Annotated in this window: 47 protein-coding genes, 1 tRNA gene and 1 pseudogene (1 of these 49 running past the window's edge); 25 read left to right on the top strand and 24 right to left on the bottom strand. The window is 70.1% G+C overall.

What is annotated here, in order from left to right:
* The 3 genes from ABGB17_RS29700 to ABGB17_RS29710 all read left to right on the top strand — a co-directional run.
* Positions 1–406, top strand: a 406-nt coding sequence (locus tag ABGB17_RS29700; RefSeq protein ID WP_347635403.1) for a hypothetical protein, incomplete at its 5' end; no start/stop codon positions are given.
* A gap of 177 nt (positions 407–583) precedes the next feature.
* Entirely contained in the window at positions 584–1,666 is a 1,083-nt protein-coding gene (locus tag ABGB17_RS29705) for a cellulose binding domain-containing protein (RefSeq protein ID WP_347635405.1), read from the top strand.
* Between the two features lie 156 nt (positions 1,667–1,822).
* Positions 1,823–1,896: transfer RNA gene (locus ABGB17_RS29710), tRNA-Ile, on the top strand.
* Between the two features lie 199 nt (positions 1,897–2,095).
* Here the strand turns inward: ABGB17_RS29710 and ABGB17_RS29715 are convergent.
* Both ABGB17_RS29715 and ABGB17_RS29720 read right to left on the bottom strand, forming a co-directional pair.
* Complete coding sequence (locus tag ABGB17_RS29715) at positions 2,096–2,245, bottom strand: hypothetical protein (protein ID WP_347635407.1); 150 nt, start codon at positions 2,243–2,245, stop codon at positions 2,096–2,098.
* On the bottom strand, positions 2,239–2,664 hold the full coding sequence (locus ABGB17_RS29720) for a hypothetical protein (protein WP_347635409.1): 426 nt from the start codon (positions 2,662–2,664) through the stop codon (positions 2,239–2,241). Before ABGB17_RS29720 ends, ABGB17_RS29715 begins: the two co-directional genes overlap by 7 nt.
* A gap of 197 nt (positions 2,665–2,861) precedes the next feature.
* Here ABGB17_RS29720 and ABGB17_RS29725 point away from each other — a divergent pair, with 197 nt between their 5' ends.
* A complete protein-coding gene (locus ABGB17_RS29725) occupies positions 2,862–3,170 on the top strand; it encodes a hypothetical protein (protein WP_347635411.1) in 309 nt (102 codons plus the stop codon).
* A 234-nt stretch (positions 3,171–3,404) separates the two neighbouring features.
* Here the strand turns inward: ABGB17_RS29725 and ABGB17_RS29730 are convergent, their stop codons facing one another.
* From ABGB17_RS29730 to ABGB17_RS29740, 3 genes are read right to left on the bottom strand one after another with little or no spacing between them, the layout of a single operon-like run.
* Positions 3,405–3,695 (bottom strand): hypothetical protein, encoded by a 291-nt coding sequence (locus tag ABGB17_RS29730; RefSeq protein WP_347635413.1) that lies wholly within the window; start codon positions 3,693–3,695, stop codon positions 3,405–3,407.
* Positions 3,696–3,722: 27 nt separating this feature from the next.
* A complete protein-coding gene (locus tag ABGB17_RS29735) occupies positions 3,723–4,082 on the bottom strand; it encodes a nuclear transport factor 2 family protein (protein WP_347635415.1) in 360 nt (119 codons plus the stop codon).
* A 2-nt stretch (positions 4,083–4,084) separates the two neighbouring features.
* A complete protein-coding gene (locus tag ABGB17_RS29740; RefSeq protein WP_347635416.1) occupies positions 4,085–4,396 on the bottom strand; it encodes a hypothetical protein in 312 nt (103 codons plus the stop codon).
* 197 nt (positions 4,397–4,593) lie between these two features.
* Between ABGB17_RS29740 and ABGB17_RS29745 the strand changes: the two genes are divergently transcribed.
* Positions 4,594–4,995, top strand: a complete 402-nt coding sequence (locus ABGB17_RS29745) for a MarR family transcriptional regulator (protein ID WP_347635418.1) — start codon at positions 4,594–4,596, stop codon at positions 4,993–4,995.
* 64 nt (positions 4,996–5,059) lie between these two features.
* A pseudogene (locus ABGB17_RS29750) lies at positions 5,060–5,199 on the top strand (transposase); the annotation flags it as partial.
* A 496-nt stretch (positions 5,200–5,695) separates the two neighbouring features.
* Here ABGB17_RS29750 and ABGB17_RS29755 read toward each other — a convergent pair.
* A complete protein-coding gene (locus ABGB17_RS29755) occupies positions 5,696–6,637 on the bottom strand; it encodes a DUF4142 domain-containing protein (protein ID WP_347635419.1) in 942 nt (313 codons plus the stop codon).
* Between the two features lie 527 nt (positions 6,638–7,164).
* Between ABGB17_RS29755 and ABGB17_RS29760 the strand changes: the two genes are divergently transcribed.
* Both ABGB17_RS29760 and ABGB17_RS29765 read left to right on the top strand, forming a co-directional pair.
* Positions 7,165–8,343 (top strand): FAD-dependent oxidoreductase, encoded by a 1,179-nt coding sequence (locus ABGB17_RS29760; RefSeq protein WP_347635421.1) that lies wholly within the window; start codon positions 7,165–7,167, stop codon positions 8,341–8,343.
* Positions 8,344–8,353: 10 nt separating this feature from the next.
* Positions 8,354–9,289: a sigma-70 family RNA polymerase sigma factor gene (locus ABGB17_RS29765; protein WP_347635423.1), complete on the top strand. Its 936-nt coding sequence runs from the start codon at positions 8,354–8,356 to the stop codon at positions 9,287–9,289.
* A gap of 273 nt (positions 9,290–9,562) precedes the next feature.
* On the opposite strand, the gene ABGB17_RS29770 is transcribed toward ABGB17_RS29765, so the two are convergent.
* Entirely contained in the window at positions 9,563–9,916 is a 354-nt protein-coding gene (locus tag ABGB17_RS29770; RefSeq protein ID WP_347635425.1) for a hypothetical protein, read from the bottom strand.
* Between the two features lie 429 nt (positions 9,917–10,345).
* Here ABGB17_RS29770 and ABGB17_RS29775 point away from each other — a divergent pair, with 429 nt between their 5' ends.
* The 9 genes from ABGB17_RS29775 (at position 10,346) to ABGB17_RS29815 (ending at position 19,503) form a co-directional block, all read left to right on the top strand.
* Positions 10,346–10,867, top strand: coding sequence for a hypothetical protein (locus ABGB17_RS29775; RefSeq protein WP_347635427.1), 522 nt, complete (start codon positions 10,346–10,348; stop codon positions 10,865–10,867).
* A 142-nt stretch (positions 10,868–11,009) separates the two neighbouring features.
* The gene (locus ABGB17_RS29780) at positions 11,010–11,759 is read left to right on the top strand and encodes an SDR family NAD(P)-dependent oxidoreductase (RefSeq protein ID WP_347635428.1); all 750 of its coding nucleotides are present in this window, start codon (positions 11,010–11,012) and stop codon (positions 11,757–11,759) included.
* Positions 11,760–11,965: 206 nt separating this feature from the next.
* Positions 11,966–12,814, top strand: coding sequence for an alpha/beta hydrolase (locus ABGB17_RS29785; RefSeq protein WP_347635429.1), 849 nt, complete (start codon positions 11,966–11,968; stop codon positions 12,812–12,814).
* 85 nt (positions 12,815–12,899) lie between these two features.
* Entirely contained in the window at positions 12,900–13,907 is a 1,008-nt protein-coding gene (locus tag ABGB17_RS29790; RefSeq protein WP_347635430.1) for a glycosyltransferase family 4 protein, read from the top strand.
* Positions 13,908–14,100: 193 nt separating this feature from the next.
* Positions 14,101–15,231 carry a glycosyltransferase gene (locus ABGB17_RS29795; protein ID WP_347635432.1) on the top strand — a complete coding sequence of 377 codons (1,131 nt, stop codon included), beginning with the start codon at positions 14,101–14,103 and terminating at the stop codon, positions 15,229–15,231.
* Complete coding sequence (locus ABGB17_RS29800; protein ID WP_347635434.1) at positions 15,228–16,232, top strand: glycosyltransferase; 1,005 nt, start codon at positions 15,228–15,230, stop codon at positions 16,230–16,232. The genes ABGB17_RS29795 and ABGB17_RS29800 overlap by 4 nt, the downstream gene beginning before the upstream one ends.
* Positions 16,229–17,746: a glycoside hydrolase family 130 protein gene (locus tag ABGB17_RS29805; protein ID WP_347635436.1), complete on the top strand. Its 1,518-nt coding sequence runs from the start codon at positions 16,229–16,231 to the stop codon at positions 17,744–17,746. Before ABGB17_RS29800 ends, ABGB17_RS29805 begins: the two co-directional genes overlap by 4 nt.
* Before the next feature lie 310 nt (positions 17,747–18,056).
* On the top strand, positions 18,057–18,800 hold the full coding sequence (locus tag ABGB17_RS29810) for a DUF4386 domain-containing protein (RefSeq protein ID WP_347635438.1): 744 nt from the start codon (positions 18,057–18,059) through the stop codon (positions 18,798–18,800).
* A 94-nt stretch (positions 18,801–18,894) separates the two neighbouring features.
* Positions 18,895–19,503 carry a DUF4386 domain-containing protein gene (locus tag ABGB17_RS29815; protein ID WP_347635440.1) on the top strand — a complete coding sequence of 203 codons (609 nt, stop codon included), beginning with the start codon at positions 18,895–18,897 and terminating at the stop codon, positions 19,501–19,503.
* Here ABGB17_RS29815 and ABGB17_RS29820 read toward each other — a convergent pair whose 3' ends face one another.
* The gene (locus tag ABGB17_RS29820) at positions 19,504–20,646 is read right to left on the bottom strand and encodes an AI-2E family transporter (protein ID WP_347635442.1); all 1,143 of its coding nucleotides are present in this window, start codon (positions 20,644–20,646) and stop codon (positions 19,504–19,506) included. It lies immediately after the preceding gene.
* Between the two features lie 274 nt (positions 20,647–20,920).
* On the opposite strand from ABGB17_RS29820, the gene ABGB17_RS29825 reads away from it, so the two are divergent.
* The gene (locus tag ABGB17_RS29825) at positions 20,921–22,285 is read left to right on the top strand and encodes a universal stress protein (RefSeq protein WP_347635444.1); all 1,365 of its coding nucleotides are present in this window, start codon (positions 20,921–20,923) and stop codon (positions 22,283–22,285) included.
* Between the two features lie 4 nt (positions 22,286–22,289).
* On the opposite strand, the gene ABGB17_RS29830 is transcribed toward ABGB17_RS29825, so the two are convergent.
* The 4 genes from ABGB17_RS29830 to rpoB form a co-directional block, all read right to left on the bottom strand.
* Positions 22,290–23,246: a LysR substrate-binding domain-containing protein gene (locus tag ABGB17_RS29830; protein ID WP_347635446.1), complete on the bottom strand. Its 957-nt coding sequence runs from the start codon at positions 23,244–23,246 to the stop codon at positions 22,290–22,292.
* A gap of 91 nt (positions 23,247–23,337) precedes the next feature.
* Positions 23,338–24,321, bottom strand: coding sequence for a fatty acid desaturase (locus tag ABGB17_RS29835; RefSeq protein WP_347635448.1), 984 nt, complete (start codon positions 24,319–24,321; stop codon positions 23,338–23,340).
* A 37-nt stretch (positions 24,322–24,358) separates the two neighbouring features.
* Positions 24,359–24,670 carry a UBP-type zinc finger domain-containing protein gene (locus tag ABGB17_RS29840; protein WP_347635450.1) on the bottom strand — a complete coding sequence of 104 codons (312 nt, stop codon included), beginning with the start codon at positions 24,668–24,670 and terminating at the stop codon, positions 24,359–24,361.
* A 285-nt stretch (positions 24,671–24,955) separates the two neighbouring features.
* A complete protein-coding gene (rpoB, locus tag ABGB17_RS29845; RefSeq protein WP_347635452.1) occupies positions 24,956–28,408 on the bottom strand; it encodes a DNA-directed RNA polymerase subunit beta in 3,453 nt (1,150 codons plus the stop codon).
* A 421-nt stretch (positions 28,409–28,829) separates the two neighbouring features.
* Here rpoB and ABGB17_RS29850 point away from each other — a divergent pair, with 421 nt between their 5' ends.
* The gene (locus ABGB17_RS29850; RefSeq protein ID WP_347635515.1) at positions 28,830–30,575 is read left to right on the top strand and encodes an NAD(P)/FAD-dependent oxidoreductase; all 1,746 of its coding nucleotides are present in this window, start codon (positions 28,830–28,832) and stop codon (positions 30,573–30,575) included.
* Here the strand turns inward: ABGB17_RS29850 and ABGB17_RS29855 are convergent.
* From ABGB17_RS29855 to ABGB17_RS29880, 6 genes are read right to left on the bottom strand one after another with little or no spacing between them, the layout of a single operon-like run.
* Complete coding sequence (locus tag ABGB17_RS29855) at positions 30,542–33,415, bottom strand: AAA family ATPase (protein ID WP_347635453.1); 2,874 nt, start codon at positions 33,413–33,415, stop codon at positions 30,542–30,544. The genes ABGB17_RS29850 and ABGB17_RS29855 overlap by 34 nt on opposite strands.
* The gene (locus ABGB17_RS29860) at positions 33,412–34,656 is read right to left on the bottom strand and encodes an ROK family protein (protein WP_347635455.1); all 1,245 of its coding nucleotides are present in this window, start codon (positions 34,654–34,656) and stop codon (positions 33,412–33,414) included. The genes ABGB17_RS29855 and ABGB17_RS29860 overlap by 4 nt, the downstream gene beginning before the upstream one ends.
* A 15-nt stretch (positions 34,657–34,671) precedes the next feature.
* Positions 34,672–36,102, bottom strand: coding sequence for a cellulase family glycosylhydrolase (locus ABGB17_RS29865; protein ID WP_347635457.1), 1,431 nt, complete (start codon positions 36,100–36,102; stop codon positions 34,672–34,674).
* Between the two features lie 26 nt (positions 36,103–36,128).
* Positions 36,129–36,953: a carbohydrate ABC transporter permease gene (locus ABGB17_RS29870; RefSeq protein ID WP_347635459.1), complete on the bottom strand. Its 825-nt coding sequence runs from the start codon at positions 36,951–36,953 to the stop codon at positions 36,129–36,131.
* Positions 36,940–37,818, bottom strand: coding sequence for a sugar ABC transporter permease (locus ABGB17_RS29875; RefSeq protein WP_347635461.1), 879 nt, complete (start codon positions 37,816–37,818; stop codon positions 36,940–36,942). The genes ABGB17_RS29870 and ABGB17_RS29875 overlap by 14 nt, the downstream gene beginning before the upstream one ends.
* A gap of 17 nt (positions 37,819–37,835) precedes the next feature.
* Positions 37,836–39,065 carry an extracellular solute-binding protein gene (locus ABGB17_RS29880; protein WP_347635462.1) on the bottom strand — a complete coding sequence of 410 codons (1,230 nt, stop codon included), beginning with the start codon at positions 39,063–39,065 and terminating at the stop codon, positions 37,836–37,838.
* A gap of 171 nt (positions 39,066–39,236) precedes the next feature.
* Between ABGB17_RS29880 and ABGB17_RS29885 the strand changes: the two genes are divergently transcribed.
* On the top strand, positions 39,237–41,687 hold the full coding sequence (locus ABGB17_RS29885) for a discoidin domain-containing protein (RefSeq protein ID WP_347635464.1): 2,451 nt from the start codon (positions 39,237–39,239) through the stop codon (positions 41,685–41,687).
* Positions 41,688–41,731: 44 nt separating this feature from the next.
* Positions 41,732–42,241: an O-acetyl-ADP-ribose deacetylase gene (locus ABGB17_RS29890; protein ID WP_347635466.1), complete on the top strand. Its 510-nt coding sequence runs from the start codon at positions 41,732–41,734 to the stop codon at positions 42,239–42,241.
* On the opposite strand, the gene ABGB17_RS29895 is transcribed toward ABGB17_RS29890, so the two are convergent.
* Both ABGB17_RS29895 and ABGB17_RS29900 read right to left on the bottom strand, forming a co-directional pair.
* Entirely contained in the window at positions 42,238–42,948 is a 711-nt protein-coding gene (locus ABGB17_RS29895; protein WP_347635468.1) for an N-acyl homoserine lactonase family protein, read from the bottom strand. The genes ABGB17_RS29890 and ABGB17_RS29895 overlap by 4 nt on opposite strands.
* A gap of 70 nt (positions 42,949–43,018) precedes the next feature.
* Positions 43,019–43,909: a phosphorothioated DNA-binding restriction endonuclease gene (locus ABGB17_RS29900; protein ID WP_347635470.1), complete on the bottom strand. Its 891-nt coding sequence runs from the start codon at positions 43,907–43,909 to the stop codon at positions 43,019–43,021.
* 189 nt (positions 43,910–44,098) lie between these two features.
* Here ABGB17_RS29900 and ABGB17_RS29905 point away from each other — a divergent pair, with 189 nt between their 5' ends.
* Complete coding sequence (locus ABGB17_RS29905; RefSeq protein ID WP_347635472.1) at positions 44,099–45,316, top strand: exonuclease domain-containing protein; 1,218 nt, start codon at positions 44,099–44,101, stop codon at positions 45,314–45,316.
* Positions 45,317–45,366: 50 nt separating this feature from the next.
* Here the strand turns inward: ABGB17_RS29905 and ABGB17_RS29910 are convergent, their stop codons facing one another.
* The 4 genes from ABGB17_RS29910 to ABGB17_RS29925 form a co-directional block, all read right to left on the bottom strand.
* Entirely contained in the window at positions 45,367–46,668 is a 1,302-nt protein-coding gene (locus tag ABGB17_RS29910) for a hypothetical protein (RefSeq protein ID WP_347635474.1), read from the bottom strand.
* Positions 46,669–46,696: 28 nt separating this feature from the next.
* Complete coding sequence (locus ABGB17_RS29915) at positions 46,697–47,917, bottom strand: aminoglycoside phosphotransferase family protein (protein ID WP_347635476.1); 1,221 nt, start codon at positions 47,915–47,917, stop codon at positions 46,697–46,699.
* A gap of 106 nt (positions 47,918–48,023) precedes the next feature.
* On the bottom strand, positions 48,024–49,373 hold the full coding sequence (locus ABGB17_RS29920; RefSeq protein WP_347635478.1) for a HAMP domain-containing sensor histidine kinase: 1,350 nt from the start codon (positions 49,371–49,373) through the stop codon (positions 48,024–48,026).
* Entirely contained in the window at positions 49,370–50,572 is a 1,203-nt protein-coding gene (locus ABGB17_RS29925) for a HAMP domain-containing sensor histidine kinase (RefSeq protein ID WP_347635480.1), read from the bottom strand. Before ABGB17_RS29925 ends, ABGB17_RS29920 begins: the two co-directional genes overlap by 4 nt.
* A 271-nt stretch (positions 50,573–50,843) precedes the next feature.
* Between ABGB17_RS29925 and ABGB17_RS29930 the strand changes: the two genes are divergently transcribed.
* From ABGB17_RS29930 to ABGB17_RS29940, 3 genes are all read left to right on the top strand, one after another.
* Positions 50,844–53,693: an AAA family ATPase gene (locus tag ABGB17_RS29930; protein ID WP_347635482.1), complete on the top strand. Its 2,850-nt coding sequence runs from the start codon at positions 50,844–50,846 to the stop codon at positions 53,691–53,693.
* A 322-nt stretch (positions 53,694–54,015) separates the two neighbouring features.
* Positions 54,016–57,015 (top strand): BTAD domain-containing putative transcriptional regulator, encoded by a 3,000-nt coding sequence (locus tag ABGB17_RS29935; protein ID WP_347635483.1) that lies wholly within the window; start codon positions 54,016–54,018, stop codon positions 57,013–57,015.
* Between the two features lie 91 nt (positions 57,016–57,106).
* Positions 57,107–57,671: the 5' portion of a M15 family metallopeptidase gene (locus ABGB17_RS29940; RefSeq protein ID WP_347635485.1), read on the top strand. Its footprint extends 104 nt past the window's final position; the window shows 565 of its 669 coding nt (coding positions 1–565); its start codon is at positions 57,107–57,109; its stop codon lies beyond the right edge, outside the window.

The following is a 57,671-nucleotide window of genomic DNA, read 5'->3' on the forward strand; positions in this document are numbered from 1 at the left end:
CGACCACCCCGCACCACACATCCCCTCATCGCCCCAGGACCGCCCCACGTCCCCCGACCACCCCACGTTCCCCGACCGCCCAGCGCCGCACGACCGGACACCCCTGGACGACTGGACCGGTTCCGTGGAGTCCCCTCCCGGATCCCCCGCCGATCAGGCCGCCAAGAGGCGGGCCGCCCGCCTGTTCGACATCCGGCGCATCATCGGCGGCCTGTTCCTCGCTTACGGCGTGATCCTCACCGTCACCGGGATCGTGGACACCCAGGATGCCGTGTCCAAGGCCGAAGGCATCCGCGTGAACCTCTGGACCGGCATCGCGATGATCGTCGTAGCCGCCGTCTTCATCGCCTGGGAACTCCTCCGCCCGGTGGACGTGCCCCCGCCGGATCAAGAACCTCCCGCCTGATCCGCCGCTGAACCGGATAAGTCCCTTCGCGTGGAACTTTCACCCCATACCTAGACAAAAGCCCAGCTCACGCCACCACCCCGCCCTCTCCGGCTTCCTTGCCCGGCCCGTTGGTCCTTAACATCGCGGGCGACCCCCCGGAGGTGGACCATGGCCGCGAGGCGCACGCTCCTGGCAGTGCTCACAGCCCTGATCGGTGTCCTGGCGTACCTGGTGGTGACGCCGACCCCACCCGCCAGGGCGGCCACCGTCAGGATCATGCCCCTCGGCGACTCCATCACCGGCTCCCCCGGCTGCTGGCGCGCCCTGCTGTGGAACCGCCTGGTCCAGGCCGGCTACACCGGCCTCGACTTCGTCGGCACCCTGCCACCCCAGGGATGCGGCGTCTCCCACGACGGCGACAACGAAGGCCACGGCGGAGCCCTCGTCACCAACGTCGCCGACCAGAACCAGCTCCCCGGCTGGCTGTCGGCCACCCGCCCCGACATCGTCCTGATGCACTTCGGCACCAACGACGTCTGGAGCAACCGCCCCACCCAGACGATCCTCGCCGCGTACAGCAAACTGGTCGACCAGATGCGGGCGAGCAACCCCAACATGAAGATCCTCGTCGCCCAGATCATCCCGATGAGCGTCAGCTCCTGCCCCGACTGCGGCAACCGCGTCATCAGCCTCAACGCGGCAATCCCCTCCTGGGCCGAGTCCAAGAGCACCCCCGCGTCCCCCATCGTGGTCGTCGACCAGTGGACCGGCTTCAGCAACGCGCAGAACACCTACGACGGCGTCCACCCCAACGCCGCCGGCGACCAGTTGATCTCCGACACGTGGTTCCCGCCCCTGAAGTCCCTCCTGGACGGCGTCCTCCCCACCCCCACGCCGACGCCCACCATGAGCACCACCCCCTCCCCGACCCGTCCCCCCACACCGACGCCGACCCCGACGCCGAGCAACTCCCCCGGCACCTGCCAGGCCACCTACACCGTCGGCAACTCCTGGCCCGGCGGCTTCAACGCCTCCGTGACCGTCCGCAACCCCGGCCCCACCACGACCTCCGGCTGGACCGTCCGCTGGATCTGGCCGAGCGGCCAGTCCGTCTCCCAGGCCTGGAACGCCACCGTCACCACCTCCGGCTCCACCGTGACCGCCAAGAACGCCCCCTACAACGGCACCCTCCCCGCCGGCGCCACCACAACCTTCGGCTTCACCGCCACCTACTCCCGCACCAACACCGCCCCCACCCCCCTCTGCACCTTCCCCTGACCCCAGGCCCGGCCCTCCGGCCACCTCCCACCAAGATCCAGGGCGCCCCCACCCGCCCGCCGGGGGCGCCCTCCCATTTTCCCGCCACCCCCACACCAAACTGACCCGACACCCCGCCCCGAACACCCCCCAAAATGTGAGAGACTCCAAGCTTGCGGGGCGGTAGCTCAGCCGGTCAGAGCAGCGGACTCATAATCCGTAGGTCGTGGGTTCAAGTCCCACCCGCCCTACTCCCGATCAGCCCGAAATCCGAGCTGACCAGCCCTTCTTCACGCAGCGGCCCACACATCACATGCAGCCGGATGTCACCGGAAGCAGTCCGGAGCCGGCGCTCACGGGATATGCGCGGGATGGGACGAGGCGCATTCTCCCGACTCAGGGCCACAAAGCGAAGGGCCGCGGGATGACCGTGACCATTGGAAGAGATCTTCACGCCGTCAACGCCTCGGCGATCCGCCGGTTGGCGATCTCCCGTTGCCCGTCTAGGCATTTGGCGTAGACCCGCAGCAGCACGTCCACGCTGTGCCCGGCCCGTTCCTCGGCATCCGGCGCCGGTACCCCCGAGTTGAGCCCTAGCAAGACCGCCGCATGCCGCAAGTCGTACGGCCGGCCAGCGGCGACGCGACCTGGTCAGGCGTCAACGCGTACGTCCGCGCTTCCTTCCAGACCTTGCCGTACGCGGTCCCGGCGAAGACACTGCCGGTGCGAGTCCGGAACAGCCGCCCGTCGGCCGCGGTGCCATGCCGTTCGATGTGCTCGCGAAGGATGCGCACCAACTCCGGCGGGATGGACACGTCCCTGATCGCCTTGCGCCGACGTTGCTTGAGGCCGCGAACGTCATGGGTGCTTCCTGAGTCGCTGTAGCGCCGGGAGCTTTCCGGGCGCGTCTGCTCCAAGGTCAGCAGGCCCCACTCGGTTGCCGGAAGATGGCAATCCTTCTCGCGCAGTCCGGCCGCCTCCGCAGGCCGCAGACCGGCGAAGTACATGCAGGCGAACATCCCCGCCAACATCGCCCCGCCCGCCGTACACGGCACCCGCCGCCCTGACCCAACCCGCCCGACCAGGGACGTGCCGCCGCCTCACCTAGGTACTGATACTCAGGCCTGCTGGGACGAGATCCTTCAGACTCGAGATCATGCGATTATTCCGAGCTGTTGGCCGCTATGTATCCCGATACGATCGCGGCAGGTTCGCGTTGGCCATCGCCGGCCCTTATGCGCTCCTCGTCATCGCCGCGACCGTCTACGTCGAGATCAGCACTCGCCAGCCAGGCAGCCAAGGGCTGGAGGCGCTGGCAGTGTTCGCGGTCACTGCTCCAAGTTCGCTGATCCTTATGGAGCTGCCGGCCGTACTGCCCGAAGTGACCTACTGGTTGTTTCCTGCGGCCGGGTTGTTCCAGGCATGGCTCCTATGGTTGAGCGCGCGAGGACGTAGGAAAAGCACGCCTCCAGCGGGGGCGCTCCGGCTCCAGGATGACGTCCAGGGCCAGGAGAAGGCGCCGTAGAGGGCTGGGGTGGAAGTCCGATCAGCCCTCCTGCCGTCAACCCAGGCGGAGCCCAGCAGACCGACTCCTCCGGCGCAAGCCCATCTGTGACCGTTGGCAACGCCGCAGCCGCCTCCGCGAGCTCGGGCACCACGCTGGTACAGGTGTCCGCGGTGAACCAGTACTACCTCGAAAGCATCGTCCAGTCGGCGCCGTCCCCGAGTTCGAGCAGGTAGTCCAGCGCCTGCGGGATGATCAACGCTCCGGGTCCGTGGTGCGGCGGGAAACCGGTGAGTCCACCAGGCGCCGCCCGTCCACGACGAGGTTGTCGGCGCCGCCGACGACCAGCAGCCGTGTCCGGCCGGCTGTGGTGGTCAACGTGGTGATGGCATCAGGAAATCTCGCGGGTCGCCGCCGGTGCGGCCGAGTCCTGTCGGACACCACGACGCCGGCCTCGGCGGCCACGGCTTTGGTGGTGGACGGGTCGTTCGTGCTTCCGAGCAATGCCCGGACGCCGGGCGGCAGGACGTCACCGGACCGGGTCACCCCGACCGCCTCGTGGCCGCGGCCGGCCTACACCATCGAGTTGCCGTTGACGGACGCCTCCGCGGCGACTTCCGGCTGGACGACGTCCCAGTGCTCGACGATCCGGCCGTTCTCGAGCCGGAAGATGTCGACGATGACGACCGGTGTCTCGGCCCAGCCCAGCACTCTGCTGTGAGTCATCACCAAGTCGCCGTCCTCGACGACGCGGGCGGGTTCCCAGGAGAATCCCTTCAGGTGCGGTACGACCGCGCGCAGTCCGTCCAGTCCGTTCGGCATCGTGGGGTTGTGCTGCACGTAGGGCTCGGCCCAGTACCGGTCGATCGCGGTCAGGTCCTTGTCGTGGAACAGTTCGCGCATCGCGGTCAGGACGATGTCCTTGTTGCTCATGATCACGCCTCCTTGATCGATCCGACGAACCTGTAGATCTGGCCGTCGACCGTGACGTGTGAGTACACGTCGCCGTTGGCGAAGTCCTCCACGTGAGTCACCGTCGCGCCGCTCTTCTCGCGCCAGCTGTTCAGGTAGAGCCCCGGGCGCAGCTCCTTGACCGTGATGCCGACGGTCTCCGTGTGGCCGTCGGGGGCCAGCCCCGCACCGTTCACCACCGTGAACGTGGCCGCCTCCGGCGAATCGAATCGGTAGCGCACCAGAAGCTCTCCGAGGTCGAACAAGAACGTCCGCCCCACCAACTCATCGGACATCGGTCTGTAGTCCTCTCTTCGCGGCCCAACGGCCGCAGTCAGTGACTTGAAGCTTCAAGTCACTGAGCGACTTTAACATTCAACTTGCCCACGGTCATCCCCTGCCGTCCAACCAGATCTGCGAAGATGCTGCGGTGACGGTGAGACTCTCCGCCCCAGAGCGCGCCGCATGGCGCTCACTGGCGATGATGATCCACTTGGTAGATCTCGAACTGGAACGCCAGATTCAGACCGACGCGGGCATGCCCCACTCGCACTACAAGGTCCTGGTGCTGCTGTCCGAGGCCCCGCGCCACACCGTCGGCTTGAAGGAGCTCGCCGAGTCCCTGCAGTACTCGCAAAGCCGGATCTCCCACGCGATGCGCGCGCTCGAGCGCGCCGAACTCGTACGCCGCGAGCCGACGCCCGAACCGGGACGGGCCCAGCAGGCCGTCCTCACCGACAACGGCCTGGAGCTGGTACTGCGTGTCGGCCCGCTGCAGATCGCCGCGGTCCGGGCCCGCGTCCTCGCAGGACTGACCCCGGTCCAGGTCGAGCACCTGAAGGAGATCGCCGACAGCGTCGTCGCGACCCTGCAAAGCGGGAGTCCCTCTCGCTAGAGCATGTCGACAAATGGTCACGGTGGTTGCGGTCAGATAATCCATCGTGGTGAGACGTGGTGAGCTGACCGAAAGTCCTGGCAGCGGATTGAGCCGCTGTCACCCGCCACCGACGGTCGTGGTCGTCCGTGGCGGGATCACCGCAAGGTCATCGACGGGATCTTGTGGCGGTTACGGACCGGAGCCCCCTGGCGCGACATCCCCAACGCTACGATCCCCGGCAGACCTGCTACTCACCACCAAGCTCAACCTGATCATTGTCAGACATGCTCTAGGTCGCCTGATGCGCCCCCTTTGAGGGCAGGATGCATGCTAGTGATCAAGATGCAATGGCTCGGCATCGATGTGACGATTGGCTAGGGGTGGCACTGCAGGGCAGGGCCATAGCAGTCCCCAGGGGGCTACCCGATACGGGACAGCGTTTCGCTGGCTTGCCGGCGTAGAGCCGGCTCTGGGCCGGACCGCTCGATCTCCTGGATCTTGGGCGAGCTGCTTGCGCTCTGAGTTGCCGACGCTTCCGGCTTCGTCGCCACCATGGCCGTCCCATGGCGGCAGGGCGGCACCACCATCAACGGCGTCGTGTCCGCCACGATGTGACCGGGCGGACCGCCGGTGGCCCGAGGGCCACCTCTGCTTCGTCGCCTTCGCGGCTCAGCCGCGGTCGGACGCCGAGGAGGGGGCGTACCGGATGACGTCGAGGTCATTGGCCGGAATGGTGACTCCCCTGCGCGATGTCATCGAGCAGCGAGGTCGCGGGGGGTGCGCTCGGCGCGGGTTCTCCTGACGGGACCGTCGAAGGGACCGCGCTCACCGTCGGGGCGGGAGGGAGGGCGTGGTCTCCGGCCAGGCCCGTGCCCTCCAGCAGGCCCATGTGGGTGTTCACGAACTTCGCCGCGCTCTCGGCGAAGCCGCGGATCAGAGTGTTGCGGGTGGAGGCCCGGACCGCGCCGATGGCGGGGAAGATCTTCCCGTGCGCCATGCGCAGACGCATGACGGCCGTCTCGTCGTATGCGAGTCCCTTCTTGGCGGAGATCTCGGCCATCCATCCCTTCTGGTCCTCGTTGGGCTCATCGGGCAGCGGCACGCGTAGTTGGGCCGCCACCTCCCGGACCTCGGCGTCCAGAAGTTCGTGCTGGCGGGCGATCTCCCCGAGGTTCTTCCTGGTGACGGCCCGGAAGCCGCGTTGCGCGGCCTGCCTGCCCGTCGGGATCTCCCAGAGGCCGGCCAGACGTACTTTGACCACCAGATCACGGTCCGCCGGGCTCAGCGGGCCCCATGGCGTCGAGACCGTCGCCTGCCCCGCCGCGTCCTGGGACGCCGCCCCGTCCGCCGGAGCGGCCCCGTCCGCCGGAGCGGCCCCATCTGCCGGAGCGGCGGCGTCCGCCGGGGCCGCGCCGTCCTGTGGTGCCGCGCCGTCCTGGGGTGCCTGCGCCGGAGGGTCGGAGGCTTCAGGCTCGGCGTCGGAGGCCTGCAGCGACGCGACGATCCGTGGCACCAGTTCCTCAGCCGGCAAGGCGCTCGGCACCGGCTCGGCGGCGGCCGCGTCCGGCTTGCCGGAGTCTCTGGAGCAGGCCGTGGTCGTCTGAAGGACGACGAGGCTGAGCACCACGGTGGCGACCGAAGCGATACGTGCGCGTCGCATCTCTGCCCGATCCCTTCTTACCTGGGGGAATCGCAACCCATCGCCATGACGACGATGGCCGCTCATCTGGAGCTACGGGCAGTTCGCGTGACCAGTTCGACGGTATTGGAACGAGTTTCTGTCCGCCGCGTGCCGAATCGCCGGGCGGTCCCTGCCCCCATCAGCGACCAGCGGAGGCGGAGAGGGTGGCGTACACGATGATGTTGTCGGTGTACCTGGGCGCCTTGGCGTTGGATCGGGGACGCCGCGTACGTCTCCCGCCGCGGCGGTACCGCGGTCGCCCCGCGTTCCCGCCGCCACCCGGGGTCGGCACCCACGCCGGACGAGCGCCGCCACAACGTAGGGGACCTCCCGTCAGGCTCAAGCGGCGGAATCGGGCCGGTGCGGCGCGATCGTGTGCGGCGGCGCTGCTGCGTCCGCCGCTGTACAAGAACCTCGACGAGTGTGATCCACGCCATAGTGGGGTTCTGTCATGGATCAGGCTCCTGTCTCGCTCAATCGGTAAGCGCACAGACAGGAGCCACACCATGAAGCACCGCGTCGTCGTCCTCGGCGCCGGCTACGCCGGGGCCTACTCGGCCTGCATCCTGGCCCGCCGCCTCGACCCAGCCGACACCGAGATCACCGTCGTCAACGCCGAACCCGACTTCGTCGAGCGGATGCGCCTTCACCAGGTGGCCGCCGGCCAGGACCTCAAGACGCGCCCGCTGGCGGACATGTTCGCCGGCACGGGGGTGCGGCTGCGCCTGGCGCGCGTCGAAGCGGTCGACGCCGAACGCAGGACCGTCGCACTGGACGACGGCGAGCTGGGCTATGACACCCTGCTCTACACGCTCGGCAGCACCGTCGCCGACCACGGCGTCCCCGGTGTCGCCGAGCACGCCTTCCACGTCACCGGCCGGCCTGCGGCGCTGCGGCTGCGCGAACGCCTGGACGGCCTGGGCCAGGGCGGGCGGGTGCTGGTCGTGGGCGAGGGCCTGACCGGCATCGAGACCGCGACCGAGATCGCCGAGTCACGGCCCGGCCTCCAGGTGACGCTGGCCGCCCGCGGCGAGCTGGGCGCCTGGCTCTCCTCCGGCGCACGCCGCCACATGCGCCGCGCCTTCGACCGGCTGGGCGTCACCGTCCACGAGCACACCTCCATCGAACGCGTCGAGCAGACCGGGGCGATCGCCGCCGGCGGGACCGCCTTCCCGTCGGAGGCGACCGTGTGGTGCGGCGGGTTCGCCGTCCATCCCATCGCGGCCGGCAGCAGCCTCAAGGTCGCCGGCACCGGCCAGATCGTCGTCGACAACACCATGCGCTCGGTCTCGCACGCCGACGTCTACGCCGCGGGCGACAGCGTCCACGTCATCGCCGGGAACGGCCGGCCGCTGCCGATGTCCTGCGCCTCGGCCGGTTTTACCAGCATGCGGGCGACCCAGGCGATCGTCGGGCACCTGACCGGCCGCAAGGTCTCCACCACCGCCCTGCCCTACTACGGCAACCACATCAGCCTCGGGCGGCGCGACGCGATCTTCCAGGTGGTCGGCGGCGACCTCCGGGCCAAATCCTGGTACCTGGCGGGCCGCTCGGCCGCACGCGTCAAGAACGGCATCCTCAACAGCGCCGCGTGGAGCGTGGGCCACCCGACCTTCGGCATGCCGACCCGCAAGCACCGCTTGACCGCCGCGCCCGGAAGCTCCGCCGAGGCGGCTGTTGCCTAGAGTCGAGCGCATGGATCCCGTCGCCACCGAGCAGTTCGAGGCCGGCCGCCCCCGGCTGGCCTCGCTCGCGTACCGCCTTCTCGGCTCGGCCGCCGACGCCGAGGACACCGTGCAGGACGCGTTCCTGCGCTGGCAGGCGGCCGACCGCGACCGGATCGAGATGCCGCAAGCATGGCTGACCAAGATCGTGACCAACCTGTGCATCGACAAGCTCCGCTCCGCCCGGACCAGGCACGAACACGCGGCCGGTGTGTCGTTGCCCGAACCCCTCCTCCACGGCGACCCGATGCTCGGCCCGGCCGACACCTTCGAACAACGCGAATCGGTGTCCCTGGCCGTACTGACCCTCATGGAGTACCTCACCCCTCACGAGCGGGCCGTCTACGTGCTGCGCGAGGCGTTCTCGTACAGCCACGCCGAGATCGCCGGCATCCTCGACATCACCGAGTCCGCCAGCCAGCAGCACCTGCACCGGGCCCGGCGACGCGTCGCCGCCCGGCACCGCGGCGACATCGTCGACAACGCCGGTGCCCGCCGGATAGTCGAGGCCTTCCTGCACGCCGCCACGTCAGGAGAGACCGAACGGCTGATCGCCCTGCTCACCGAGGACGCGACCGGAATCTCGGACGGCGCCGGACTCACCGAGAGAGTGCTGCTGTTCCCCACCCCCAAGCGACTGGCCGCCGCCGCAAGGGCCACGCTCAACCCGAGAAACCGCAAGCACCGATGGGTCGGCGGCCCCATCGCACTGCACGCCGGCGTGGTCAACGGCTCCCCTGCCCTGATCGCCGTGGCCGGCGACCAGGTGGCAGGCCTCGTGGTGTTCGAGATGCGCGAGGGAAAAATCGCGTCCGCCTACGGCGTCGCCTCCCCCAGACGGCTCGGCCGTCTCACCACCATGTGGTCGCAGCAGGGGCACAACGCACCGATACTCGAGTCCTGGTGACGGCCGCCAAGGTACGCGGAAACTATGCCACCGAATGGGGAATGGAAATGACTCATCGCCCAGCTGGTGTTGCGGTGCCCTACCCCTGACGGAAAAGTCAGTCGCGACGGATACCGTCACTCACCATGAATACCGCAAACGCACGGTTCGATCTCTTCCCGGAGGAAGAGCCGGTGGCCGAAGGCTCTGGCCATCCGCCGTTGCCGCCGGGCCTCGGTGACCGCATCCATCTCCCCCGGGTCGGTGTCGAGCACCTGGCCGCTGGGCCGCCGGCTAGACCCGGGGCTGCAGGCGATAGCCGCGATATCCCGGGCAGCTGCCCGACGGCGCCCACCTGCCGGCGTTCATGCGGATCTCGATCGTCACGCCCTCGCAGTAGACCCACAACGTGTTCGGTTCTTTGAGGTCGCAGTAAAAGGTCATCCTCACGCCCGGCCCGGCCACCGGAGTGCAGTAACTCGTCTCCGCCGCGGCGAGGCCCCTGGGCGGGTTCTTCCACGCGGTCACGCTGAAATCGCCGGACGCCTCGGTGCCCGGCGAGGCCCATGCCGCGTTCGTGCCGAGGGGGGCCACCAGCAGTACGGCCAGTGCCAGTGCGGCGAGGAGGAATCGATGAGCGAATCTCATTGGGTTCCCTTCTGTTCGGGCACGCAACGGCTCACGCGTAGAGGTGTCCTATCGACATCCGGCCGATCTTCGCCGGAGTCACCTCACGATTGATGACCCACACCAGAGCATTGTCAAATATTGCGCTGAAATGGGATGACCGAAACGGGGAATAACCTTCACTTCCGCAGCGGGAATCGCGCGAGATGCCAGAGCTCTCGCGAAAGTTTCACGCACCGAAGGGCCTCGGTGACGCCTGACGATGTTGCCGAAACCGGCTCTGGTCACCTACCGGATCTGCGACGGGGCGCGGACGGTGACCGCGACGGACGTGACCCGGGTGGGCTGGGCTCATAGCGGTGAGCCCCGGCGGATCGTAGGGTGGTTGCGAGGGCCCCGGGCGTGGGGAAGCGCTCCGGGGCTCTCGCGTCTACGGCCACAGCCAGTCGGGTGCGGAACCAGTTCAGGCGGTCCGGCTGGGCCGGCGGTCACTTCGAGCAGTACGGCGCGTACCCGCGGCTTCCGTGCCGCCCGCTGATCCAGGGTGAGCGGATGCGGCGATGCTCCTGGGAGGACCTGTCCGAGCAGGTGAGGGCCGCTGTGCTGAACCATACGGGCCCGGTCGCGGTCAGTGTGGCGGTGGAGCGTGGTGAGCACCCCGATTTTCGTGCCGTGCTGGACACCGAGGCCGGGCCGGTGTTCGTCAAGGGCATGACCTCGAGCCGAGCGCCTGGGCGCGACCCCAGCCCGGAGGGGATGACTCTGCGGGGGGCGGCGCCGGCCGGACGGGCCAAGCGATACCAGCGACACGAAGCAGCCCTGCGCGTCGTAGCACCAGTACAAGAACTCGCCACGCTGTCAGGAAAACCCAACACGCGTGCACAGGAATATGGCTATTTTTTCGGATATATGGCCTCTTTCTACGTCGAGCAGATTGAACAGGCACCGCACCTTACCCATCGTCCTCACTAACGTACATTTCCAGGATTGCCCCTGCAAATCATGACCGACCCATGGATAATCGTGGACGGAAATACCGCGCGCGTCAGATGTGGCCACCGGATTGCCGCCCGCCTGAAAGGCATGGGAGATCATGGATATTCACGGCAAAACAGTGCTCGTCGCCGGTGGCACCTCTGGACTCGGGCTGGGAGTCGCACGGCACTTCTCGGCACGTGGCGCGAATGTCGTCATCGTCGGTCGTCGCGGCCGGCTCGCCGCCCAGATCGCGAGCGATCTCGGTGACAACGCACTCGGGGTCGGCGCCGACATCGCCGACGCCGAAGCGGTCGCCGCCGCCGTCGCCGCCACGGTCGACCGGTTCGGAACGATCGACATCAACGTCAACACCGCAGGCATCCTCATCCCGACGACCCTTGTCACCGGCACCGGAGAGCCCACCGACAGCAGCGAGCTGGTCCGGCTCGTGAACACCAACCTCGTCGGTACCTTCAACGTCATGACCCGCGCGGCGGCCGTGATGCTGGGCAATCCCCCCGGCGAGGACGGCGAGCGGGGCGTCATCATCAACACCTCCTCCATCGCGGCCCACGACGGCACCATCGGACTGGTGTGCTACTCCGCGACGAAGGGCGCCCTCGAAGGCATGACCCTGCCCGCGGCGCGCGAGTTCGCCGGCCGGGGCATCCGCGTCAACACCATCGCCCCCGGCGGCTTCGACACGCCCATGGTCCACGACTACGTCCAGGACGGCGTGATGGACGAGCAATTCACGCAGTTCGTGAACCCTCGCCGGCTGGGCACCCCCGATGAGTTCGCGGCGTTCGCCGCACACATCGTCGAGAACCGGTATTTCAACGCCGCCAACCTCAGGCTGGACGCGGGTTACCGCATACCACTGTGACGAAGTCACAAGATCGGATCGACGATCCATCTCATCCCCGAAACGGGGCGATTCACACCTTCAGCCTGGCTGTGGCTGGTGCACCGAAAGCGGTTATCGGTGTGCGAGATGAGCTAGGCGCGAACTGCCCGTTTCCGCCGGTTGCCTGCTGCTGTGGTGTGAGACGGATGAGCGCCATCGACCAATGACCTCGCAGGAGGCACTTCATGGCCGGACCAGAGGGCACCGACACCAAGACTCCGATCATCCTCATCCACGGGCTGTGGCTTACCCCGCGCGCCTGGGAACACTGGATCGAGCGCTACACCGGGCTCGGCCACCAGGTATTCGCCCCGGCCTGGCCGGGCATGGAGATCGAGGTGGAAGCCCTGCGCAAGAACCCGGAGGCGATGAACGGCCTTGGCGTCACCGAAGTGGCCGACTTCTACGAGAAGGTCATCCGCCGGCAGGCTCGGGCGCCCATCATCGTCGGCCATTCCTTCGGCGGCCTCGTCACGCAGATCCTGCTGGACCGTGGCCTCGGCGTCGCCGGCGTCGCGATCCACCCCGCCCCGATCAAGGGCGTGCTGCGGCTGCCGCTCAGCAGCCTGCGTTCGGCCTTCCCGGTCCTGTCCGACCCCGGTAACCGTTCCAGGACCGTGGCGCTGAGCGCCAAGCAGTTCCACTACGCGTTCACCAACACCCTGACCGCACAGGAGTCCGAGGCGATCTACCAGCGCTACCACGTGCCCGCCCCCGGCCGGCCGCTGTTCCAGGCCGCCACCGCCAACCTGCGACGGCACGCCGCCACCCGAGTCAACGTGCACAACGACACCCGTGCCCCGCTACTCCTGATCGCCGGTGGCGCCGACCACACCGTCCCCGTCACGCTGGTACGGGCGACCTACCAGCGCTACCGCAAGTCCCGTGCGGTCACCGACTACCAGGAGTTCGCCCGCATGCCGCACTTCGCCCTCGGCGCCCCCCAATGGGAGAAAGTCGCCGACCACGTCGTCCGCTGGGCGGAGCAGCAGGCCTCGCGACACGCCAGACGGAGCGCCGGAACAGCGACTTGATCCTCCGGATCCACGTGAGACCGAGCGTCACCCAAAGAGAGAAGGCGCCAATGCCAGACGCACGGCGGACCGAACTCTCCGTCTCGTGAGGGTAGCGCTGCTGGGACCGGTCGCCTGGCGCACGCCTCCGCGCCATTACGGCCCGTGGGAGCAGGTGACGAGCCTGCTCGCCGAGGGGCTCTCCGCCGCCGGGGTCGATGTGACGCTGTTCGCCACGCTGGACTCCGTCACTTCTGGATCGCTGGACGGTGTGTGCCCGCGCGGGTACGCCGACGATCCGTCGCTCGACGGCCGGGTGTGGGAGGCGATGCATGTCGCGCACGCGTTGAGCCGTTCGGGCGAGTTCGACGTCGTCCACAGCCATCTCGACTGGCTGCCACTGGCCTTCGCCGATCATTGCCGGGCCCCGTTGCTCACCACGGTCCATGGATTCTCCGGCATGGGTATTCTGCCCGCCTACGCCCATGCCCGGTCCGCCTACGTGTCCATCTCGGACGCGGACCGTGCCCCGGAGCTGGACTACGTCGCCACGGTGCACCACGGCATCGATCTGGACGCGTTTCCTTTCGACCCGGTGGGCGGCCGGCGGCTGATCGCGTTCGGCCGCGTTCATCCCGACAAGGGAACACACACGTCCATCGAGATCGCTCGGCGGGCCGGGATGCCGCTGACCATCTGCGGGATCGTCCAGGACGAGCGGTACTTCGAGAAGGAGGTCGCTCCGAAGGTCGACGGCGAACAGGTCAGGTTCCTCGGGCCGGTGGGACCCGGGAGGCGTGGCGAGATCCTCGGCAGCGGCGCCGCCCTGCTGCATCCCATCGCGTTCGAGGAGCCCTTCGGCCTGGCGGTGGTCGAGTCGATGGCCTGCGGCACGCCCGTCGTCGCCTACCGGCGCGGATCCATGGCCGAAGTCGTGGACCCGGGTGTGACGGGTTTCCTGGTGGATTCCCTCGACGAGGCGGTCACCGCGGTGGCGCGCATCGCGACGGTCGATCGTGCGGGCTGCCGCGCGCAGGCCGAACGCAGGTTCAGCGCAGATCGAATGGTGGCCAGTTACTTGCGCATTTATCGCGAAATGTTAGGACAAAGTTAGCGGCTGATAGTGTCAGGTGGACGTAGACCACGCCATCGGCTGAGGGTCACGACAGCCGGGCCCCCGTAAAAGGGCGGGCCCCCGGTCAAGGCTCCGGGTTCCACCGCACAGGCAGACGGGATGAGCCGTCTTCACCGAACGAGCCGTATCGGCATCCATTCTCTGGCGGCCGAATGACCGAAAGGCATGGCAGTTGGCCCTCACATACGGCTTTCTCAGTACCCATCCGCCCACCCAGTGCGGGCTCGCGACCTTCAATGCCGCCCTGGCCGCCCATCTCACCAAGGGCGGCGTGTCCGGGGGCATCGTCCGTGTCACCGCGGACGGCGACGACGAACGGCCGCAGCCCGGAGTCGTGCACACCTGGACTCCCGGCGGGCTCGGCGGCTGGCAGGCCGCGGCCTCCGCTCTGGAGGACTTCGACGTGGCCATCGTGCAGCACGAGTACGGCATCTACCCCGGTCTGGACGGCCAGGACGTCCTGCCGCTGCTGCGGTGCCTCACCGTGCCGAGCATCGTGGTCCTGCACACCGTCCTGGCCAGGCCCACTCCCCCGCAAAAAGCCCTGCTCGAGGAGATAGGTGACGCCGCCGACGCGATCGTGACCATGACCGGCACCGCTCGTGACCGGTTGGAAGCCGACTACCAGGTGGATGCCGGCAAGGTGTTCGTCATTCCGCACGGGGCCGCCGACCACAGGCGGGTCCCGGCTCAGCGCCGCCCCCGTCCGCACCTGCTCACGTGGGGACTGCTCGGACCCGGCAAAGGGATCGAATGGGCGTTGCGTGCCCTCGCGCTCCTGGTGGACCTCGCCCCCTCACCGATCTACACGATCGCCGGCAAGACCCACCCCAAGGTGCTGGAGCTCCAGGGCGAGGCCTATCGCGACGGCCTGCACGATCTCGCCGCCCGGTTGGGTGTGTCCACGGCTGTACGCCACGACCCCGTCTACCGGGATCAGGACTCGCTGAGCCGGCTGGTCCGTTCGGCAGATGTCGTCGTCCTGCCCTATGACTCGGCCGAGCAGGTCACGTCCGGTGTCCTCATCGAGGCCGTCGCCGCAGGCGTGCCGGTCGTCGCCACCGCCTTCCCGCACGCCGTGGAGCTGCTGACCAGCGGCCCGGGACTGCTCGTTCCCCACGCCGACCCCGCCGCGCTCGCCTCCGCCATCCGGCGTGTCCTCACCCAACCCGGGCTGGCCGACAATCTCACCGGGCGTACCCGCGCCCTGATCCCGACCCTGCTGTGGCCGGCGGTCGCGGCCCGATACGACGGCCTCGGCCGGTCGCTCGTCGCCGCGCGGCCGGCCGCGATGCTGCCATGAGCGCCGCCGATCCCGGCTTCAAGCACCTGTTCCGGATGAGCGACGACACCGGCCTGTTCGAGCACGCGCGGCACGCCGTCGTCCGCCGCGAGCACGGCTACTGCACCGACGACGTCGCCCGCGGCCTCGTCATCGCCAGCCGTGAACCGCGCCCCGCCGACCGGCTGACCCGGCTGACCGAGTGCTACCTGGCCTTCCTCACACACGCGCAAGATCGTTCCGGCGCGTTCCGCAACCGGCTCACCTTCGACCGCCGCTGGAGCGAGCTGCCGGGCGTCGGCGACTGGTGGGGACGGGCGATGTGGGGCCTGGGCACCGCAGCGGCCCGCAACACCATCCCTTGGATACGGGACGAGGCGCTGAACGCCTTCGTCCTCGGCGCCGGACAGCGCTCCCCGCATCCACGCGCCATGGCCTTCGCCGGGCTCGGCGCGGCGGAGGTCCTGCGCACCACCCCGGACAGCACCGTGGCCGCCTCCCTGCTGATGGACGCCGTGGAGGCGATCGGCATACCCTCGGAGGACCCCGCCTGGCCGTGGCCGCAACCGCACCTGACCTACGCCAATGCCGCTCTCGCCGAAGTCATCATCGCCGCCGGGCATCTGAGCGACGACCGGCAGCTGCTCACCACCGGCCTGCGCATGCTGACCTGGCTGTCGGACATCCAGACGAAGAACGGCCGGCTCGCGGTCGTGCCCGCAGCCGGCTGGCGGCAGGACGCGCCTTGGGCCCGCTACGACCAGCAGCCGATCGAGGTGGCGACGCTCGCCGACGCCTACGCCACCGCCGGCCTCGTGACCGGCGACCCTTCGTGGCAGGAGAGGGTACGCCAGTCAGTGGCATGGTTCCAGGGGGACAACGACGCCGGCGTTCCGATGTGGGACCCGGCGACCGGCGGCGGCTACGACGGCCTGACCGAGCACGGCCCGAACCTCAACCAGGGAGCGGAGTCGACCATCGCGCTGATCTCCACCATGCAGCATGCCAGGCGGCTCTCGTGACCATCAGGGATCTGGCCACGCGGCTCGGCCCGACCCTCACCCCCGATCCGCGGAGAGTGATCATCAAGCTCTTCGTGCCCGGTGAGGACGCCGCGCTCACCCGGACCAGGGCCGCAGCGCTGATCGACCGCATCATGCTCCTGGGCGAAGATCAGACCACCGAAATGCTCCAGAAGACGCTGCGACGATTCGGCAACCGGCACCACGACCTCGAAACGACCTTCGCCCATCACCACGACCTGGTCCGCCATCGCGTCCCGCGCGACGTCGAGCTGTCCCTGCCGGCTCGCCTCCTCGTGGGCGCCTACTTCAGTCACGAGTACGCCGTGGAGGGCGCGGCAGTGTGCAACCCCTCCATGGTCCCTCATCCCGACCAGTCCGGCCTGCGCCCCGGACAGCTCCGTGTGGCGATCAGCCTGCGGCAGATCGGCGAGGGACACCTGTCATCGATCGGCTTCGCCACGGCACTGCTCGGCCCCGGCTCCGAACTGGCGATCACCGACCGCTCAGGAACGCTGTCCGTCGGGTGCCGGCTCCGGACCCGCCATCGACGGGACCTGCTCGCCGCCGGGCTCTGCGACGGCGCCTGGGACAACGAGGTGACGGCCGCCGTCCTGCGATCCCTGCCGGAACGCTTCGACGACAACGACTTCGAGCACGCGATCGCCCGGCTCCCCGCCGACCTGCTCACCCGCACCTCCACACAGCCGACTCTGGAAGAGATGCGCCGCGCGACGCACTGCGACTACGCCGTTGCCTTCCCCGCCGATCTCCCCCTGCACCGGCGGGTCCTCTGGCCGTCGACCGCGGCAGAGTCCAACGGCATGGAGGACGCGCGATTCGTACGAATCGTCGACCAGGACGGCACACCTTCGTACCGCGCCACCTACACCGCCTACGACGGGCGGCGCATCCGCTCACACCTGATCGCCAGCGACGACCTGCGCCACTTCGCGGTCACTCCCATGCGCGGCCCGGCCGCCGTCAACAAAGGCATGGCGCTCTTCCCACGACCGGTCGGCGGACGGACGCTGGCGCTGTGCCGCTCCGACGGCGAGACCATCGGGCTCACGACCTTGGACCGGCACAACAGCTGGCAACCACCGACGCCGCTGCACACCCCTCGCTGGGACTGGGAACTCATCCAGGTGGGCAACTGCGGATCTCCCATCGAGACCGGTTTCGGATGGCTCGTCCTGACCCATGGCGTCGGCCCGATGCGCGACTACTCCATCGGCGCCCTGCTGCTCGACCTTCACGAGCCGCACCGTGTCATCGCCGAACTCCCCGGAACGCTCCTCACCGCCGACGGCACCGAACGCGAAGGCTACGTGCCCAATGTCGTGTACTCCTGCGGCGGCCTGCTGCACGATGACGCCCTGTGGCTGCCTTATGGGGCGAGCGACACCCGCATCGGATTCGCCCGTGTGCCGCTCGACACCCTCATCAACGCGATGCGTCCACCGAGCAGGGCGGCCGACCCGTCTCGGCGCGGTAGGTCCGCTTCTTCCTGACCGGCCCGCGACGCCAAGCCGTACCGGTCCGGTCCGGTCATCATCTGCCGGTCACGGTCCAGGCCGGTGACGATCGAGCATTCAGCAGTTATCGGTTTTACTGCCGCATTGTTTGTTTATTGCCTGTTTTCCCTAAGCACGGGTGGGAGTTGGGTCAAAGGACGGACGCTCCACCGTCGGCGACTGCCAGGGGGAGCGAAATCGCCTGGCCACCGTCACCATCTCCGGATGGTACTGAACCCGTCCCAAGGACGCGCTCGATCTCCGACAGCCGTCTGGCGGAAGAACCGGCCACGAAAGGGACATCGACATGGCCACCGACGTGCACATCCCGGCGACGAAACGAAGCCCGATGGACTCGATGAGGAGGACCGCGCTCGTCGCGGGACTGCTTTACTTGATCACCATTGTCACCTCGATCCCGGCGCTCCTCCTCTACGGCCCCGTGCTCTACGATCCGGGCTACATCGCCGGGCCCGGCCCGGACACCGGCGTGCTCTGGGGCGGCTTCCTGGAGGTCATCTGCGTCTTTGCCTGCATCGGCACGGCGGTTGTGCTGTTTCCGGTGGTCAAACGGCAGAACGAGGCGGCCGCGCTCGGTTTCGTCGCCGCTCGCGTCCTGGAAGCCGCCATCATCGTCGTCGGCATCATCAGTCTCCTGGCCGTCGTGACCCTGCGGCGGTCCGCGACCGCCGGAGCCGATGTGGACTCGCTCGTCACCATCGGCACCACGCTCGTCGCGATCCACAACTGGACGTTTCTTCTCGGCCCCGGCTTCATCCCGGCCGTGAACGCCTTGTTGCTGGGCTACCTGCTGTACCGGTCGCGGCTCGTGCCGCGGGTCATTCCCGTGATGGGCCTCGTCGGGGCGCCCCTGCTCTTCCTTTCCGCGACCGCCGTGCTGTTCGGCCTCTACACGCAGGTATCTGTGCTGTCGGGCCTGTCAGCCGTTCCGATATTCCTGTGGGAGGGGTCGCTCGGCCTCTGGCTGGTCGTCAAAGGGTTCACGCCCTCGTCCCTCACCGCTGCAACGGCCGGGCCCAGCGCACGCTGACCCGCGAATGGCTGCCCATCAGCGGTCATCGGCTGACCGCGCGGCCAGGGACGCGGGAGCTTGTCGAATTTCCCCGAGAAAGGACGGCCCAGTCATGACACCCCGGAAAATCGCGGTCACGGTAGGAGCACTGTTCATCTTCCAGATGATCTCGGCCATGATCGGCACCACCCTTACCCAGGCGTTCGTCGACGGCAATCCCGACAAGACGGCGCTGACGGCCGGCGTGGCGCTCATGATGTGCTCGGGCCTGGCCGTGGTGGCCATCGGCCTGCTCATGTACCAGGTCCTGAAGGGCGTCAACCAGAAGCTGGCCCTGTGGTACCCCGTCATGAGGGTCATCGAGTTCGCGGTCTCCGCCACCTGCGGCATCTACCTGCTGACGCAACTGCAGGCCGTCCCCGACACGATGTTGTGGGTGTACATCCCCACGGCCATCGGCGGCCTGGTGTTCACCTACCTGCTGTTCGTCTCACGAATCGTCCCGCAGTCCGTCGCGGCCCTCGGGCTCATCGGCTACGCCCTGCTTCTGCTGGGAGTGCCGCTGGACCTCCTCGGCGTCCTGGACATGGACGCGGGAGCGGGCATGCTCTTGCTGGCGCCGGGCGGTTTGTTCGAAGTCCTGGTCCTGCCCATCTGGCTGTTCGCCAAGGGCTTCACATGGCCTCAGCCGTCTCAACCGGCGCGGGTCAGCGCGGCGTAGTCAAGAGAACGGCTCCTGCTCGGGCTTCTTCCCAGGTACGGCCTGCGGTGGTGGCTCGGGGGCCGGTCCTGCCGGGAGGGGGATCGGATCGTCCTTGAAGAGCTCCGGCCCGGCCCGGTAGAGGATGGCGGTGATCGGCACGGCCACGACCGCGCCCGCGATCCCCGCCAGGATCCCGCCGACGGCCAGCACCATGATGATCGCCAGCGGGTGGAAGTGCAGCACCCGGCCGACGATCAGCGGCTGGAGGACGTGGTTCTCCAGTTGCTGCTCGACGACCAGGATGCCGACGAAGATCAGCGCGTAGATCGGGCCCTTCGCGCCGAGCGTGACCAGTGTCGCGACCGCACCGGCGAGGAGGATGCCGACGATCGGGATGAAGCTGGCCAGGAAGATCAGTACGGCGAGTGCCGCCCACAACGGGACGCCCATGACGGCCAGCACCAGACCCATGAGCACGCCGTGCACCGCGGCCACGGCCACCGTGCCCTGCACGTAGTGGGACAGCGTGGCCCAGGCGGTCCGCCCGGCCCGGTCGACCCGCGGCGCCATCCGGCCGAATCCCCTGAGGAACCAGGACCAGATCCGGTCACCATCCTTGAGCAGGAAGAACGTCACGAACAGCAGGAGCACGATCGAGGCCAGCACCTCCACCACCACCACGGTGCCCGCGAGAACCGTCGAGGTGATCTGCTGCTGCCGCTCGGTGACGAATTTGGCGAGCTCGTCCACCCAGTCACTGAGCTGGATGGGCTTCAGGCCCAGAGGACCGGTGTAGAGCCAGCCCTCCACCGTCTTGGCTGTCCGCCTGACCTGTGTCACCAGGCCGGGGAACTCGGCATTGGCCCGGACTCCGATGATCCAGCCCGTCCCGCTCAGCACGGCGAAGGCGACAAGCATGGTGACCCAGGTCGCGTAGATCGCCCGCAGGCCCAACGCTCGCAGTAGCCGGGTGAGTGGGAACAGCAGAGCGGTCAGCAGCAGGGCGACCGCCACCGGCAGGGCGACGATGCGCATCGTCGCCACGAAACCAAGCACATAGTTGGCCACGATGCCGATGACGATCAGACACGCGCACCACGCGGCCATCCTCGCCAAGGTCGGAGGCACCAACCGCAGCAGGCGCTCCTGAGGTGATTCCATGCAGAGGAACTTCCCCACCGGCCGGGAATAGGCGCTTTTCAAGACTTCAAGCCTAAGAAATGTTGAGGAATATTTGCATCATGGGGAGCATGATTTTGCCCCACCTGCGGGGTCGCCGGGTGTTCACGCCCAGCGATAAGTAGGACGCAAGTTGCTCCTTTCCCCCCTGATCCAGCCTGCTTTTTGATCAGACGTAACCTGACTTCTCCGCTCACGCGATCGTGTGCATGACCCCGGCCACGGTGCCCCATATTTCCTGCCCGCAGGAGCCAGCATGACCACCCCAGATGACAACCGCGAACTCACCACGAATACCGACCGACTCCTGCGCATCACGCCGCTCGTCGAGTCCGTGGGTCTGAGGATCGAAGGTGAACTCGACCGCGTCACGCTGCCCGCCCTGCTCCCCGCACTGGCCGCGATGTCAGGTCGCGGCAGCTTCTCTGTCGACGTCAGTGGTCTGGTGTTCTGCGACGTCGGTGGACTGCGTACCCTGGTCACCGCCGCCGCCGGCCTCCGCGGCGGCCACATACTGACCATGCGGTCGCCCTCCCCGGAGGTACGACGCCTGCTCAAGCTCACCGGCTGGCACAAGATGGCCGGCCTCCGCCTACAGGCGCCGTCGCGCACTCTGCCCAACCCTCTTGGGTCGAGCTTGGATGTCCAAACTCTTGTCGTCCACGACGACCTCGAGGGCGATGGAGGGAAGTTGGCCTCTGAAACAGGCAAGCCTCTCCCATCCTCCGGAGGAACAGTAGTGAGACATCGTGACGACGGGCGGTCCATCCTGGTGGGCTACGACGAATCATCGGGGAGCGAGCAGGCGTTGCGATGGGCGGCCGAGGAGGCGCGGCTGCGCGACTGTCCTGTACTGGTCTGCCACGCGTGGCAGTGGCCATATCCTCTGCGACCCGCCGGCGAGCAGATGCTGGCCCAGGTTGAGCACATCGCCACCGCCGTGGTGCACAACGGAGTGGATCACGTACGTGAACACCACGCCGGCATCGAGGTCCAGCCGCTACTGATCAAGGGCCCGGTCTCGGCGGTGTTGCTGAAAGCCGCGGAGGAGGCCCAGCTCGTGGTTCTGGGCTCTCGAGGAGTGGGCGGATTCGAGGACCTGAGGGTGGGGTCAGCGGCCGTGCAGGTGCCCGCACACAGTGCCCGGCCGGTCGTGGTCGTACGCCCCGCAGGCGAGCCGATCAATCAACCCACTTCACGGATCATCGTCGGGGTCGACGGCTCTCCCGCGAGTAAGGCGGCATTCGGCTTCGCCCTGCGTGAGGCCGCCCTGCGTGGCGGGACGGTGACGGCCATCTGCGCCTGGTGGGATCCCGGAGCCCTCCCAGGACCTGACCAGCTCCCCTTCGTGGACGCAGCGATGATGCGTGCGGGAGCGGAGACCCGTTTTCAGCAGGTGGTGTCACTGCTGACCGCTCAGTATCCAGATGTGCCGGTGACCACCGACTTCGTGGGCGAGCGCCCTCCGCGTGCGATCGTCGAAGCCGCCAGGGGCGCGACGTTGCTCGTCCTCGGACGCAGCGGGCTCGGCCCTGGGACCGGCACCCTGCTGGGAGCCGTCACCCAAGCCGCGCTGTCGGGGGTTCACTGCCCGGTGGCCGTGACCCCGCCACCGGACTGACCCATCAGTTGGACGCGGTGCTCGGAGCGCCTTCGACGGATGCGGGGCCGGTGGCAGGGCTGAGGGGTTCCAGCCAGCCGAGCCGCTCGGCCAGGTGCCGGGCGCTGTCGATGACGGTGGCGATGTGGGGGGAGGGGTTGTCCTGGTGCCACAGCAGGGACCAGGGGTAGTGCATGGCGGGTTCGATCAGGGACCGCCAGATGGTGCCCGGCCGGTTGGAGGTGCGGAAGGAGGAGGGGACGCAGTGCACGCAACGGTCCTGAAGGACGAGGTCGACGGCGGCGCGGCTGCTCTGCACGGTGCCTTCGTAGAGGGTGGGCGCGAACCCGGCCGAGCGGCACAACGTGATGACGAACTGGTTGAGCTCCGGCGTCTGGGATTCCTCGCCGAGGAGCAGGAGCTCGTCGGAGAGGGCGGCGACGGGTACACCGTCGAGTTCGGCGAAGCGGTGCTCGTCGGGCGCCAGCACGCCGAGCGGATCGAGCCTGATCAGCTTGGAGGTCACCTCAGCCGGAGCTTGCGAAGCGTGTCCGATGGCGATGTCCAGCCGGCCGTCGGCCAGTTGCCGGTACTGCTCGGGAGCACCCGCTTCAACCTGGTGAATCGTGATGTCGGGATGGGTGCGCTGGAGCTCACGCAGGATCTGCGGCATGGTGTCGTAGCCCGCGTCGATGATGCCCACGCGGAGTATGGGTGCGGACGCGGCGGCGTTGCGTGCCGCCTGCCCGGCCCTGCCCACGCGATCGAGGATCTGACGGGCCTCCACGAGGAAGGCAGCGCCGGCTGGGGTCAGGTCGACGTGGTGGGTGCTGCGGTCCAGCAGCCGTACCCCCAGTTCGCGTTCCAGCCGCTGGATCTGCTGGCTCAGCGAGGACTGCACGATGTGCTCGCGCGCAGCTGCCCGGCCGAAATGCAACTCTTCGGCCAGCGTCACAAAATAGCGCAACTGACGCAGCTCCATGCCCACCACCCCTTCCCGCTCGGGCGGCGCTTATCCGGGCCGTCTCCCCACTCTAGGCATTTGCCGGTAGCGAGATCGAGAAGGGCGTCGGTCAGTCTCCGACCGGGGCGCGGGCTTGTTGCCGCGGGTCGGCGCGGCGGCGTCGCACGCGCTCCCGATCGGGCCAGTGCACGTTGCTCGCCCAGCCCAGACGCTCGAACATACCGATCAGCCCGGCGGACGGATCGAGCTGGCCGCGATCGAGGCCATGGCGGGCGCAGGTGGGTTCGCTGTGGTGGCCGTTGTGCCAGCTTTCGCCGAAGGACAGCAGGGCCAGTGGCCACAGGTTGGTCGAGCGGTCGTGGCTGCGGGTCCTGAAGGGTCTGGTGCCGATGAGGTGGCACAGGGAGTTGACGCTCCAGGTGACGTGCTGGAGCAGCGCGACGCGGATCAGCCCGGCCCACAGGAAGGCGGTCAGAGCGCCGTACAGGGTACCGGTGAGCGCCCAGCCGGCCAGGAAGGGCAACGCCAGCGACAGCGCGCACAGCGCGGGGAAGGCGCGGGCGACGCGTGTCATGGCCGGATCGGCCAGCAGGTCGGGGGCGTAGCGCTCGGCCGGGGTCGGATCGTCGGCGAACAGCCAGCCCAGGTGGGCGTGGGCAAGCCCCCGAAGCTGCCCGCGCAGGCCGGTGCCGTACCGGTAGGGCGAGTGCGGATCGCCCGGCCGGTCGGTGAAGGCGTGATGGCGGCGGTGCACCGCCACCCAGTCGATCACGTTCCCCTGAAAGCCCATCGACCCGGCGACCGCCAGCGCCACGCGCAACCAGGGCCGGGCGGTGAAGGAGGCATGGGTGAGCAGCCGGTGGAAGCCGACCGTCACCCCCAGCCCGGTCACCACGTACAGGACCGCGGCCAGCAGCAGATCGGTGAAAGTGACTCCCTGCCCCCACCCCAGGAAGATCGTGACGCCGAGCGCGACGAACGGCAGGACCACGATCGCGGATGTCAGCCCCATCTGGGTCCGGCTGGCCGGCGCGTGCTCTTCTGCCCCGGGGAAGGGCGATACGCCGTCGTAGTCCTGATGGCGTTCCACCACCTGTCCGGAAATAGTCATGAAGTCTCTTCCGTCTCGTCTATACGGTGCGGCGGTGCACGTAGCACCAGCGCCAGGTCGATCTCGGTTCCAGGGGGGCGACCACCGGGTGGTCCGTCTCCTGGTAGTGGGCGCGGGCGTGGCCGCCGTGCGAATCGTCGGAGCAGGCCACCCGCCCGCAGGTCAGGCACACCAGCAAGCGCTCCCAGGTCCGGCCGGCGACCAGGCAGTCCTCGCATTCGGGTGGCCCGTGCTCCACGGCCGGGAGCTGGTCGATGTGGTGGCAGCGCGGGGCCTGACCGTTCAGGCCCACGCGGCCGGTCGCGCTCGTTCCTTGTGCGTCCAGGGTCATGACCGACCCCCTCACGGTGACAGCGACGCAAGCTGCGCCGTCTGTTCATCCACCAGTCAAGGCCATCAGCGAGCAAGTGGTGATGCTCAATCCCAGCCAGCCTCATCAGTTACGGCGATTGCGCCTGCCTGCACCTGGCCGCCGAGCCGCATGCCTCTTCCGGCAGGAGTGGGCTGACCTGCCCGTGCACTCCGGGGCGCCGCGACGCGGACGGTCACGCGGAGAGAGCCCCCGGCCGGCGTTCATGCCGCCAGGGGCTCTCTTGTCCGGGTGTGGCCCAGGCGCTCAGACTTCTTCGACGCTGCTGGGCTCGCGGCGGGACAGGTCGATGCCGAGTTCCTCGGCGGCGCGGAAGACGTCCTCGTCGGTGTCGCGGAGTTCGATGGACCTGCCGTCGGTGGAGAGGACCTCGACGTTGAGGCACAGGGACTGCATCTCTTTGATGAGGACCTTGAAGGATTCGGGGATGCCCGGTTCGGGGATGTTCTCGCCCTTGACGATGGCCTCGTAGACCTTCACGCGGCCGACGACGTCGTCGGACTTGATGGTCAGGAGCTCCTGGAGGGCGTACGCGGCGCCGTAGGCCTCCAGGGCCCAGACCTCCATCTCGCCGAAGCGCTGGCCGCCGAACTGGGCCTTACCGCCGAGCGGCTGCTGGGTGATCATGGAGTAGGGGCCGGTGGAGCGGGCGTGGATCTTGTCGTCCACCAGGTGGAGGAGCTTGAGGATGTAGATGTACCCCACCGCGATGGGGTGGGGGAACGGTTCGCCGCTGCGGCCGTCGAAGAGGCGGGCCTTGCCGGTGGGCTGGACCTGGCGGTGGCCGTCGCGGCCCGGGATGGTGTTGTCCAGCAGGCCGATGATCTCCTCTTCGGTGGCGCCGTCGAAGACGGGGGTGGCCATGTTGGTGCGGGGCTCCACGCGGTCGAGGCCCTTGTCGCGGAGGCGTTCGGCCCAGGATTCCTGGATGCCGGAGATGTCCCAGCCTCTGGCGGCGATCCAGCCCAGGTGGGTCTCCAGGACCTGGCCCACGTTCATGCGGCCGGGTACGCCCAGCGGGTTGAGGATGATGTCGACGGGGGTGCCGTCCTCCAGGAAGGGCATGTCCTCCACTGGGAGGATCTTGGAGATGACGCCCTTGTTGCCGTGGCGGCCGGCGAGTTTGTCGCCTTCGGTGATCTTGCGCTTCTGCGCCACGTAGACGCGGACCAGTTCGTTGACGCCGGGAGGCAGCTCGTCGCCGTCCTCGCGGCTGAAGACGCGGACGCCGATGACCTTGCCCTGTTTGCCGTGGGGAACCTTCAGGGAGGTGTCGCGGACCTCGCGGGCCTTCTCACCGAAGATGGCGCGCAGCAGGCGCTCCTCGGGGGTCAGCTCGGTCTCACCCTTCGGGGTGACCTTGCCGACCAGGATGTCGCCGGGCACGACCTCGGCGCCGATGCGGATGATGCCCCGCTCGTCGAGATCGGCCAGCACCTCCTCGGAGACGTTCGGGATGTCCCGCGTGATCTCCTCGGGGCCCAGCTTGGTGTCACGGGCGTCGACCTCGTGCTCCTCGATGTGGATCGAGGAGAGCACGTCGTCCTGCACCAGGCGCTGGGACAGGATGATCGCGTCCTCGTAGTTGTGGCCCTCCCACGGCATGAACGCCACGAGCAGGTTCTTGCCCAGGGCCATCTCGCCCTTGTCGGTGCAGGGGCCGTCGGCGATGACCTGGTTGACCTCGACACGGTCACCCTCGGCCACGATGGGCTTCTGGTTGAAGCTCGTGCCCTGGTTGGAGTGCTTGAACGTCGCCAGGCGGTGTGTGGTGCTCGTGCCGTCGTCGTTCGAGATCGTGACGTGGTCGGCGGAGACCTCCTCGACCACGCCGGGCTTGTCGGCGCTGACCATGTCGCCGGTGTCGGTGGCGGCCCGGTACTCCATGCCGGTGCCGACCAGCGGGGCCTCGCTCCTGATCAGCGGCACCGACTGGCGCATCATGTTCGCGCCCATGAGCGCCCGGTTGGCGTCGTCGTGCTCCAGGAACGGGATCATGGCCGTCGCCACCGACACCATCTGCCGCGGCGACACGTCCATGTAGTGCACCGCGTCGGAGCGGACGTACTCGAACTCGCCGCCCTTGGTGCGGACCAGCACCCTGCGCTCGGCGAACCCGCCGTCCGCCGACAGCGGGGAGTTCGCCTGGGCGATCACGTACAGGTCTTCCTCGTCGGCGGTCAGGTAGTCGATCTGGTCGGTCACCCTCCCGTCCACGACCTTGCGGTAAGGCGTCTCGACGAAGCCGAAGGCGTTGAGCCGGGCGAAACAGGCGAGGTAGCCGATGAGGCCGATGTTCGGGCCCTCGGGGGTCTCGATCGGGCACATGCGGCCGTAGTGGGACGGATGCACGTCGCGCATCTCCACGCCGGCGCGCTCACGCGACAGACCGCCCGGGCCCAGCGCGGACAGCCGCCGCCGGTGCGTCAGCCCGGAGAGGGGGTTGGTCTGGTCCATGAACTGCGAGAGCTGCGAGGTGCCGAAGAACTCCTTCATGGACGCCACGACCGGGCGGATGTTGATCAGGGTCTGCGGCGTGATCGCCTCGACGTCCTGCGTGGTCATGCGCTCGCGGACGACGCGCTCCATGCGGGCCAGGCCCAGGCGGACCTGGTTCTGGATCAGCTCGCCGACGTTGCGCACCCGGCGGTTGCCGAAGTGGTCGATGTCGTCGACCTCCAGGGGCAGGCCCGCCGGCTCCTCGCCTGCGTGCAGCCGTACCAGGTACTCGACCATCGCGACGATGTCGTCCTCGGTCAGGACGGCGACGTTGATGTCCGTGTCCATGCCGAGCTTCTTGTTGATCTTGTAGCGGCCGACCTTGGCGAGGTCGTACCGCTTGGGGTTGAAGTAGAGGTTCTCCAGCAGGGCCTGCGCCGACTCCCTGGTCGGCGGCTCACCGGGCCGCAGCTTGCGGTAGATGTCGAGCAGCGCGTCGTCCTGGCCGGCCGTGTGGTCCTTCTCCAGGGTGGCGCGCATCGACTCGTACTGGCCGAAACGCTCCAGGATCTGGTCGCTGGTCCAGCCGAGCGCCTTGAGCAGCACCGTGACCGCCTGCTTGCGCTTGCGGTCGATGCGCACCCCGACGCTGTCGCGCTTGTCGATCTCGAACTCCAGCCAGGCCCCCCGCGACGGGATCACCTTGCACCCGTACAGGTCCTTGTCGGAGGTCTTGTCGGCGTTGCGCTCGAAGTACACACCCGGCGACCTGACGAGCTGGGAGACCACGACACGCTCGGTGCCGTTGACGATGAACGTGCCCTTCGGCGTCATGAGCGGGAAGTCGCCCATGAACACCGTCTGGCTCTTGATCTCACCCGTGGTGTTGTTGATGAACTCCGCCGTCACGAACATCGGGGCGGAGAAGGTCATGTCCTTCTCCTTGCACTCGTCGACCGAGTACTTCGGCGGCTCGAACCGGTGGTCCCGGAACGACAGGGACATGCTCCCGGAGAAGTCCTCGATCGGGCTGATCTCTTCGAAGATCTCTTCGAGGCCCGACTGGGCCGGGACGTTCGTGCGCCCGGCCCGGCGGGCCGCCTCGACCCGGGCCTTCCATCTCTCGTTGCCGAGCAGCCAATCGAAGGAGTCGGTCTGCAGGCCGAGAAGGTCGGGGACTTCGAGCGGCTCCTGGATACGCGCGAAAGAGACACGGTGGGGACCGGCGGGTACGGCGGAGGCGTTGCGTGAGGCTGCCAACAGATGTCCTTCCGAAGGCTCGCGGCGGACTGACTACACGCACGCCGGACGACCTCGCAACGTGAGCGAGCGGAGCGGGTCGTCAAGAAAGCAGCGTGGAACAGCGAGCGTACTGGCTCAGCATCAATTTGTCCACGCTAACGCAGACCCATCTTCCCGGTCGCATCTTCATGATGACGCACGCTCTCCCGCTTGTCAATCATCTTCGGCAGGTCCGCGTGCCCGCCGCGTCGCCATGCCGGTGGCCGTGCGCATTCATGGCTCCAGCCGGATCCCTCAGAATATCACGTGCTTCTCAAGCGACTCTATATCGTCCGCATGATTGGGACGCGTTAATTGAAACTCCGGGCCCGCAGTCTTCCCTTGGCGGATAAAAAGGGTGGCACGACGTTTATGGACGCGCCTTGTGGGTGAGTTGGCCGTGCACATCATCTGTCACGACGACCCGGTCGGAGGCTCGCGCGTGTCCATCAGACGACTGCTGCTCGATTTAAGTGCCATTATGCTGACCGCGGGCGGCGTATCAGGCCGGGCAGGAACCCGCATTCAAGGCTGGTCCGGGCCCGGCGGCGCACTCACCCGCCTCGACGTGTTGCCCAAAAATTCACAGTCGATTTCAGGACTTCCGAAACGACTTTCGCACCGGGCGGCCGAGGCGACGTCGGCGCCCGTCGTGCGGGAGAACGGCGGAGCGACGGCGGAGCGGCACGTGCGTGTCGCGGTCATCGGGGCGGGGTTCGCGGGGCTGGGGATGGGGATCCGGCTCAAGCAGCGCGGCATCGACGATTTCGTCGTGCTCGAACGGGGGGACGACGTCGGCGGGACGTGGCGGGACTGTGTGTATCCCGGTGCGGCCAGCGACGTGCCCTCCAATCTCTACTCGTACTCGTTCGCCCCCGAACCGGCGTGGACCAGCACGTTTCCCTCGCAGCCGGAGATCCAGCGATATCTGCAGCGGTGCAAGGCGGAGTTCGGGCTGGAGCGGCATCTTCGTACCGGTCACGAGGTGCTGGCCTCCGAGTGGGACGACGGTTCCGCCCGGTGGCGTGTCACCACGTCGAAGGGGGACCTGACGGCGGACGTGCTCGTGGTCGCGACCGGGCCGCTCAGCGAGCCCGCCATACCGCCGGTTCCGGGGCTCGATCGGTTCTCAGGAGCCGTCTTTCATTCGGCGGCCTGGGATCACTCCCACGACCTCGACGGCAAACACGTGGCGGTGATCGGCACGGGGGCCTCCGCGGCTCAGTTCATTCCTGAGATTCAGCCGAAGGTGGCCGGGCTCTACGTTTTCCAGCGCACCCCTCAGTGGGTGATGCCGCGCTGGAATCGCGCCAAGCCGGTTGTCGAGAAAAGACTTTTCCGCCGATTACCTGTCGTGCAGCGGCTGGCGCGGACCGCGGCCTACCTGTGGCGGGAGTCGCTTTTTCTCGGGCTCGCGTTCGATCCGCGCGTGCTCAGGCCGGTGGAATGGCTGGCGCGGCGCCACCTGCACCGGCAGGTGCGTGATCCCGGGCTGCGCGCGGCGCTGACTCCCGACTACCGGCTCGGCTGTAAACGCATCATTCTCTCCAGCACCTACTTTCCCGCGATCACCCAGGCGAACACCGAACTGGTGACCAGCGGGATACGCGAGGTGCGGCGGAATTCGATCGTCAGTGCCGACCGGACCGAACGCGTGGTCGACACGATCGTCTTCGGCACCGGGTTCGAGCCGGCCAACACGGCCATCGCCGGCCGGCTTCGCGGAAGGGACGGCCGGCTGCTCGCCGACGCCTGGCGCGAGGGCGCGGAGGCTTACCTCGGCACCGCCATAGCCGGTTACCCCAACCTCTTCATGCTTCTCGGCCCGAACGCCGTCTCAGGACAGAACTCGTCGCTGCTGACGGCGGAGGCCCAGGTCGACTACGCGATCGACGCCATACGGTTCATGGACGAGTCCGGTACCGCGGCGGTGGAGGTACGCGCGGAGGCCCAGGCGTCGTTCGTGGCCGACGTGCAGCGAATGCTGATCCGCACCGTGTGGGCGTCCGGCTGCAGGAGCTGGTACCTCGACGCCCGCGGCCGCAACACCACGCTGTGGCCGGGTCTCACCCGCGCCTTCCGCCGCCAGACCCGCCGCTTCGACCACGAGAACTACGTGCTGCGCGCCCGCCCGTCCGGGAGCTGAACAGAGGGCCGCTGACCCGTCCTGTCCTCGGAGAGCTCGTCGGCCAGGACGTGGTCGAGCTGGCTGCGTGAGGTGATGTCCAGCTTGGCGAAGACCTTGCGCAGGTGGTACTCGACGGTGCGCGGGCTCACGAACAACCGGCTGCCGATCTCGGAGTTGGTGAGGCCCTTGGTGGCGAGGCGGACGATCTGTCCCTCACGCGGGGTGAGGTCGCCACCGGTCGCCGGGACGCCGCGGCGCTGCGCGGTCTCCCCGGTGGACCGCAGCTCCCGCGCCGCCCGCTCGCCGAACGCCGCCATGCCCATCGTCGTGAAGAGCTGGTGCGCGGCGCGCAGTTGCTTGCGTGCCTCGGTCTTGCGCCGTTCCCTGCGCAGCCATTCGCCGTAGACGAGGTGGGCGCGGGCGAGGTCGGGACGCAGCCGGGTGCGGCCGAGCCGTTCGATCGCCTCCCGGTAGAGCGTCTCGGCCGTCGCCTGCTCGCTGACCAGGGCGCGCGAGCGGGCCTCGATCCCGAGGGCCCAGTCGGTGGGGCTGACGCGAGTGGTCTCGGCGAGTTGCTCGACGGCCCGGCAGGCGAGCACGCGGTCGCCGCTGCGGGCGGCGGCCTCGGCGAGTTCCGCCGGAGCCCACTGCGACGCGGCGCCCGGCGCCGGCGGGCCCGCGGCGGCGCGCCGGGCCGCGGCGCAGGCCCGGCCGTAGCGTCCGAGACCGGTGTAGAGGACGGCTTTCGCCCAGTCGATGACGGTCGCCCCGGCGCCCTCGCCCCGGGCCGCAGCGTCGTTCGAGCTCGTGTGCGTCAGCTCCTCGGCCTCGGCCTCACGGCCGCGCCACGCGGCGAGCGCGAGGGCGCCGTAGTTGGTGATCCGCAGCCCGGTCGCCGCGGTGATCGCCTGGACCTCCGCGCTCAGCGCCGCCGCCTCGGCCGTTTCGCCCTCGAAGAGGTGCATCATGGCGCGGGAGCCGAGGGCCACGGGCATCTCGGCGAGCGCGCCGGTGTCCCGCGCGCGGCCGACGTGGCGGTCCGCCAGCGTGCGGCAGGCGTCGCCGTCCCACAGCGCCACGGCGGCGGCGAACGCGGGCGAGAGCCACCGGACCTCCTCCTCGGTGGGGACGCCGTGGCCGAGACAGGCGGCCACGGCGCGGCGCAGCGCCGGTGCCGCCGCGCCGGGGCCCCCGGTGAACAGTTGCACCAGCCCGTCCAGCAGGAGGTCCTGAGCGCGCCCGGCCCCCGGCGGTGCCGCGCGGGCCGCGGCGGCGGCGTCGAGCAGGCCACCGCCGCGCACCGCCAGGCGTCCGGCGGACATCGCCGCGGACAGCGCCTCCAGGTAGGCGTCGCGGGCCAGTGCCGGGTCCACCGGCCACAGGCGCCGCGCGGCGTCCAGCAGCAGCGGCGAAGCGGTGTTCCCGCGGTCGGCGGTGAACGCGATCCCGGCGCGCAGGAAGACCGCGCGGGCCCGCTGCCGTTCGTCGAGCGGGCCGGCCAGCGCCACACCGAGGAGTCCCGACGCGGCGTCCGGCGCCCCCGCTTCCTGTTTGGCACGGGCCGCGGCCAGCGCGCGTTCCGCCCGGCGGGCCGGTTCGGAGGTCAGCTCGGTCGCGCGCCGCAGGAACGCCGCCGCGGCGGCCAGGCCGCCGCGTGCCTGCGCGCGTACGGCCGTGTGTTCCAGTTCGGCGGCGGCCTCCTCGTCGGCCCCGGCCACCGCGTGCGCGTGGTGCCAGGCACGGCGGTCACGGTCGGTGCGGGGGTCGGTCGCCTCCGCCAGCGCGTGGTGCGCCCGCCTGCGCTCCTCCGCAGCGGCGGCCCGGTACACCGCCGAACGCACCAGCGGATGACGGAACCGCACCCCGGCGCCGAACTCGCACAGCCCGGCCGCCGCCGCCGGAGCCGCCGCGGCGGTCCCGACGCCGAGCCGCGCCGCCGCCCGCCAGACCAGGACCGGGTCCCCGAGCGGCTCGGCCGCCGCGACCAGCAGCAGCCGCCGTGTGTCCGGAGGCAGCGGTTCCAGGCGCCGCAGGAAGCTGTCCTCGATCCATCCGGGCGGCCCCTGGACGGCGGGCAGCCCGAAGCCGCCGGCCAGTTCGGCGGGGGTCATCTCGTGCGACAGCTCCAGCAGCGCCAGCGGGTTGCCGTGCGCCTCGGCGACGATCCGGTCCCGCACCTGCGGATCCAGCGGCCCGGGGACCACCGAGCGCAGCAACGCCTGCGCGTCCTCGTCCCGCAGGCCGCCGATCACCAGCTCCGGCAGGCCGGACAGGTCGTGCGCGTCGGTGCCGCGCGCCGCGAACACGCACGCCATCGGCCCGGCGAACAGCCGCCGCGCGACGAACGCGAGCACCTGCGCCGAGGCGGCGTCGAGCCACTGCGCGTCGTCGATCACGCACACCAGGGGCTGCTCACCGGCCGCGTCCGCGAGCAGGCTCAGCACCGCCAGCCCCACGAGGAACCGGTCGGGCGGCGGCTCCGCGCGCAGCCCGAAGACGGTGGCGAGCGCGCCGCGCTGCGGTTCCGGCAGCCTGTCGAGCCGTTCCAGCATCGGCGCGCAGAGCTGGTGCACCGCCGCGTACGGAAGCTCCATCTCGGAACGGACGCCCGCGGCCCGCACCACCCGGCATCCCGCCGCCCGCTCGGCCAGGTACTCCAGCAGGACCGACTTGCCCACCCCCGGGTCCCCGCGCAGCACCAGGGACCGGCTCTCGCCGGCGAGCACCGCCGTCACCAGCCGGTCGAGCGTGTCGCACTCGGCACGCCGGCGGTCCAGCAGGGTGGCGGCGGCCCCTGGGCGCACGGGCCGCGGGGACCGCCGCCCGTGCGACAGGTACGCCTCCAGTAAGCCGGTCATCGGGGTCCCCTCTCGGACATGGGATCGGCGGCGATGAGCGCTTCGAGGGGCAGCAACGCCGAACCGGTGGCCACGGCGTCCCCCCCGAACCTGGCCACCAGCAGCTCGAACTGGCCGCCCGGCCTGGACAGGCTGTGATTCCTGATCGCGGTGGTGATGCGGTCGCCGAGCGACTCCATGAGCCGCAGGCCCACCCAGCCGCCGATGACGATCCGTTCGGGACCGGTCAGGTTGACCATGCCGCCCAGCGCGGCCCCCAGGCAGTCGATGACGTCCTCGACGATCGCGCTCGCGGCCGGGTCGCCCCGGTGGGCCGCGGCGATGAGCTCGCCGACGGCGCGCCAGCCGGTGCCCTCGAAGACCGCGCCGGTGTCACGCCACGCCGAGAGGATCGCGTCGGAGCCGAGGTAGGCCTCGACGCACCCCCGGTTGCCGCACCGGCACACGCGTCCGCCGCGCTCGATCACCATGTGCCCCCACTCCCCCGCGCTGGAGTGGGAGCCGTACGCCACCTCTCCCCCGGTGACGACGCCGAGCCCGACGCCGCGGCCGAGGAGCGCGACCAGGGCGTGGTCCGCGCCGCGTGCGCTGCCGAACCACAGCTCCGCCCTGGCCTGCATCTTCGCGCCGTTCTCCGCGAGTACGGGGATGCCCCCGGCGTCGCACAACGACCGGACGGGGACGGGCGGCCAGCCGAGGCTCTGGGCGTACAGGGTCTGCCGGTCGCCGGGCCCGGTCTCGACCAGGCCGGGCAGGCCGAGGCCGATGCCGAGCAGGGTCGGCCACCGGGCGGCGTTGCGGTCGCGCAGCGCCACCAGGGCCTCGTGGATGTCGGCGGCGATCCGCTCCGGGTCCTCCTCCTGGGCACCGCCGCGGAACTCGCGGTCGATGCGGTTCATCGCCAGGTCGAACATCTCCACCGCGACGCCGCGTTCACCGATGTCGGCACCGATCGTGATCGCGCTCTCGGCGCGGGGCCCGATCAGGGTGATGGGTCGGCCGCCCCGCGAGGAGACCGATCCGCGTTCCTCGACGAGACCCGCGGCGATCAGTTCGGCGACGAGGTTGCCCGCCGAGGCCGTGGACAGGCCGCTCTCCTTCGCGATGGCGGCCCGCGTGGTCTCCTGCGCGAGGATCACCTGCTTGAGGACCAGCGCACGGTTGCGCTGCCGCAGGGTGGTGACCGTGGACACTTCGGGGAGGCTCAGGAGATGCCGCCCACCGCCGGGTTCGACGCTCATGGTTCCACCCTCCTCTCACTCGGCGGCGGTCACGTCGACGGCCCGCAGCCGCGCCGTCCTGGTCGCGTGGGCGACCAGGCGGTCCCGCCTCCAGGAGATCTCGAACGCGTCCGGGTCCTCGGAGTCGGCCTGCCAGCCGGACGGGGGGTGTTCGAGCGGGAAGTGCAGCTCCTCCCCGGCGCCGACGGTCACGGGCATCATTTCCGCGTCCGTGTACGGCCGGCCCGACTCACGGTGCCAGAAGCCGTTGCGGGCGTGCCGGGCGAACCGGTCGCGGAACGTGGGGGACTCGTCGACGAACCCCCACCCGGGGATGCGCAGCGGGGCGCGCCCGAACATGGCGTTGACGATCTCCGGGCGTCGCCGGCAGGCCCCCAGCGCGACGGAGTCGAGGTAGTTCTGGAGGATGTCCCAGGCCAGGCCGGGGTCCACCGCGGCGTGCGGGTCGGCGATCAGTGCCCAGCCGTCGGGGAGGCCGGCCGAGACGGGCGAGGTGAGGGTGTCGAGCTTCTTCCACGGCCAGAAGTTCCAGCCGATCTCGTGCTGCTCGTACAGCCGGTGCGCCGTGTAGATCCACTCCGGGGTGTTCTCGCCGCCCTCCCCCATGTAGATGGGCACGCCGAGGCGGTCCCGTACATCGAGGTACTGCTGGATGCTGGACCGGTCGGGCGGGCACCAGTAGCGGTGGAACTGCAATGTGGAGTTGGGGTCGAAGACGTCGGTGAAGATGGACCAGTTCGTCGCCCAGTGCGAGCCCTCGTAGACGATCAGGTGGAACGGGTCGATCGCGCGGATCGCCACGGTCAGGTCGCGGTAGAGAGCGACGAGCTCGGCGGGGTAGACGTGCTGCCACTCGTTCGGCAGCGGCTCGTTCAGCAGGTCGTAGCCGAGCACGACGGTGCTGTCCCGGTACCGTCGTGCGATCTCCTCCCACAGGTGGATCGTCAGCCGTCGGTTGCGGTCGTCCATGAACAGTTCGGGCTTGCCGTTCGGGGAGTCGTCGATGTTGGTGCCCGTCTGCCCGCCCGGCGCCCCGTGCAGGTCGAGCAGCACCCACAGGTTGTGGGCCTCGCACCAGCGCAGCAGGTCGTCGATGTGGGTGAAGCCGTCGAGGAAGGCGCCGTCCCCGTCGACGAGGGCACGGGAGTTGAGCGGGAGCCTGACGTGGTCGAAACCCAGCCGGGCGATGGCGGCGATGTCCTCCTCGGTGACATAGGTGCCGCGGAACCGGGCCCAGAACTCGGCGGCCCGCCCGGGGCCGACGAGGGCTTCGACGCGTCGCTCGATCTGACGGGCCGAACTCATCTCGTCACCGAACCTCCACATGTAGCCCTCGGCGAGCAGCCAGTTGCCGAGGCCGATGCCGCGCGGCAGCAGCGGAGCACCCGAGCCGTCGACCAGCCGGGGGCCACTGGCACGGACGAAGCCGGTGAAGCGATCGATCATGAACGTTACCTTGCTTTCTCATTGCCCTATTTGAGCCCGGACAGGGTGAACCCCTGCACGATGTGACGCTGGAAGACCACGAAGACGATCAGCACGGGGACCACCATGAGGGTCGCCCCGGCCATCTGGAGCGACGGGCTGGTCGCGATCTGCCGGTTCAGCAGCGACACCCCGACCGACAGGGTGTAGAGCCGCTCGTCCCCGGCGACGACCAGAGGCCAGAGGAAGCTGTTCCAGGCGCCGATGAAGGTCAGGACGATCTGGACGGCCATCACCGGCCGGGACAGCGGCAGGACGATCCGCCAGAAGATGTGCGCCTCGCCGGCCCCGTCGACGCGGGCGGCCTCGATCATCTCGGTGGGGACGGCGGACATGAACTGCCGGAACAGGAAGACGCCGAACCCCGACACCAGCCCCGGGAGCGCGACGCCGGCCAGCGTGTCGGTCAGCCTCACGCCGTTGAGGACGAGATAGGTGGGGATCATGGTCACCTGCACCGGGATCATCATGGTGGCCAGCACGAGGAAGAACATGAGGCCGCGGCCCCGGAAGCGGAACTTGGCGAACCCGTAGCCGGCCATCGCCATGAGCAGCACCCCGATCATGCTGATCAGCACGACCACGATCGTGTTGACCAGGTAGCGGTCGAAGTCCATCTCCGCGAACAGCCGCGCGAAATTCTGGAACGTGGGCGCCTCGGGGAGCAATCGGGGCGGGGAGGTGACCGACTCCGGCCGCGGCTTCACCGAACCGGAGATCATCCAGAGGAACGGGAACGCCGTCGCCGACGCCCCGAAGCACAGGACGGCTCCGGCGATCACGGTCAGACCGCGGCGGCTAGTGATCCGCACCGGGCCTCCTCGCGCGCAACTGGACGAGGGTGATCCCGGCGATGATCAGGAAGAGCACCAGTGTCCCGGCACCCGCGTAGCCGAACCGGCTCGCGGAGAAGCCCTCCTGGTAGAGGAACAGGGAGATGCTCGTCGACTCACCGAGCGGCCCGCCCTTGGTGAGCACGAACGGCTCGTCGAAGAACTGCAGCCAGCCGATGACGGTGGTGACGGCGACGAAGGAGAACGCGAACCGCAGCAGCGGGATGACGATCGACACGATCTTGCGCGGCCCGGAGGCGCCGTCGAGGTCCGCGGCCTCCAGGTACTCCCTGGGGAGGCCCTTCAGTGCCGCGAGGAAGATGATGATGTTCAGTCCCGTGCCGCGCCAGACGGCGACGAGGGCGACGGAGAACTTCACCAGCACGGGATCGCTGAGCCACCGCGCCGGCGGCAGGCCCGCGATCGCCAGCAGGTGGTTGAGCAGGCCGAACTGCGTGTTGAGAAGGTAACCCCACACGAGCGACACGGCGACGATCGCGGTGACGGCCGGGGCGAAGTAGAACGCCCTGAGCGCGCGGAAGAAGCGGCTCTCGCTGCGGTGCAGCAGGAGCGCGGCCGCGAACGAGACGGCGATCACGGTGGGCACGCCCAGCAGCGCGAAGATCCCGGTGTTGGTGAGGGCCTGCCGGAAGCCGGGGTCGGCGAACAGTCCGCGGTAGTTGTCCAGGCCCACGAAGCCGATCCTGGAGCGGTCGGCCAGGCCCGCGAGGTCCATGTCCGTCACGCTGACCGGCAGTGCGACCAGGATCGGGAGCACCCCGAAGACGAGCAGCAGGAACATGGCCGGAGCGACGAAGGCGTAGGGGGCGAGAGGCTGTTTCATGCCGGCTTCTCCGCTGGTCATTCGACGGACGTGCCGCCGGTCGCCGCGTACAGGCCCCGCAGGGCGGTGTCGCGGTCCGCGCCGGTCAGCACGATGGAGTTCAGGGCGTCCAGGAGCACCTTCCCGGTCTCGCCGTCCCAGTTGGGCACCGGCGGCAGGGGCCTGGCGTCGCGCAGCTGCCTGACGTACATCGAGACGAGCGGGTCGGAGGTGAGCGCCGGGTCGTCGAGCGCGACCTTCGTCACGGGGAGCTGGCCGTCGAGCCGGTACCAGGTGAGCTGTGTCCGCGGCTCGGAGAGGTAGTCGAGGAGCCGCAGGGCGCCGTCCGTGTTGTCGCTGGAGCGCCACACGGCGAGGTTCGAGCCGGCCAGCAGGGAGGTGTGCGCGGCGGCGCCGGGGATCAGGGCGACCGACCACGTGCCGTTGAGGCGCGGCGCGGCCGCGGCGACCGCGCCGGCCAGGTAGGGGCCGGAGACCAGCATGGGCGTGGCTCCGGAGACGAAGCCCTGGATCTGGTCGAAGTCGGCGTCGGCCGGCACGCTCCTGTCGGCGTACAGGCCGGTGTAGATGTCGACGGCCTTGTGGAACTCGGGGGTGTCGAAGTCGATCCTGCCGGTGTCGTCGACGATCCCGCCGCCCTGGGCCCAGGTCATGATGACGGGCAGCGCGCTGTCCCACTGCGGGATGTGGTAGCCGTACTGCCCCACGCCCCGGCCGGCGAGGACCTTGGCGTAGGCGCGGAGCTCGTCCCACGTCCCCGGCGGCCTGGTGAGACCGTACGCGGCGAGGATGTCGCTGCGGTAGAACAGCACGCGGGTGTCGCCGACCCACGGGACGCTCACCGGGGCCCCGCCGGCCGCGGCGACACCGTCGAGGAAGTGGTGCGCTGCGAGACCCGGATGGTCCCGCAGCGTCCGGTCGTCGAGCGTGAGCAGGGCACCGGAGGCGGCGAAGGCCGGCACCTTCGACAGGCCGACCTGCAGGACGTCGGGTCCGTTGCCCGAGGCCACAGCGGTGGTGAACTTCTGGTCGACGGAGTCCCACGGGATGGCGACGGTGTCGACCTCGATGCCGGTGCGCGCGGAGAACGGCTCGACGAGCTGCTGGAAGCGGGCCGAGCTGTCGCCCATGACCCAGACGGTCAGCTCCCCCGCGCCGCCGGTCCCTGCCGGACCTGAGCACGCGGCCGACGCGAACAAGCCCGCGGCGACGGCGGACGCGGCGAACGCCAGGCGAGGTCTTGTCATCGGAAGAGGTCCCTCTCAGGGAGCGGAGCCGGTGTCCGTGCCGCGCGCCGTCGTCCCTGGTTCCACGCCCATGGGGCCTCCAGCCTGTTCGTAGTTGGCTTAGCCTAAGCCATAGACAAAGTAGCTTCCGAGGAGGCACCATCGCAACTGTCGAAGTTGGAGGAGGTCCAGATGAACCACCGATGGCCCGCTGCCGCCCTCACGACGGTGATCGCCGCCGCGACCCTCGCGGCGACGGCCCGGCCTGCCGCCGCCGCCCCCCTCGGATCGGCCGACTTTCTCAAGGTCAGCGGCACGGTGCTGAAGAAGAACTCCGGCACGGGTGCGACGTTCAGCCTGCGTGGCACCAACCTCGGCGGCTGGCTCACCCATGAGGAATGGATGTCACCCCTGGGGGATTTCGCGCACGACAGGACCGGTTGGACGGCCACCGCCTCCGCGGGCGACGCCGCGCTCGCGATCGACGGCGACGGCGCCACCCGTTGGTCCACGAACGCCCCCATGCGCGGCGGCGAGTGGCTGAAGCTGAACCTCGGCGCCCCGACGCGCTTCAACCGCATCACCTTCGATTACACCGAGTTCCCCGGCGGGGACTTCGCCCGCGGCTTCACCGTCGCCGTCTCCACCGACAACTCGGTGTGGACGACCGTGCCCTTCGACTCCGGGGGCGGCCTGGACACCGTCACGACCGCCCGCTTCGCCCCGGTGAGGGCGCAGTACGTGCGGGTCACGCAGACCGGCAGCGCCGGGGACTGGTGGTCGATCGGCGAGTTCAACGTGTTCAACGACGCCGACTCGTTCAAGCGCACGCAGTGGACCGCGACGGCGTCGGGCGGCACGCCGGCCCCCGCCATGCTCGACGGCGCGGTCGCCACCCGATGGACCAGCAACACCGTCCAGGTGCCCGGCCAGTGGGTCCAGCTCGACCTCGGCGCGCGGATGACGATCAACAACGTGCAGCTCGACGCGGTGAAGAACTCCGACGACGCCGAGGACTACCCCCGCGGCTACACCGTCCAGTTGTCCGACGACAGAACGACCTGGACGCAGGTCGCCGCCGGCACCGGGACGCCCAAGGCCACGAACATCAGCTTCCCGGCCGCGCGTGGCCGCTACGTGCGGGTGAACCAGACCGGCACCAGCTACAGGTGGTGGTCGATCGGCGAGATCTCCGTCGCGCTCAACCGCGACGACTACGGTCTCCAGCTCACCCTCGACCAGCGCTTCGGCCGTACCGGCGCGCAGGCGATCCGCGACGCGCACGAGCAAACCTGGATCACCGCGGCCGACCTCGACAACCTCGCCGCGATGGGCCTGAACTACGTCCGCCTGCCGATCGGCTGGACCACGTTGCTCAACACCGACGGCACGTGGAAGCCCGACCCCTGGAGCAAGATCGACTGGGTGGTGGACCAGCTCGCGAGCCACGGCATCCACACCCTGCTCGACCTGCACACCGTGCCGGGCGGCGGCTGCCCCTGGCTCAGTTGCGGCCGCATCGGCCCCAACCCCAACGGGTTCTGGGGCAGCGCGACGTACCAGAACTGGGTCGAGGACATCTGGACGGCCATCGCCACCCGCTACGCCGGCCGGCCCGCCGTCGCGGGATACGACCTGATCAACGAGCCGCTCATCGGCTTCGACTTCGACGCCGCCGAGGTCACCCGGGTCAGCGCGTACTACGACCGCCTCTACGACGCCGTCCGCGCCGTCGACCCCGACCACATCATCGTCATCGGCGCGTTCCCCGACCCCGACCGCATCACCCCGCCGTCCACCCACGGCTGGAGCAACGTCGTCTACGAGCTCCACCCCTACGACATGGACAACCGCACGAGCTGGGACCACCAGAACGGGCTGGTGACCAACAAACTGGCCGACCTGCCCGGCCTGCTGTCGAGCTGGGGCGTCCCCCTGCTGTACGGCGAGTTCTGCCTGTACTACTTCGACGACGTGTGGGCCCGCTGGCTGGCCGGCCTCAACGCCCAGCAGCAGTCCTGGTCCACCTGGGCGTACAAGGTCAGGGGCACCGACGCCGACGAACAGGGCTACTGGGGCTTCCACTACAACCGCCCCGCCCCCGTCCCGATCCTCAACACCGACGACTCCCCCACCATGATCCGCAAACTCCGCCGCTTCACCACCTCCACCTTCACCCGCAACGACCGCCTGACCGCGCTGGCCACCACCTACGCCGCCGGCCTGTCCACCTACAACCCCGTCCCCATCAGCAGAACCACCTGGACCGCCACCGCATCCACCACCAGCACAAGCGGCACCATCAACGGCGCCATAGACGGCAACCCCGCCACCCGCTGGGACACCGGCGCCCCCCAGACCCCCGGCCAGTGGTACCAGATCGACCTGGGCTCCCCCCAGCCCGTCGCGCTGATCACCCTCCAGACCGCCCTCAACGCCAAACAGGACTACCCGCGCGGCTTCCGAATCCAACTCTCCTTGGACGGCACGACCTGGACGACGGCCACCACCGGCGCCGGCTTCGCCTGGAAACGCCCCATCAGCATCCCCCCGCAAACCACCCGCTACGTACGCATCACCCAGACCGGCACCTCCACCTACTGGTGGTCCATCGACGAGATCACGATGTACTCCTCCTTCTGACCCCCGCCCGCATGACCCGCCTCCCGCTGGGGAGACCAGGGCAGATGAAGGTCACGCTGGTCCAGGGCGACATCACCGGACAACAGGTCGACGCCATCGTCAACGCCGCCAACTCCTCGCTCCTCGGAGGGGGCGGCGTCGACGGCGCCATCCACCGCCGCGGCGGCCCCGACATCCTCGCCGCCTGCCGCCACCTCCGCGCCACCACCTACCCGGACGGCCTTCCGACGGGCCAGGCCGTAGCGACCACCGCGGGACGCCTCCCCGCCCACTCGGTGATCCACACCGCCGGCCCGGTGTACTCCACGAAGGAGGACCGCTCGCCCCTGCTGGCCTCCTGCTACCGCGAATCCCTGCGCGTCGCCGACGAACTGGCGGCCACCACCGTGGCCTTTCCCGCGATCTCCACCGGCATCTACCGCTGGCCGATGCGGAACGCCGCACACATCGCGATCAGCACCGTCCGCGCCACGCCGTCACAGGTGCACGAGGTGCGCTTCGTGCTTTTCGGCGCCGAGGCGTACGCCGTGTTCGAGCAGGTGCTCGGCGCCTAGAACTCGATGTGCGACGGTTCCCAGATCGAGCAGTCGTGAGCGAACAGCACACGGCGGGGGTCGAACTCCGCGAGCCGGTCCAGCCAGGCCCGGTACGCGGGAACGGGCCGGGACGCGCCGTGGAGTGCGGCCTGGCGGGCCAAGTGGTCCGAGGCGTAATGGGACGCGAAGTCGTGAGCCTGACCGGCGAGGATCACGGTGCCGTCGGAGCGGCGCAGGACCAGGGACTGATGGCCCTCGGTGTGGCCGGGGGTGGGGATGATCCAGACGCCTGGCCAGACCTCGGTCTCCCCTGCCAGCTCCTCGTAGGTGACACCGGGAAAATCAACGAGTTCGTCCACGGTGTAGCGCCCACCGCGAGCCGTGGCCAGCTCCGTACTCTGCACCAGGATCGGCTTGCCGCCCATCAGGGGGTTGCCGCCGCAGTGGTCGAAGTGGAGGTGGCAGTTCACCACGAGCGAGATGTCGTCCACGGTCACCCCGGCCGCCGACAACGCCTCCCGCAGGGCACGGCGCCGGGGACGGTAGTGCGCCTCGGTCCCGGCGTCCGCGGCGCCGATACCGGTGTCGAAGAGAATCAGGCCGTCGCCGTGACGCACCAGATAGGCGAGCACGGGTTCCACCCGTGGTTCCGGCCCGCCCGTCTCGGACGCCGGGCGGATGAAGTAGCCGAGGTCGAGGCGGCGCACCGCCATGTCACTGCTCACCCCACCATCGTGGCGATCCACGCCGCGCCGTCCAGCCGGTCCGCCCACGGCGGAACCGCCGCCCGCGCCCCTACGCGTGACGCGCCGGGGCGTGGAACACCTGGCGGCCGTGCCAGGCGATGTTGGCGGGATCGACGCCCCGCAGGCCCGGCTGCGGAGCACGCACCGGACGCCCCACCAGGGAGAGCACCATGGCCCTCGCCGCCGCGGAACCGCCGGCGAACTTCATCGAGACGGTGATCTCACGCTCGGCGCTGAGCCCCAGGACCCCCTTGTCGAACAACTTGTGGTGGATGGCGCACAGGCACAGCCCGTTGCCGAGGTCGTCCGCCCCGTCGAAAGCCCACCAGCGGACATGCGCGGCGTCCAGCCCCACCACAGCACCGTCCAACCGGCCGTCGTACTCGCAGAACGCACAGCAGTACTCGTAAGCCATGAGGACTTCCCGCCGGAACCCCGCCGCACGACGAGAAGCCACGCGCGCCGCCACCTCAGGGATCGCCCCGGCACCGTCGAGGTCGAGCCCGACAGCACGGCAGATGTCCGGATGCAAGGAAGGCGCGAAGTTGACGTCGAGCAGACGGCGCGCAAGACGGCCCACCAACTGGGAGTCGTCGGCCAACGCACGCAACAGGTCCGGATGAAGCCGCCCGGACGCCTGGGACGCACGTAACCGCCCGAGCCCCGACCCCGGACTGCCCGGCCCGTCCACGGTGTCCACCAGCCAGACCCCGTCGGTGGTCAGGTGATGGAACGGATACCCGGGACTGGTCTCACGCGGCGGCCCGAACTCCTTGAGCAGCCGCCTCAGGTCCTCCTCAGCGGCACTGAACGGAATCGGCCCTCCCCCGTGCCCCTGGAAACGCCCGAGAGCATAGAGCAGCAGAAGCGGCTTGTGCGGCGCCCGCTCCCCGTCACGCGCCCACCGCCGGATCCCCGCGACCCGCTCGACCCAGTCCATGGCGGACGAGCTTAGTCCGGCCCGACAGGGACAATCCGGCGTCCTCTCACGACGGTCCTCCCGCCAGACCGTGACACCGTTGCCGGCGCTTACCGTAACGAGGCGATCACACTTCGGTTCTGAGGCCGCGCGCCTCATTTATCGCATGCCATCTTCCGAGATGCGTCGGGTAATCAGGAGGACAGGCAGATGACGGACAGTCCGGCCGGCTACGCGGTGATCGATGTCGAGACCACGGGCCTGCGGCCCTCATGGCACGACCGGATCGTCGAGGTCGGTGTCGTGCACACCGACCTGGCCGGACGGGTGACCGGCGAATGGAGCACTCTGGTCAACCCCGAACGCGACCTCGGGCCGCAGCGCGTGCACGGCATCAGCGCGGCCGACATACGGCACGCCCCGACGTTCAAGGAGATCGCGGGCACGATGACGGCCCTGCTGCGGGGCCGGGTACCGGTGGCCCACAATCTCTCCTTCGACACGGGTTTCCTGGAGGCCGAGTTCCGACGTATCGGGATGGCGACCCCGCTTTCACCTGACATCGGGGTATGCACGATGGCGGAGGCCCGGCGATTCCTCCCGCACGCGCCCCGCAACCTGGCCGGTTGTTGCGCCGTGGCCGACATTCCTCTCCATGGACACCACGACGCACTCATCGACGCCCGCGCCGCCGCGCAGCTCTTACGTCACTATCTCGACCTGGCACGCCCGGCGTCCCCTTGGCCGGCCACTCTGCGGGCCGCGGCCACCGCCCTCTGGCCGCTGTGCGGTGGCGGCGATGAGCCCTGGGTACGCAGAGGGGTCTCCGCCGAACGGCAGAGCCATTTCCTCGCCCGGGTCCTCGATCGCGTGCCCCAGTCGGCGCAGGCCGTTCAAGCCGGCCCCTATCTCGCCCTGCTCGATCAGGTGCTGCTCGACCACCACATCTCGGCGTCGGAGGCGGACGCCCTGGTCGATCTGGCGGCCACGTCGGGGCTGCGGCGTGCGGATCTGGACCGCCTGCACCGTGACTACCTCACCGAGGTCGCACGAGCGGCCCTGGCCGACGGGGTGCTCACGGACGCCGAGCGTCACGAACTCGATCTCATCGGCGCTCTGCTGCACCTGCCGGCCACGGCCACCGAGACCGCCCTGGCCGAGGCCGCCACGCGAACGTCCGCTCCTCATCCCCGGTTCGCCCTGCGACCGGGCGACCGCGTCGTCTTCACCGGTGAGATGCCCGAGGGTCGTGAGACATGGGAACAACGCGCCCGCGCGGCCGGCTACGTCCCCCACGCCGGCGTGACCAAGCAGGTCAGCCTCCTCGTCGCGGCCGACCCCGACACCTTGTCGGGCAAGGCCCGCAAGGCGCGCGCCTACGGCATCCCCGTCGTCACCACCGAGGCCTTCGCCCGGATGCTTGCCTGAGAAGCCCTCTCGGGGCGGCCGATCCCCATGGTGCTGGTCATGGCAGGGGGTCAGGGGTCGAGCTTGAGGCGGATCCTGCGGCGGAGGAGCATGGTGACGATCAGGACGATGATGAAGGGTGCCCAGGCGGCGCAGTAAGCCGGCCAGTATCTCGCCAGGTCGAAGATCGAGCGGTTCGCGTCCACGTCGGTGCCGTTCACGCCGAAGTAGCCGAAGAGGAGGGCCGGGGGGAGGGCGAGGATCGAGCCCAGGGCTACGGCGGTGCTGACGATTCGTTCTCTGCGGACCATGTATTCGGTGGTGGCTGCTTCCAGGGCCGCTCTGCGGGACTCGATGACCGAGCTGACGCGGGCGATGATTTGTGAGGTGTTGGTGAGGCTGGTTGTCATGCCTGCCGTGTCGCGCATTGAGGCGTGGTAGGACTCGATGAGGAGTTCGGGGATGAGGATGGTGTCGGCGTAGATCTCTATGCCGAAGCTCAGGTCCAGCTGGAGGCCGGCCAGTTGGTCGGAGAGGTCGGCGATCAGGCGGCGGTAGGAGGAGATGGAGGTGATGTCGGCGGTCTCGTTGCGTTCCAGGGTGTGCAGGGCCAGGCGGCGGGCTCGGTGGAGGACGCCTGCGGCGTTGACCAGGCCGGTGGCGGCGATGATCAGGGCGTTTTCCACGGGTGCCGACCAGCCGGCGGCTACTGTGACGCCTCTGCCGTGGGCGAGCATCGTCTGGCGGCCGTTGTTCAGCTCCGGGGGGCGGAGTACGCCGAGGGGGGTGCCTTGGTGGCCGTCCATGGTGCCGCGGAAGACCATGGAGAGGACCTCGGCGGAGATGTGGGTGGGGTCGTGGGACTCATCGAGGAGTTTCGCGGCCAGGTGGCCGCCGGCGAAGACGCACTGGTGGACGTTTCTACCGAAAGCCGGCGAGGTGACGCGGGGGCGGCCGACTCGTTCCTTCAGCCAGTCGAGGAGTGGTGTTTCGCCGATTCTGATGGTCGAGCGGGATCTCCACAGCAGGTACGTCCAGTCGGCGATCGTGGCCGCGTCCGGTTCTCCGGGCAGGTGGAGGTCGAGGATGAGCAGGGCGTCGTCGCGTTTGGTGGTCAGCAGCAGGACGCGTCCGCTCGTGGCGGGGACGGTGGTGCCGTCCACGGTGAGGGTGTCGGGGTGGTCGATGTAGGTGTCGCCGATCAGGCAGGGCAGCAGGCGGCCGGCCGCGGCGACGTGGCCGTCGAAGCGGCCGAGGTCGAGGGCGTGGTTGAGCGGGCGTACCGCGTCCGGCGCCGCGGTCAGCGGGTCGGCGAGGTTGTAGACGCACACGAGTCGTGTCACGTCGCGCCGGGCCGTGTCCAGCCAGGGCACCTGTTCCTCCTCCGGTTCGACACCCCTTTCAGCTAGGTGAACGGTCCGCGCGGCGTTCGAGATCCCGGAGGGCGGCGCGGAGTTCGCTCGCGGGGTCGCCGTCGTGGTAGACGTGCTCGCTGGGTTCGATGCCGTCCAGGAACTCCTGGTAGCGGACGGCGTAGAAGAGGTGCTGGTAGGGCTCCGCGAGTTCGATGGCGCGGGCAGGGTCGGAGCCGGGGACGTGTCGGCGCCACGCGTCGATCCAGGTGGTGACGGCCGTGTGGCGGCCGGCGGCCGGCAGGAACATGCCGGCGCGCAGGCCGTCCAGGGCGGGGTGGCCGGTGTGGGCGTCGGCGAAGTCGAGGACGACCGCGGGGCCGCCGTCCGAGCGCCAGTTGCCGCTGTGGAAGTCGCCGTGCACCACGGTCTCGGGCAGGCCGCACGCGCGGAGGTCCGCGGCCAGGACGGGGAGGGCGTCGAGGAGGTGGCGGGCCTGGTCCTGTTCCTCGGAGGTGAGGCCGGCTCGGGCGATCACGCCGGCGAGACGATCGTGGAGGTCGTCCGGCGTGCGGCGGGGCAGTCCCGGGGGGCCGGTGACCGTCGCCTGGGCGGCGACGAAGCGGGTGACGGTCGTGCGGACGACGTCCGGCGGGGCGGTCCAGCAGTCCTCGCCCGGTACGTGGTCGAGCAGCACGCGGTGGGCGGCCGGGTCGGTGGCGATCACGGACGGCACGAGCGCCGGGCCGGTCTCGGCGAACGCGGCCATCACGCCGCCCTCGTCGGCGGCGAACCCCGGGGTGATCTTCAGCCAGACGGGGCCGCCCCGGGCGGGGACGCGGAACAGGGCCGCGAGGTTCCAGGTCTTCACCTGCCGGGCCGGGCCGACCTGCGGCCGGCCGGCGGCGCGGAGCGCGTCACCGGCCCACGCCAGGGCCTCCTGTACGCCGTGGGGCGTGGCCCACGCGGCGCGGCGCGCCTCGGGGGCGCGCAGGCCGGCCGCGACGTCCGGGCACAGCGGCCTGCCGGTGCGCGCTCGCCGGGGGTCGCCGAGGAACTCGGCGTGGTAGGTCACGTGGCCGCCGCGCGGGGCCGCGCCGCCTTCGACGCTCACCAGGCGCAGGATCACGACGGGCCCGCCCAGCACGGCTTCCAGGTGCCCGGTCACCGGGGCGACCTCCGCCCACCACGGGACCGCGACCGGGAAGGGGCCGACGACGCCGATGTCCTCGTCACCACAGGTGACCAGAGCGGTCACGGTTCTGTCCACGTCGCCCAGTGTGTGGGCCGCCCACCGGTTCCGCGAACGGTTTTCGGACGGCCGCGGGGGATCTCGTACTCGGGTGCGAGCGGCGCCGTGGCCATCGCCTGGCGGGTCAGGAGCGCAAAGGGAGGGTGAGGACGAAGCGGGCGCCCTGGGGGCTGTCCTGGAGGGTGAGGGTGCCGCCGTGGGCTTCGGCCAGGAGGCGGGCTATGGGGAGGCCCAGGCCCACGCCGCCGGCTTCTCGGCTGCGGGCGGTGTCCAGGCGGGTGAAGCGTTGGAAGACGATTTCCCGTTGGGGGGCGGCGATTCCGGGGCCGTCGTCGAGGACCTCCAGTTCCGCGGCGGGGGCGGCGGTGCGGCGGACGGTGATCGTGACGGTGGACGACGCGTGGCGTGCGGCGTTCTGGATGAGGTTGCCGACCAGCTGGGACAGGCGGGCAGGGTCTCCCAGCACCGTGACTCCCGGGGGGAGGTCGTGGACGACCTTCTTGGCCGGCGGGTGGGTCTTCAGCTCCCTGGAGACGAGGTCGGCGAGGTCGATCACCTGGCGTTCGCACGGGACGCCGGCGTCGAGGCGGGTGAGGGTGAGCAGGTCGGACGCGATGGCCTGGAGGCGGTCCACGCTCGGGAGCACGGCGTTGCACAACACGGAGGGGTCGGTGTCCTCCGGTGCCAGCAGGGCGGACTCCATCTGGGCCCGGATGGCGGTGATCGGCGTGCGCAGCTCGTGGGAGGCGTCCGCGCAGAAGCGCCGCTGTTGTTCCAGCACGTCCTCCAGCCGGTCGAGCGTCTGGTTGACGCTCAGGGCCAGCCGCTGGATCTCGTCGTGGGGCGCGGGCACGGGGACGCGGCGGGCGATGTCGGAGCTCTGGATGTGGTCGAGCTCGGACCTGATGGCGTCGACGGGCTTGAGCGAACGGGAGACGGTGTGCCGCGCCCCGTACGCCGCCGCGACCGTGAAGACGGCCGTCCCGGCGAGCAGGAGGAGCGTCATCCCGGGGTAGACGTAGAACGGCAGCGCCGGCGCCGCACTGTAGATCGTCCAGTCGCCGCCGCGGTACACCTGCTGCGCGACCACGACGTGGCACTCGCCACCGTCCAGGACGGCGTCGCAGACCAGGGCGCTGGCCACCCGCTCGGGCTTCTCGGGCGCGAAGTCGGCCATGATCGGCTTGCGTTGCAGGTCCGGGGTCGCGGCGACCACACGCCCGCGCGGATCGACCACCTGGACGGGACGGATGAGGTCGTGCGAGATGGGGGGCAGCGGGTTGACGAGTTCACCACGGTCCACGTAGTACGCGGTCAGCTCCCCCACCGCCGTCACCTCTTTGACGAGGTTCTGCGTCGCCAGCCGGTTCACCGCGAACATGAGGAGGACCGAGAAAACGACGCACAGCGAACCGACCGCCATGCCGGTGAACAGCGCAAGGCGACCTCGGAGCGAGCAGTTCTGGAGCCTCATGGCGAACCCGTCTCCTGGTGCGATACCCGGGGCAGCCGCAGGACGAAACGTGCCCCGCCTGTGGGGCTGTCCTCGACGACAAGGGTGCCGTGATGGGCGTGGGCGATGTCGCGGGCGATGGCGAGCCCCAGCCCTGAGCCGCTGCGGTCGAGCCGGCGGGCCTCGTCCAGCCGGGTGAAACGGTGGAACACCCGCTCCCGGTCGGCCGCGGGGATACCCCGGCCGTCGTCGCTGACCACGAGTTCCACGACGGTGCGCCGGGCGCGCACCTCGACGCGCACCAGGCGGATGGAGTGCCGCTGCGCGTTGTCCAGCAGGTTGGTGAGCAGCCGGGCCATGTGGGACGGCACGGCGCTGACGGTCGCGCCGCGGGTCACGTGGACCAGGACCGGGAGGGGGTCCGCCCGTTCGGAGACCACGGTCTCGGCGAGCGTCGCGAGGTCGAACCGCTGCCGTACGGGGGTGCCGGACTGCACCCTGGCCAGGCACAGCATGTCCTCGATGATCATCTGAAGCCGCCTCACCTGGGCCAGCAGCGGGCCGGCCACCTCGACCGGCCCGTGCCGGCCGGGCTCCAGCTGCGCCGCCTCCACCTGGGTGCGCAGCCCCGCGATGGGATTGCGCAGCTCGTGGGAGACGTCGGAGACGAACCGCCGCCGGCGGCGCGCGATCTCCTCGATCCGCCGCTTGTCGTCGTTGAGGCGTCCGAGAAGGTTGTTGATCGACTGGCACACACCGGCGATCTCCCGCGCGTTCCGCGGCGTGGAGACCCGGGCGGGCAGGTCGGTGAAGTCGATACCGCGGAGCTCGGCGCACACGGTCTCCACGGGCCGCAGCAGCCGGCCGGTCATCCGCCAGGCGCCCCAGGCCACCAGGACGATCAGCTCGGCCATCTCGATCGTCAGGACCAGGTGGAGGGAGCCGCGCCACGCGATCTTCCGGAACGGTTCCCGTGTGCCGGCCGCGACCAGGCCCGCGGCGGCGGCGAGGACGGTGAGGGCGGCGCTCGCCAAGGCCAGCAGGACGATCTGTGCCCGGGCAGAACGCGGCCGGCCCCATGCCGGTGTCCCTGGCGGCCTCGACGCCCGGCCCGCGAATCGGGCTGCCGGCAGGCAGGTGAATGCCCTGGCGATGATCGTCCACATGAGCACGGTGATCGGGGGCCACAGAAGGATCAGCCAGTCGCTGGGCAGGTCCATCGTCGTCATCCTTTTCGAAACAGGAGATTCGAGGGATGTCATGGGCCGGAGAGGGTTGCTGTCGCCTCGGACGGGTGCCGCCGGCCGTCCGCAGCGGGGGGGAATGTCCTCTCGTGTCACCTCGACGAAAGAGATGTCTGAACGGTATGGCACCGGGGCGGCGGGCCGTATCGCATATCCGTGCGACATCATCAGCCGCCCTGACATGATGATCATGACCTGACCTGCGTGGACGTGTTGCGATGCCGTTGGCTCCGGGTATTTGCGGCATATGGGAGACCTGTCGCACCGTGCCCAGGGAACGGGGCCCGGCTCCCGTGACGCGTCATGGCCGGGCTGGCGGGGCCGCGCCGGGGAGTGGAAGCTGGTGGACGACCTGCTCCGGGCGGCCGGAGCCGGCCGGGGCGCGGTACTCCTCATCGAGGGCAGGCCGGGCGTGGGGAAGAGCCGCATGCTGGACGTGGCCGCCGCCGCGGCGGCGCGGGCGGGCATCGAGGTCGCCCGCGGCGTGGCGGACGAGCTGACCGAGCTGATCCCGCTGGCCCCGCTGACGTCGGCGCTCGGGGAGCACTGCCGCACGTTCCGCACCGGTGACCCCCTGGGCGCCTTCCCGGTCGATCAGCGGATGCTGATGCTGGAGCGCCTGGAGGAGCCGCTGGAGCAGCGGGTGGCCAAGGCACCGGTGTTGCTCACGCTGGACGATCTGCACTGGGCCGACCCGATGACCCTGATGGCCCTGCGGTCGATGACGCGGGACCTCGCGTCCTACCCGCTCATCTGGATGCTGACCCGGACCACGGACCACGGTGACGCCTCCCGCCTCGACCGCCTGTTCGACGGGCTGGAACGCGCCGGCGCGGCGCGGATCCGGCTGGAGAGGCTGGACGAGCGGGCGGTGGCGCACGTGGTGGCCGACGTGCTCGGGGCGGTGCCCGAGCCGGACGTGCTGGACCTCGCGGAACTCGCGGACGGCAATCCGTTCCTGCTCGTCGATCTCCTCGAACGGCTCCGCGGCGAGGGCGTGCTGGAGGTCGCCGGCGGCCACGCGCGGACGGTGCCGGCGCGACTGCCGCAGGCCTACGCGGTGACGTGGGAGCGCCTGGAGAGGCTGTCCGCGCCGGCCCAGCACATGCTGCGGGCCGCCGGGGTCCTCGGCCGCTCGTTCTCGGTGCGGGACCTGGCCGAGTTGCTCGGCGAATCGACCGGTGGCCTGCTGCCCCTGCTGGAGGAAGCGATGACGGCGGGTGTCATCAGGTCCGCGGGGCACGAGCTGACCTTCCGGCACGACCTGCTGTGGCAGGCGGTGGTGGGGGCCCTCCCCGCCGCCGTGTTGCGGGCCCTGCACCAGGAGGCGGGCGAGATGCTGCTCAGACGCGGCGGATCGGCCGTCGCCGCCGCCACGCACCTGCTGCACAGCGCCGGCCGCGGTGAGACGTCCGCGCTGCGCGGGCTGGACCAGGCCGCGCGGGAGGTGCTGCGGTTCTCCCCCCAGACGGCCGCCGATCTCGCCCGGCGTGCGCTCGAGCTGAGCGACACCGCCGACGCCGACTGGCCTGGCCGTGCCGCGACGGCGGTCGACGCCCTGACGGCCATCGGGCGGCTGTCCGAGGCGGCCGCCCTCGCCCGCGCCGCGCTCGGCCGGGCGTCACCCGCGCAGGAGTCCCGCCTGCGATGCGCGCTGGCGTACATCCTGCTGCTCAGCGGCCGGCCCGCGGACGCGGTGTCCGAGGCGGAGGGCCTGGTCGCCCGCAGGGACGTCTCCGAGGCCCTGCGCGGCGTCGCGGAATGGACGGTGTTCTGGGGTCTCATCGTGCTGAACCGGCTCGACGAGGGACGGCGGCGCGCGGAGGCGGTGCTCGCCGACCGTGAACGGCACACCGACACCGCCGCCGTCGGGGCGCTCCTGCTGCTCGCCCGGCAGGCCATGGTGGACGGGCGGACCACCGACTCGTTCGATCACCTGCACGAAGCCCTGCGGATCGCGAACACCGGCACCGCGGAAGCCGTGCAGGGCCCGTACGTGCGCCTCATGATCAGCCTCAACTGCCGTGCCATGCGCCAGTTCGAGGCGGCCGACGTGGCCGTCCGCACCGCCGAGGAGGAGATCGAGGCACTCGGCCTGACCGTGCTGGCACCGCAGCCCGCGCTGTTCCGCTCCTGCCTGAGGCTGGCCACCGGCCGGCTCGACGACGCCCTGGCCGAGGCCCAGGCCGGCATGACGATCGCCGAGGAGCTCGGCACTCCCGGGTTCGTCCGGGCCGGGTGGTCCATGCTCGCCCTCATCGCCGTGCGGCGCGGCGACATCGACGCCGCGGCGCGGCACCTGGAGAAGTACCTGTCGCAGCGCGACGCGCCCGCCATGTTGTTCGGATCGGTGTGGGAACGGTGGGTGGAGGCGGTGGTGGCCCAGGCGCGAGGTGATCTGGGCCGGGCCGTGGAGGTGCTCACCCCGACCTACCTGGACGCGGAGAACCTGCACTGGGCGCTGATCACGGGGCCGTTCACCGCCGCGTGCCTGACCCGGCTGGCCCTGGCGACGGCGCACCGCCCGTACGCGCGAGCCGTCGCCGGCATGGCCGAGCGTCTCGCCGGCGACAACCCCGACTTCCCCGACTTCGCCGCCGCGGCCGCCCACGCCCGCGGGATCCTCGACAAGGACACCGCCGCCCTCGCCCGCGCCGCCGAAGGCCATCCCCAGCCGTGGGAACGCGCCTCGGCCGCCGAGGACCTCGGGGCCCTGCTGTCCGCCGCCCCCGCCACCCGGGACCAGGCCGTCGAGAGCCTGGACCGGGCCCTCGACGGCTACCGCGGCGTCGGCGCCCTCCGGGACGCGGCGCGCGTGCGCGCGAGACTGCGCGTCCTCGGTGTCCGGCGCCGCCACTGGGCCCAGCCGCACCGGCCGCCGTACGGATGGGACAGCCTGACCGACACCGAACGCGCCGTGGCCGGCCTGATCGCCCGCGGCATGACCAACCGCCAGGCCGCCGCCCGCATGTTCCTGTCCCCCCACACGGTCTCCACCCACCTGCGCCGCATGTTCGCCAAACTGGGCATCGCGTCCCGCGTCGAACTGGCCCGTGTCGTCACCGAGCACTGCCCGTCCTTGCTCCAGGACCCGTGACCGTCCAGGCGGTGCACGAGGCCGGAGCCGGCTTAAAGAGACTTTGGAGAGCTTTGCCGGAAACTCGCAGGCATGGCTTTCTCCACGCGCACCTCGGTGATCCTGCTGTCCGCCCGGCCCGCCACCGTCTGAGGACGCGGTCCCCGTTGACCGGCGGCGGCCTCCGCGGGGGCGGCCGCCGCCGGCCGGTCGTTCGCGCGCCGCCGGAAAACACCGCTTCACACCCCGGGGAGTGTCCCGGGTCCTTCGTGCCGCGCGCGGAACGGCCGCGCGCAATAGGTTCTGGGGAGGGGGTCCCGCCGAGCCTTACAGGGAGAACCAGATGGAGTTGCGGCTCCTGGGTCCGGTCGAGGTGTGGAGCGGCGGGCGGCAGGTGCCGCTCGGGGGCGGTAAGCCGCGGGCCCTGCTCGCCGCGCTGCTGCTCGACGCGGGACGGGTGGTCACCGTCGAGCGGCTGATGGAGGCGATCTGGCAGGACGATCCGCCGCCGACCGCGCGGGGGGTGCTGCAGACGTATGTCGCCTCGCTGCGCCGGGCGTTCGCCACGGCGGGGCTGGCGGGGGTCATCGTCTCGCACCGGGTGGGGTACGCCGCGGAGATCCCTCCGGACGCCCTCGACAAGACCGTGTTCGAGCGGCTGGTGGACGCCGGGCGGCGGTCGGCGCGTGCCGGGGACCACGGGGAGGCGGCGCGGTCGTTCCGGGCGGCGCTGGCGTTGTGGCGGGGGCCGGCTCTCGGGGGCATCGACGACACCTGCCTGCGGGCGGACGTGGCCCGGCTGGAGGAGCTGCGGCTGACGGTGATCGAGGAGCGCGTCGCGGCGGACCTCGCGGCGGGGCTGGACGAGGGGCTGGTGGACGAGCTCACCGAGCTGGTCGTGGTGCACCCGGCGCGCGAGCGGCTGCGGCGCGACCTCATGGTGGCGCTCTACCGGGCGGGCCGCCAGGCGGACGCGCTCGCGGTGTACCAGCAGAGCAGGCGGGTGCTGATCGAGGAACTGGGCATCGAGCCGGGGCCGGAGCTGCGGGCGGCGCACGAGGCCGTGCTGCGGTCCGATCCGGCTCTGCTCGGCACGTCGACGGCTCCCCCGCCCCGGCAACTGCCGTCCCCGCCGCCCGACTTCACCGCGCGCGACGACGAGATCGCGGAGTTACGCGCCCGGCTCACCCGGACGGACGCCATGCCGGTCTGTGTGATCTTCGGGCCGGGCGGCGTCGGCAAGTCGTCCCTGGCGCTGCGCGCCGCGCACGAGCTCGCGCACTTCTACCCCGACGGGCAGTTGCACGTCGAGCTGCGCGGCACCTCGGAGGTGCCCGCCACCCCGCTGGAGGTCCTCGGCCGGCTGCTGCGTGAGCTTGAGCCCGGCATGTCGCCGCCCGCCACACTGGAGGAGTGCGCCGCCCGGTACCGCACCCTGCTGGCCGACCGGCGCAAGCTGGTCGTGCTCGACGACGCCGCCACCGAGCGGCAGGTCCGCCCCCTGCTGCCCGGCGCACGCGGCTGCGGCGTGATCGTCACCTCACGCAACCGGCTGGCGGGCCTCGCGGGTGCCGCGGTGCTCGACCTCGGCCTGCTGCCCGACCCGGCGGCCCTGCTGCTGCTCGCGCAGGTCGCCGGTCCCGAGCGGATCGCCGCCGATCCGGTGGCGGCGGGCCGGATCGTCCGGCAGTGCGGCGGCCTGCCGCTCGCGCTGCGCATCGCCGGCGCTCGGCTGGCGTCCCGCCGCCAGTGGTCGGTGACGCGGCTGGCCGACCGGCTGGCCGACGAGCAGCGCCGGCTGGACGAGCTGGCCGTCGGGGACCAGGAGGTGCGGGCCGGCATCGCCCTCAGCTACGACCTGCTGCCGCCCGAGGCGAGGACCGCGCTGCGCCGCCTCGGGCTGCTCGGCCTGCCGTACTTCCCGGTGTGGGTGGCGGCGGCGGCCATGGAGACCGGCCTGGACGAGGCCGAGCGGGTGCTCGACCACCTCGTGGACACCTCCCTGGCGGGCGTCGTGGACACCGACGCCGCCGGCCGCACCCGGTACCGGCTGCACGACCTGATCCGGCTGTTCGCCCGGGAACGCGCGCTCGCCGAGGAGCCGGAGGCCGGGCGTGAGGCGATGGTGCGCCGGGTGCTCGGCGGGTGGTTGTGGCTGGTCGAGCGGCTCAGCGAGGCCGTGCCCACCGGGGCGATCCCGATGCGCGCCACACCGGGCCTCGCGCGGCCGGTGGACGCCGAGGTGCTGCGCATGGCGCTCGCCGACCCGCACGGCTGGTTCCGCGGCGAGGAGGAGGCGCTGATCGTCGCGGTGGAGCTGGCGGCGGCGATGGACCTCGACGACATCGCCGTGGAGCTGGCCGCCGCGTTGTCGTCGGTGGCGTTCGAGGGCAGCCAGTACGTCTTCGACAACCCGTTCGCGGCCTGGCACCGCACCCACGAGGCGGCGCTGGCCGTGGCGCGGCGCAACGACAACGCCCTCGGCGAGGCGACCCTGCTGGCCGGGCTCGGCCACCTGTACTACGAGCGCGACCACTTCGCCGAGTCACGCGAGTACCTCAGCCAGGCGTTGTCTCTGTTCCGCTCCGCGCGGGACACCCGGGGCGAGGCCGCCACGCTGGCCGCGCTCGGCGCCGCGTGCCGCGAGCAGGGGTACCTGCCCGAGGCGCTGCACTTCCTCGGCCGCGCGGGCCGGCAGTGCGCCGGGCTCGCCGACCCGTCCGCGCTGGCGCACGTCAAGCGGCTCGCGGGCAGTGTGCACCTGGAACGCGGGGACTACGCGGCGACGTGGGCCGACCTCACCGACGCGCTCGCCCTGTACGAGAGGGAGAAGAACCGCCGCGGCGTGGGGCTGACGCTGCGCACCATGTCCATGTACCACCGCGCGCGGGGCGAGCTGGCGCGGTCGCGGGAGCTGTGCGAGCAGGCGCTCGCGATGTTCCGCGACCTCGGCGACCGGCTGATGGAGGCGTACTGCATGCGCTCGCTGGCCAAGACCCAGATGCGGCTCGGCCGGTACGACGCGGCCCGCCGGGACCTGACGGAGGCGCTCGCCGTGACCCGCACCCTGAACGACCGCTGGGGCGAGGCGTGCACGCTGCGCACGGTCGGCGAGCTGGACCTCGCCGAGGGGCGGCTGTACCAGGCCAAGGAGCGCCTCACCGAGTCGCTGGCGCTGTGGGAGACGCTGCGCGCCACGCTGTTCCGGGCGCGCACCCTGCGTGACCTCGCCGAGGTGCATGTGGCGCTCGGCGACGACGACACCGCCAAGACGATCACGGCGGAGGCGCTGGAGATCTTCCGGCTGCACGAGGCGCGGGAGTTCCGCGAGCTCGGCGGCTGAGCCCCGCGATTACAGCGTCCTTGGAGCGCGGCGCTGCATCATGGCGGACGGCGTCTCACCGGGAGCGTCCTTGGAATGTCACGGAGGCCCCATGTCGGAGATCGTGCTCCTGTCGGACCCGCGGATCCACGCGGTGACGGTGAAGGAGTGCGGCGAGCCCTTGGTGGATCTGCGCACCCTGGACGTCCTCCGGGTCGACGAGCGGCTCGCCGACGCCGAGGGCCTGTTCGCGCACGTACGGCTCAGCGTGGCCGACCGCCTGGTCGCCGCGCAGACCCGGCTGCCCCGCGAGCTGCGCCTGCTGGTCGTCGAGGGCTTCCGCCCGGCGTCGCTGCAGCGCCGCTACTTCGCCGAGTCCATGGCGGCGCACCGGGCCGAGAACCCCGGCTGGGACGAGCGGCGGGCGTACCTGGAGGCCAGCCGGTACGTGTCGCCGCCCGAGGTGGCCCCGCACGTGTCCGGCGGCGCGGTGGACCTGACCGTGTGCACCGTCTCCGGTGCCGAGCTGCCGATGGGCACGCAGGTCAACGCCACCCCGCCGGAGAGCGACGAGGCGTGCTACACCGCCTGTCCCGATGTCTCCCCCGAGGCGCGCCGCAACCGCGAGCTGCTCGGCGGCGTGCTGACGGCCGTCGGTTTCGTCAACTACCCCACCG

Origin of the sequence: Sphaerisporangium sp. B11E5 (assembly GCF_039871875.1) — a bacterium.
Taxonomy (GTDB): Bacteria; Actinomycetota; Actinomycetes; order Streptosporangiales; family Streptosporangiaceae; genus Sphaerisporangium.

Excerpts from the sequence above, each read along its gene's own strand:
- ABGB17_RS29720 (WP_347635409.1), bottom strand. The coding sequence starts at position 2,664 with ATGTTCGCCTGCATGTACTTCGCCGGTCTGCGGCCTGCGGAGGCGGCC.
- ABGB17_RS29735 (WP_347635415.1), bottom strand. The coding sequence starts at position 4,082 with ATGAGCAACAAGGACATCGTCCTGACCGCGATGCGCGAACTGTTCCAC.
- ABGB17_RS29740 (WP_347635416.1), bottom strand. The coding sequence starts at position 4,396 with ATGTCCGATGAGTTGGTGGGGCGGACGTTCTTGTTCGACCTCGGAGAG.
- ABGB17_RS29755 (WP_347635419.1), bottom strand. The coding sequence starts at position 6,637 with ATGCGACGCGCACGTATCGCTTCGGTCGCCACCGTGGTGCTCAGCCTC.
- ABGB17_RS29760 (WP_347635421.1), top strand. The coding sequence starts at position 7,165 with ATGAAGCACCGCGTCGTCGTCCTCGGCGCCGGCTACGCCGGGGCCTAC.
- ABGB17_RS29765 (WP_347635423.1), top strand. The coding sequence starts at position 8,354 with ATGGATCCCGTCGCCACCGAGCAGTTCGAGGCCGGCCGCCCCCGGCTG.
- ABGB17_RS29770 (WP_347635425.1), bottom strand. The coding sequence starts at position 9,916 with ATGAGATTCGCTCATCGATTCCTCCTCGCCGCACTGGCACTGGCCGTA.
- ABGB17_RS29785 (WP_347635429.1), top strand. The coding sequence starts at position 11,966 with ATGGCCGGACCAGAGGGCACCGACACCAAGACTCCGATCATCCTCATC.
- ABGB17_RS29800 (WP_347635434.1), top strand. The coding sequence starts at position 15,228 with ATGAGCGCCGCCGATCCCGGCTTCAAGCACCTGTTCCGGATGAGCGAC.
- ABGB17_RS29810 (WP_347635438.1), top strand. The coding sequence starts at position 18,057 with ATGGCCACCGACGTGCACATCCCGGCGACGAAACGAAGCCCGATGGAC.
- ABGB17_RS29815 (WP_347635440.1), top strand. The coding sequence starts at position 18,895 with ATGACACCCCGGAAAATCGCGGTCACGGTAGGAGCACTGTTCATCTTC.
- ABGB17_RS29820 (WP_347635442.1), bottom strand. The coding sequence starts at position 20,646 with ATGGAATCACCTCAGGAGCGCCTGCTGCGGTTGGTGCCTCCGACCTTG.
- ABGB17_RS29825 (WP_347635444.1), top strand. The coding sequence starts at position 20,921 with ATGACCACCCCAGATGACAACCGCGAACTCACCACGAATACCGACCGA.
- ABGB17_RS29830 (WP_347635446.1), bottom strand. The coding sequence starts at position 23,246 with ATGGAGCTGCGTCAGTTGCGCTATTTTGTGACGCTGGCCGAAGAGTTG.
- ABGB17_RS29840 (WP_347635450.1), bottom strand. The coding sequence starts at position 24,670 with ATGACCCTGGACGCACAAGGAACGAGCGCGACCGGCCGCGTGGGCCTG.
- ABGB17_RS29855 (WP_347635453.1), bottom strand. The coding sequence starts at position 33,415 with ATGACCGGCTTACTGGAGGCGTACCTGTCGCACGGGCGGCGGTCCCCG.
- ABGB17_RS29860 (WP_347635455.1), bottom strand. The coding sequence starts at position 34,656 with ATGAGCGTCGAACCCGGCGGTGGGCGGCATCTCCTGAGCCTCCCCGAA.
- ABGB17_RS29865 (WP_347635457.1), bottom strand. The coding sequence starts at position 36,102 with ATGATCGATCGCTTCACCGGCTTCGTCCGTGCCAGTGGCCCCCGGCTG.
- ABGB17_RS29875 (WP_347635461.1), bottom strand. The coding sequence starts at position 37,818 with ATGAAACAGCCTCTCGCCCCCTACGCCTTCGTCGCTCCGGCCATGTTC.
- ABGB17_RS29880 (WP_347635462.1), bottom strand. The coding sequence starts at position 39,065 with ATGACAAGACCTCGCCTGGCGTTCGCCGCGTCCGCCGTCGCCGCGGGC.
- ABGB17_RS29885 (WP_347635464.1), top strand. The coding sequence starts at position 39,237 with ATGAACCACCGATGGCCCGCTGCCGCCCTCACGACGGTGATCGCCGCC.
- ABGB17_RS29890 (WP_347635466.1), top strand. The coding sequence starts at position 41,732 with ATGAAGGTCACGCTGGTCCAGGGCGACATCACCGGACAACAGGTCGAC.
- ABGB17_RS29900 (WP_347635470.1), bottom strand. The coding sequence starts at position 43,909 with ATGGACTGGGTCGAGCGGGTCGCGGGGATCCGGCGGTGGGCGCGTGAC.
- ABGB17_RS29905 (WP_347635472.1), top strand. The coding sequence starts at position 44,099 with ATGACGGACAGTCCGGCCGGCTACGCGGTGATCGATGTCGAGACCACG.
- ABGB17_RS29920 (WP_347635478.1), bottom strand. The coding sequence starts at position 49,373 with ATGAGGCTCCAGAACTGCTCGCTCCGAGGTCGCCTTGCGCTGTTCACC.
- ABGB17_RS29925 (WP_347635480.1), bottom strand. The coding sequence starts at position 50,572 with ATGGACCTGCCCAGCGACTGGCTGATCCTTCTGTGGCCCCCGATCACC.
- ABGB17_RS29930 (WP_347635482.1), top strand. The coding sequence starts at position 50,844 with ATGGGAGACCTGTCGCACCGTGCCCAGGGAACGGGGCCCGGCTCCCGT.
- ABGB17_RS29935 (WP_347635483.1), top strand. The coding sequence starts at position 54,016 with ATGGAGTTGCGGCTCCTGGGTCCGGTCGAGGTGTGGAGCGGCGGGCGG.